This window comes from Microbacterium paraoxydans, from assembly GCF_900105335.1.
GTDB lineage: Bacteria > Actinomycetota > Actinomycetes > Actinomycetales > Microbacteriaceae > Microbacterium > Microbacterium paraoxydans.
Genome location: NZ_LT629770.1, coordinates 2,623,103 through 2,679,032, shown reverse-complemented (window position 1 = coordinate 2,679,032; position 55,930 = coordinate 2,623,103). Strand labels below are relative to the sequence as shown.

The window sequence follows — 55,930 nt, the reverse complement described above, 5'->3', positions numbered from 1 at the left end:
CGGCATGAGCGAGACCGCACCGGCGGAGAGCTCGATGCCCCAGTCGGAGAGGGTCTGGAAGGTCCGGTTGTCCAGAGCGACGACCGAGGCCGGCGGCGTGGTGATCTCGTGCGTGCCGCTGTTGTCCTCGATGGTCACGGTCCCCGATCCCGCCGTCGTCTCTTCGGGTTCGGCTTCGCCGCCGGACGCGCAGCCGGAGAGGGCGAGCAGGCCGACGAGGGCGACGCTCGTGGCGGTGAGGGTTCTGGGCACGGACATGGAGAGACTCCTGTTCTGCGGGGATGTGTGCGCTCTCGTGGGGCGCCGGTCCGACGGGCGGCCGAGCCGACCGCGTCGGTTTTTAGGTTAGCCTTACTTTATGAGCGATACGAAATCCGGTTTCTCGATCGAGCGTCGCGGCCTCGAGCTGCGCTTCCGCAACGTCACGCTGAGCGCCCGCGAGTGGCTCGCTCCGGATTTCGTGCGCGTCCGCCTGTCCGGGCCCGACCTCGCCGGCTTCGACTCCCCGGGCTCCGACGACCACATGCGGCTCTTCTTCCCGAGCGGCCCCGTGGACTCGGTGGAGGAGCTGCGGGCCGCCCCGAGCCGCGAGTACACGCCCCTCGCCTGGGGTGACGACTGGCTCGACGTGGAGTTCGCCGTGCACGGCGATCAGGGCGTGGCCGCCCCGTGGGCCGCGAACGCCCCGCTCGGGTCGACCATCGGCGTCGGCGGGCCACGCGGCGCCGCCGTCCTCACCGGAGAGCCGGGATCCTGGCTCCTCGTCGGCGACGAGACCGCCATCCCCGCGATCCGCCGCTTCGCCGCCCTCATCCCCGAGGGCGCCCCCGCACGCATCGTCATCGAGACGGTGTCGGCAGGTCGCGAGGTCGAGATCGACGCTCCGGTGCCGGTCGAGTGGCTGCACCGCGGCGAGGCGCCGGCCGGCTCCGCGCTGATCGCCTTCCTCGACGCGCTGACCGCGGACGACGTCGTGGGAGACGACCCGTTCGTCTTCATCGCCGCCGAGCAGTCCATCGTGAAGCCCGGCCGGGCCCTGCTCGCACGCTGGGGCGTGGACAGCGCGAACGCCGTCGTGAAGGGCTACTGGAAGCGCGGAGAGGCCGAATACCACGCTCCGCACTGACAGGCGACCGCTGCGCTGACAGACTGGGCGCATGGCTCTCCTCGATCACCTGGGCATCACCGTCGCCGACCTCGAACGCGGACGCGCGCAGTTCCATCCCGTGCTCACCGCGCTCGGCTACGAGCTCGGTGGGGAGGACGATCACTCGATCTCCTGGCACGCCGGCGACGAGACCGAGATCATCCTCTACACGTGGGACGACGACTCCACCCCTCACCGCCACGGCCGCGTCGGCTGGCAGCACATGGCCTTCGCGGTGCCGTCGCGCGCCGAGGTCGACCGACTCCACGACCTCGCTCTCGACGCCGGCTGGACCGCGGTGCGCGAGCCGAAGGAGTATCCGCGGTACAGCGAGCGGTACTACGCCTCCTTCGTCGAGGATGCCGACGGCATCCGGCTCGAGTTCATGTACAACCCGCCGAAGGACGCTTGACGCCCGGGCGTGTCGCCGCCTAGGGTGGCAAGGCTGTGCCGACCGGCGCCGCACACCAGCCGAGGAGACGACGGATGACCGCCCCGCGGAATCTTCCCCAGAACGTGGCATTGCCGCTTCAGCCGAAGTGCAATGACCGCGACGAGTCGTACCCTCCGGCGCGCGCCGTGTGACAGCATCCGCTCTCGCAACGCCCCGCACCGTCAGGTCCGGGGCGTTTTCCGTCGGAAGACTCCCTGACCTGTGGCCGGACACCACCACAAGGAAAGGAATCATGGAGAGGCTCTCCGCGCGGCTGCTGTCGTGGGCGTCCCTGATCGATGAGAAGACCCTCGATCAGGCCCGCACCACCTCACGCATGCCGTTCATCCACCCGCACCTGGCGCTGATGCCGGATGCGCACCTCGGCAAGGGCGCGACCGTCGGGTCTGTCATCCCGACGCTCGGCGCGATCATCCCCGCGGCCGTCGGCGTCGACATCGGCTGCGGCATGATCGCCGTCCGCACGCCGTTCACGAAGGACGACCTCGACGGGCGCGACCTCGCCGGGCTCCGGGAGCAGATCGAGCGCGCGATCCCGCTGTCCGCCGGGCGCTACAACAACAAGGTCGTGGCGACGGCCGCACCGCGCATCGCCGAGCTGGAGGAGCGAGCACGTGCGGCCGAGTTCGACCCCGAGGGCTACGCGAAGAACTGGCGGCTCCAGCTCGGCACGCTCGGCTCGGGGAACCATTTCATCGAGGTGTCGGTGGACGAGCTCGACCGGGTCTGGCTGTTCCTGCATTCCGGGTCCCGTGGCGTGGGCAACAGGATCGCCGGGCACCACATCGCGGTCGCGCAGCGGCTGGCGAAGCAATGGTGGATCGACCTGCCCGACCCCGATCTGGCCTACCTCGTCGAGGGCACGCCGGAGTTCACGCGCTACATCCGCGAGCTCCGGTGGGCACAGCACTTCGCACTGCTGAACCGCGAGGAGATGATGGACCGCGTCATCCGGCAGCTCTCCGAGTTCCTCGGCGCCCCGGTCGAGGAGGAGGAGCGGATCAACTGCCATCACAACTTCACGGAGTCGGAGATGCACTTCGGAAAGCGCGTCTGGGTGTCCCGCAAGGGCGCGATCCAGGCGGACGCGGGTCGGCCCGGACTCATCCCCGGGTCGATGGGCACGGCATCGTACGTGGTGGAGGGACTCGGCGATCCCCTGTCGCTGAACTCCTCGCCGCACGGAGCCGGGCGGGAGTACTCGCGGTCCGCGGCGCGGAAGACGTTCACCCACGCGCAGCTGCGGGAGGCGATGGCGGGAATCGAGTTCCGGGACACCGACGCCTTCATCGATGAGATCCCCCAGGCCTACAAGCCCATCGATCGTGTGATGGAGGATGCGTCGAGCCTGGTGCGGATCCGGCACACACTGCGACAGCTCGTCAACGTGAAGGGTGACTGACCGAGGGCCGGGTGAGGAGGGATCCTCTCCCGGCCCTTCCTCCCCGATCCCCGCGATTCCCGGTGTCTCCACAGAGCGCGAGTCGCCGGGCGTGGCGTCCGCCAGGATGCTGGCAGGCTGAAGGATCCGGTGCCACGATGAGGGGATGGAAACCATGGACGGTGCACAGGTCTGGACCATGATCGGCGCGTTCACGGCGCTGATGATGGGCATGCTGACGGTCGTCTCGACGCTGTTCATCCGCGTCCTGCGCAGCGAGATCGGCGGCCTGCGCAACGAGATGACCGCGCGCTTCGACGCGGTCAACACCCGGTTCGACGCGGTCGGCACGCGCATCGACGGCGTCAACGCCCGCATCGACGGGCTCGACCGTGATGTGCAGGCGCTCGTGAAGCGCACGTTCGGGCTGGATCGGGAGTGAGGATCGACGCATGAGGATCGTCGTCGCAGGAGGGACCGGCGTCGTCGGCACGCCCACGGTGGAGGCCGTCCGGAGCGCCGGTCATGAGGCCGTCGTGCTCAGTCGTTCGCACGGCGTCGACCTGGTCAGCGGGCGCGGGTTGAAGGCGGCGCTGGCTGGAGCCGATGCCGTGATCGATGTCGTGAGCGTCGAGACCCTGAAGGCGAGCACGGCGATCGAGTTCTTCACGGCCGCCACCGGGAACCTCCTCACCGCCGCCGCGGACGCCGGGGTGGGACACGTCGTCCTGCTCTCCATCGTCGGCATCGACCGGATCCCCTACGACTACTACGCGGGCAAAGTGGCCCAGGAGAAGCTGGTCTCCGCGTCCGCCGTCCCCTCGACGATCCTCCGCGCCACCCAGTTCCACGAGTTCGCCGCGCAGATGTTCGCGCGCGCGAAGGCGGGGCCGCTGCATCTCGCCCCGCGTGCGCGCACGCAGCCGGTGGCGGCCCGCGAGGTCGCGGAACAGCTCGTCACGCTCGCGACCGGGGACGCGCGGGGTCGCGTGCCTGATCTCGCCGGCCCGCGCGAAGAGCAGCTCGCCGACATGGTGCGGGCGTACGCGCGACGCATCGGGTACCGCGGCTGGATCCCGGCGCTGAACGTACCCGGTCCGCAGATGGCGGGCATGCGGGCGGGGAAGGCGCTGCCGGGACCGGATGCCGTGCGCGGGACGCAGACGTTCGCAGAATGGCTTGCCGAGGCGGTGCCCGCGCGCGCAGACTGAGGACGGGCGGGGGTCTCCCAGCAGTCGAGCGACCAGGAGCACGCATGGCGAACCTCAATCCCTACCTGTCCTTCCGCACCGAGGCCCGCGAGGCCATGGAGTTCTACCGGGGAGTCCTCGGCGGGGCTCTCGACATCACGGTCTTCGGCGACTTCCCCGACATGGTGCAGGATCCGAGCCAGAAGGACCTTGTGATGCATGCGCAGCTCACGACCCCCGACGGCCTCGTGCTCATGGCCTCGGACACCCCGGCGGGCATGACGTACGAGAAGCCGCAGGGCGTCTCCGTGTCGCTGAGCGGCAACACCCAGGAAGTCACCCGGCAGGTGTGGGACCGGCTCTCCGAGGGTGCCATGATCACGATGCCGCTCGATGTGCCACCGTGGGGCGGAACGTTCGGGATGCTCATCGACCGCTTCGGGATCGCCTGGATGCTGCACGGCGACCCGGAGTGACCCCGGACGGAGTGCTCCGGGCTCAGCCCGGCAGCACCGCCCGGCACGCGAGATGCAGTGCCAGCCGCGCCTCGGGGTCGTTCATGTCGATCCCGAGGAGCTCCTGGACCCGGCGGATCCGTACGGCCACCGTGTTGCGGTGCAGCCCGAGAGCGGCCGCCGTGGCCGCGATGCCGGACTCGTGGTCGAGGTAGGCCGACAGGGTCCTGAGCAGCTCGCCGCTCCCCTCGGCCAGAGGGGCGAGCAGCGACTGCGCGGCCGGGACGAAGGTGTCGTTGCCGGTCCAGGCGAGCAGGAGTTGCTCGAGCCCGAGGCTGTCGACGCGGACGAACCATCCGGTCGCCGACCGGGCCGCAGCGATCCGTGCGGCGTCGCCTGCTTCGTCCAGCGTCGCCGCCAGTCCTTCCGGCCCGGTCTGCGCCGAGCCCACCCCGGTCGCCACCGCGAAGTCGCGCAGTGCCGCGAGGTGAAGGTCGCGCAGTGCCGTCACGGCCCGCTCGATGCGGTCGGGCCCCGGGGCCTCGGCGAACGAGAGCCAGCCGCTGAGGCCCCGACCCGCCGTCGTCGCGTGCGCCTCAGCGTCGATCGCGCTGAGCCCGGGCCTGATCGCACGGAGGAGTGCGAGCGGCTCCACCCGGCTGCGCGCCACCATGCGGAAGCCGAGGTGATGCCCGCCGGTGCGCCACCCCCGCTCCGCCATGCGCCGTTCCACGTCGGCGTCGGCGGCTCCACGGAGCTCGACGAAGTCCCGCAGCAGCCCCGACGACGCGGCGACGTCGTTGACGGCCGCGATCTCGTCGATGAGGATGCGGGCGGCCACCGCGGGCATGGCGACCTCCGCGGCGACCAGGAGCGACCGCAGCTGCGCCTCTCCGAAGCCGTGGCCGAACAGGACGAGACGCAGACCGGACCGGCCGGGGCTGTCCACCCGCACCGAGGCGGCCGCGCCCTCCCCCGCCCTGGCACTGTCGCTCCACGCATCGAAGCGGATCGCCGCATGCAGCGCGGCATCCAGGTGTCCGCCGGCCTCACGGAGCACTCCCGCGGCGTCGACGAGGGCGACGCCGAGACCGAGGTTCGCCGCGAGGTGTCCGAGCAGGTCGCCGAGGTCGTCGGCGGCGTACTCGAAGGACTGCGCGACCTTGCGCACCCGCGTGAGCGTGAGGGCGTCCCTGGCCTCGATGAGCATCCAGCAGGCGCGGGCGAGCTGGACCGGCCTCTCGACGTCGAGGAGAGCGAGACCGATCCGGTCCGCGAGGCGGAGCGCCCCGGGGTCGACGCCGGCGGCGCCGGGGAGCGCGAGTCCGGTGAACCCGCGGTCGCGGACCCGGCGCAGCATCGCGTCCTGCTGCCAGGTGGCGATCGGCGCCCCGGCGGTGAGGATCGCGAGCCGGCCGGTGCCCTCGTCGGGCAGGTCGGACTCGCCGGCTTCCACCACCACCGCATCCCACGCCACATCCCGAGGGCCTGCGACGTGGCGGAGAGCACCGTTCTCCTCCTGGGCCAGCAGTGCCGGCAGCGCCAGCGCCCCGCTCACGCCGCGTCCAGATCGACGAGGCCGTAGGCGGAAGGCACCACCCGCGCCCGACGCTCGGGGCGGGCGTTCCACCACTCGGGGGCGGGAAGGACCAGGGCCGCCACGGTGCGCCCCGGTGCGAGTTCGGTGACCTCGAGGATCTCGCGCGACACGGCGTCCAGGAGGACGATGATCTCGGGCGCCGCGGCCACCAGCAGGCCGTCGGTGAGCACCGCGAGGGTCTCGGAACGGGTGACGATCCGGTGCACCGCTCCGCCGAGTCCGGCGATCTCGACCGCGTTCACGTGCGGATCGGTGCCGGAGGACGCACCGGCCACGATGCGACCCTCGGCGAGCAGCGTCCCGCCGAGCACGTCGGCGAGGACCGGCAGCGGTGCCGCCCGGTGCGCCAGGAAGCTGCGGCCGAGGGCGAGCGCGCGGGCGAGGTGGTCGGCGATGGCGTGCTCGCGCAGGTCGCCGACGGTGAACCCGGCGAGCACGGCGCAGCCGACGCCTCCGGCCTGGACGATGGCCGAACGCACCACGCGCTCCGCATCGATCGCCCTCGTCGCCTCCACGAGCGCCACCCCGTCAGCCCCGGTCTCGCACGCGAAGACCAGTCCCGGCACGCGGTCGACGAACAGCGACATCTGATCGAGTCCCGGCACCGCACGCCCCGTGCAGTCGGCGTCCACCACGGTGTGCGATCCGGCCAGGGTGAGCGGCGCGAGGCCGTTCATCCCTCCGCCCTCGAGCGAGCACACCGCCGGGACGGGATGCCCGAGCCATCTCTCCACCGCCCGCAGCAGCGGGGCGAAGGGCGCGGCACCGGGCATCCGCTCGCCGAGCAGCATCGTCGACCCGACGAAGGCCACGCCGAGACAGGGCGTGGCGGGGTCCAGCGCGTCCACCGGCGCGATGTCGAGGGGCCAGGGCGCGGTGGTGCCGAGGATGAGTTCGAGCATCGTCGTGGACCCGCCGCCGCCGGAGCCGAGCAGGGCGTACCCGCGGGCGAGCGCCTCCAGGTCGTCCCGCTCCAGCCTCATGGGATCCAGCCTAGGACGCGGCCATCCCCTCGACGGGAGCGAACTCCTCGGTCAGGCCGAAGGCGGAGGGCCCGAAGGCGGCCAGCGCCTCGGGGGTGCGCATCATCGCCGGCGTCGAGATGCCGAGCACCCGGACGCGCTGACCGTAGCGGAGTCCCTCCGTGGTGATGGGTTCGGCGGTCTCGTGATCGACGACGCAGATGAGATCGGGAACGATCGCGACGAGCCGTCCACCCCGCCGCGCGGTGAGGTTCTCGTTCTGGAACGCGATCTCGAACGTGTCGCCCTCCGCGGCGCCGAGTGGAGCGATGACCGCCCGCCCCTTCGCGAAACCCTCGGTGGTCCGTCGTTCGACATCCACCACCTTCCCGACGCAGAGCTCGCGCACATGCGGGTAGAGCGTGGTCGCGAGCGTCGCGGCGATCGCCTCGAACGGCGAGCGGTGCTCCTCCCTGGCGAGGCGGATCGCCCGGCCCAGGGCGAGGGCCATCGAGATGGTGCGCGGCACCGCCGTGCGCCGCACGTCGGCCCCGCTCATGGCGTACTCGGCGATGTGACCGACGCCACCCAGCCGGATCGTTATACCGCGGGCGAGCCACTCCATCTGACGATCGTCGTCCCCGGTGTCGATGACGACGCGCTCCCCGCGCTCTCCGGCGAGGGCGAGCGGCGAGCCGTGCACGCCGTAGACCGCGAAGGTCTCCATCGACAGCTCGGGGAAGGCCCGGCCCATGCCGTCCGCGTCGACGACCGGAAGACCGGTCTCCGCGGCGACGATGAGCGGGATCATCGAGTTGATCCCCCCGCACTCGATCGGCATGGTGGCATCGGCCCGGCGTCCCAGGTGATCCTCCAGGGTGCGCAGCGCGAGCGTGGGCTCGGTGCCGGCGGGGATCTTCTCGACCATCACGGTCGGCGCCCCCATCTGCGCGGTCGGGATGACGAAGAGGTCGTCGGCGAGGTCGTCCGGATCGAGGATCGTGATCGCTCCGGCGCCGAGCACCCGCTCGACCAGCATCTTGCCGATGTAGGGGTCGCCCCCGCCGCCGGTGCCGAGCAGCGTCGCGCCGCGAGCGAGGTCGGGCAGGTCCGCCGCGGTCAGCTCCCAGCTCATGCGGCGGCCCCTGCCGCGGCGTCTCCGGCGGAGACCGTGCCGTCGAACCGGTGCGCCGGGATGTCGTAGCCGAAGTACCCGGGGCCGACCATCGCGAGAGCCGCGTCCGAGTGCCAACGCTCGTCAGCGGGAGCGGCGATCACGCGGACGCGCTGGCCGTAGCGCAGCCCCTCGGTCGTGACGGGCTCCCCCGACTCGCCGTCGAGGACCATGATGAGGTCGGGGGTGGTCGCCAGCACCTGCCCGTCCGCCTCCGCGACGAGGTGCTCGTTCTGGAACTGCAACGTGAGCGAGGTGCCCCCGTCTCCGTCGATCCGTGCCCGGCCACGGGCGAAGCCGGTCGTCGTGGCCCGGTTCACGTCGGCGACCTTGCCACCGAACAGCTCGCGACCGCCGAGGAGCTCCACGACAGCGGCGACCGGGTCGGTCTTCGCCTCGCGGGCCTCCGCGATCCGCTGACCGATGTCGATGCACCGGGACAGCGACCCGGCCACCAGCGACTGGCGTGCGGCGGCACCCGACATCGAGAAGCCGGAGATCATGACGGAGCAGCCCATCTCGACGCACGCGACGCGGGCGATGCGCTCGGTCCAGGAGTTGTCGGCGGTCTGCAGCACGCCCGTGTTCCCCTTCTCGTCGCTGAAGGCGAGCGGCGAGGCCGTCACGCCGTACAGCGTCGGGAGCACCATCTGCAGTTCGGGGAATGCGCGTCCCATGCCGTCCGCGTCGACGAGGGGCAGCCCGAGCGCTGCGGCGGCGGCGATCGGGATCGTCGAGTTCACGCCGCCGACCTCGGCGCAGGCGATGTGCGTGACCGGGCGGCCGAGATGGATGCCGAGCGCCTTGACCGGCTCGATGACCTCCGCGAGGCTCGGCAGCTTCTCCACCATGACGGTGGGCGCGCCCATCATCGCCACGAACAGCACGAGGGCGTCGTCCGGCACCTCGTCGAGTGCCACGACCGTGACGTCTCCCGAGGCGAGGGCCTGTCGGGCGAGGAGGGCGCCGATGTACGGGTCGCCGCCCCCGCCGGTGCCGAGCACGGCCGCACCGCGGGCGAGACCGTCGATGTCGGCGGCGGTGATCGTCGTGCTCATGTCAGGCCCCCATGTCGAGGTCGCCGACGGCCTTCACGCGGATGCGCGTGGCGTTGCCGGGAAGATACGGGATGGGGACCTCGTCGAAGTCGATGATCGACACGGTCGCGGGCTTGGCACCGGCCGCGATGGCCTTGTCGACGGCCTCCGCGCGCACCTCGGCGATCGTCTCATCGCGACGGCCGGGCTCGATCGCGTAGACCTTGTCGATCTCGCCACCGACCTGCGCGATCGAGGCGCCGATGGCGTTGGCGACCGCGTAGTTCTCCGGCCGATGCACGGTGCCGAACAGGGGCAGCTCGTCGGGCAGCAGGATGGACCCGCCGCCCACGGCCACGACCGCGATGGGCTCGGGCGACGTGCGCATCCGGTCCACCGCCTCCGCGACGCGCTCCGCGATGCGGGCGAGCACGCGCTCCACGAACGCGGCGTCGAGGTGCGCGACCTTGGCGGGGTCCCCCACCTGCGCACGACCGGCGGCGACCGCGATGTCGGTGGCCGTGAGGGTCGAGCCCCCGAAGACCAGAGCCTCCGTCGTCAGCCGGTAGCCGACCGAGGCCGGGCCCACCTCGGCCGTCTCCTCGTCGACGATGCTGCCACCGCCGATGCCGAGGGAGAGAACGTCCGGCATGCGGAAGTTCGTGCGGATGCCGGCGACCTTCACCTCGTTCGCCGTCTCCCGGGGGAAGCCGTTGATGAGCAGGCCGATGTCGGCCGTGGTGCCGCCCACGTCGATGACGGCGCAGTCGACGAGGCCGCTGGTGGCCGCCGCCCCGCGCATCGAGTTGGTGGGGCCGGAGGCGAAGGTCGCGACCGGGTACCGGCGCACGTAGTCCTCGTCCATGAGCGTGCCGTCGTTCTGGCTGAGGAAGATCGGCGCCTCGATGCCCTGCGCGCGGACCGCCGAGGTGAGCCCGTCGACGATCTCCGACGCGAGCTCACGGAGGGCGGCGTTGATGATCGTCGCGTTCTCGCGCTCCAGCAGTCCGATGCGGCCGATCTCGTGCGACAGCGAGATGGCGGCGTCCTCCCCCAGCACCGAGGCGACGATCTCGGCCGCCCGCACTTCAAGGTCGTGGTTGACCGGGCTGAACACCGACGAGATGGCGACCGAGCGGATGCCGTGCGCCTTCATGTCCTCGGCGTGCGCGCGGATCTCGTCCGGGTCGAGCGGCGAGATCGGGCGGCCGTCGAACTCGTAGCCGCCGTGCGCGAGGTAGCTGCGCGCCTGGGTGGCCGCGACGAGAACCTCCGGCCAGTCGATCAGCGGCGGCAGCGCGCGCGTCGCGGGCAGACCCAGCCGGAGCGCCGCGACCGGAGCCAGCCGGCTCGCCTGCACGAGCGCGTTGATGAAGTGCGTCGTGCCGATCATCACCGCGTCGATGTCGCCACCCTCGAAGGAGTGCCCCGCACGGAGGTCTTCGATGGCCTGGACGATCCCGCTCGTCACGTCCGGGGTCGTGGAATGCTTGACCCCGGCCAGGGTGCGGGTGCCGTCCATGAGGACGGCGTCGGTGTTGGTGCCGCCGACGTCGATGCCGATGTGCATGATGCTCGCTTTCGTGGAGGTGGTTCGTGTCCGGCGGGTCTGCTCAGACCGCGGCGGGGGCGCTGTCGACGGGGTTCGCCTGTCGGGTGGTCGCGACGCCGACGCCGCGCACCCAGCCGAGCTTGCCGGCGACGATGTAGAGCACCATCGACAGGAAGAGGCTGAGCAGCGAGGGGATGCCCCAGGTCACGAAGTAGCCGACCAGCGAGGAGACCAGCCAGACGACGATCGTGGCCGGGACGATGCGGGGCGCGGTGCCGGGCAGGGTTCCGGTCTCGCGGGTCGCGTCGAGCTCAGGACGCCAGCGGCGCACCACGTAGTACTCGGCGACCATGATCCCGGCGATCGGCGGGAACGCGACGCTGAGCACGACGAGGAACTCGGTGAACTGTCCGAGGATGCCGACGGCCGCCAGCACCGATCCGACGACGCCGAGGACGATCGTGGTGGTGACGCGGTGCAGGTTCTTGCCGAAGGCCGTGGAGATGAAGTTCACCAGGCCGAGCGTGGAGGAGTACAGGTTCCAGTCGTTGATCTTCAGCGTGCCGGTCAGCACGATGAACAGGCCGACGAACCCGACGGACGAGGTGACGATCGCGACGATGTCGCCGGTCGCCGCCGCGTGGGCGAGAAGCACGCCGGCGAGGCCGATCACGAACTCGCCGAGGGAGACGCCGAGCACGGTCTGCTTGACGACGTCGGCCCGCGAGCGGTTGAAGCGGGTCATGTCGCCCGTGATGATCGCGCCGACGATGAGACCGCCGGCGACGATGCCGGTGCCCGCCCAGACGCTCATGGTCGGGCCGGGCGCCGGGCCGGTGAGCAGCTCGCCGATGTCGTGGCGGGTGAGCTCGGAGATGACGGACCAGCCGACGAGGATCAGGAACAGCGGCACGGTGATGTTCGCGAGCCACTGCATCCCGACGAAGCCGAAGGCGACGATCGCGGTGACGGCGAGGCCGAAGATGAGGCTCCACGCCCAGACCGGCAGGGCACCGGGCATGAGGGCGTCGAGCGACTGCGCCGAGATGGCGGACTGGATGCCGAACCAGCCGATGAGGCTGATGCCGATCGCGAGGCCGACGAGCGACGCGCCGATCTCGCCGAAGCCCGTCCAGCGGGCGAGGAGCGCGGTGTTCAGGCCCTCGCGCTGGCCGATGAAGCCGACCACGCACATGATCACCTCGAGGATGAGCGAGCCGAACAGGAAGGCGAGGACGGCCTCGCCGAAGGTCATGCTGTAACCGAGGGTCGCGCCGAGGAGGAACTGCGAGAGGGCGGAGACCTGTCCGAATCGCTGGACGGCGATTCCGAACCAGGGCTTGCGGGCCTCTGGAGTCACTCGGGAGAGCGCGAAGTCGTCTGCGTGCGCCGTGCGTGCCATGGGGAGTCCTTCGGGAGGAGGATACGGGTTGCCCGCCACGGTACTCACCCCCTCTCCTCCCCGACATGTGCACTCCGCCTCAATCCGCCCTCCCTCTGTGCACACTGCCCACCCCCGCATTTCCCTCTCTTGTCGCCGAGACCTCGGGTTCACGTCGAAACCCCCTGTCTCCGGCGTCCGGGACAGGGGGTTTCGGCGCGAAAGCGGGGTCTCGCGGGTCAGTGAAGGGCGTTCTCCTCGATGAAGGCACGGAGAGCGTGCTCGTCGTCGGGCATCTCGGTCACGCGCTGGGGGGCGTCGAGCATGGCGCGGAGCTCGGGGGCGTACGCCAGCTCGACCCCGATGGCCTCGTGGATCGTCTCGGCGAACTTCTCCGGCTTGGCCGTCTCCAGCACCAGCATCGGCACTCCGGGCTCGACATACTCCCGCGCGACCTTCACGCCGTCGGCGGTGTGCGGGTCGATCACCTCGCCGGAGGCCTCGTACACGTCGCGGATGGTCGCGAGCCGGTCCTCGTGCGTCGAGGTGCCGCTCACGATGCCGAACTCCTCGGTGAAGCGCGGCTGCTCGGCCGAGAAGTCGAAGAATCCCTGCGCCTCCAGGTCGTCCCACGCGCCGACCACTCGCGCCGGGTCGCGGTCGACGAGCTCGAAGATGAAGCGCTCGAGGTTCGACGCCTTCGAGATGTCCATCGACGGGCTCGAGGTCGCCAGCGTCTGCGCGGCGCTACGCGGGCGGTACACCCCCGTGCGGAAGAACTCGTCGAGCACGTTGTTCTCGTTCGCGGCCAGGACGAGGCGCCGGATCGGCAGTCCCATCTGCTTCGCGAAGAACCCGGAGAGGATGTTGCCGAAGTTCCCCGAGGGGACGGTGAACGACACCTCGGTCCACCCGCCGGCGTCGGTCGCGCGCAGCCATGCCCAGAAGTAGTAGACGGTCTGCGCGGTGATGCGGGCGAGGTTGATCGAGTTCACGGCCCCCAGGTGCTGAGCGCGCTTGAAGTCGAGGTCGCCGGCGAGCTTCTTCACGAGGTTCTGGCAGTCGTCGAAGACGCCCTCCACCGCGATGTTGTGCACGTTCGCGTCGTCGAGCGAGAACATCTGCGCCCGCTGGAACGCGCTCATCCGGCCCTGCGGCGAGAGCATGAACACCGCGACACGCTCCTTGCCGCGCAGGGCGTGCTCCGCGGCCGAGCCGGTGTCACCCGAGGTCGCGCCGAGGATGTTGAGGACCGAGCCCTGGCGCTCGAGCGTGTACTCCAGCACCTGCCCGAGGAACTGCATGGCCATGTCCTTGAACGCCAGCGTCGGGCCCTCGGAGAGGCCGACCAGCGTGAGGTCGTCGTCCACGCGACGCAGCGGGACGACGCCGTCCGGGAAGTCCGCGTACGCCGCCGCCGTCATCCGGGCGAGGTCCTCCCGCGGGATGTCGGTCGCGAAGAGGCCGAGCACCTCGGTCGCGAGCTGCGGATAGGTCAGGGCACGCCAGCGCTCGAGCGTCTCGCCGTCGACCTCGGGCATGACGTCGGGGACGGCCAGGCCGCCGTCGGGCGCCAGGCCCTCCAGCAGCGTCTCGCTGAACGACTGCGGCTGCATACCGCCGCGGGTGGAGATGAACGGCACGTGTGCTCCTCGGCTCGGGACTCGGCGCCTCCATTCTCGCAGGCCGCGACCCTCGGAACGGACGCGTGACGACGGTCAGATCCAGCCGCGCTCCTCAGCGACGAGCACGGCCTGCTGACGGGTGCTCACCGAGAGCTTCCCGAGGATGACGGAGATGTGGTTGCGCACCGTCCCCGGCGCCAGCGCGAGCGCCCGCGCGATCTGTCCTGTGGTCTCCCCTCGACGCCCGGCGCGGAGCACGTCCAGCTCCCGATCGGTGAGCGGCGACCGCTCGTCGCTCAGCGCATCCGCCGCGATCTCCGGATCGACGTACCGGGCGCCGGCCGCGACGCGGCGGATGATCGCGGCGAGCTCGTCCGCACCTCGCGACTTGGGCACGAACCCGGAGACGCCGGAGGCGAGCGCCCGCCGGAGCACCCCTGGACGCGCGTGCCGGGTGACGACGATGCAGCGGGTCGCGATCGTGCGGTTGAGCCTCTCCGCGACCTGCACGCCGTCGAGTCCGGGCATCTCCAGATCGAGCAGGCACACGTCGGGTTCGAGCCGGACGGCGGCGGCGACGGCCTCCTCGCCGTCCGCGCACTCCGCGACGACGTCGATGTCTGCCTCGAGACGCAGCAGGGCGGCGAGCGCGGAGCGGATCATGCCCTCGTCGTCGGCGAGCAGCACCCGGATCATCGGACGATCTCCGCCCCCGCGGGCACGGTGACCGTCACGACGAACTCGTCGGCATCGCGCCGCTGCTCGAACGTGCCGCCCGCCTCGCCGATCCGCCGGCGGATACCCTCGAGCCCGGAGCCGACCGCCCCGTCCTCGGCCGTGGGTGCCGCGTCGTTGGCGACCTCGTACCGCCAGGCGTCCGCCGTCCGGTCGAGGATCAGGCGCGCGTGACCACCGCGTCCGTGTCGCAGGACGTTCGTGGTCGTCTCCCGGATCACCGGACCGAGGTCGGCCGCGGGTGCCGCGTCCGCATCCGGGTGGATCCGCGCCTCCACGATGAGCCCTGCGGCCGTGAGCAGATCCCGGGCGTTCGCCAGTTCGTCGCCGAGGGGCACCGAGCGGAATCGCGTGGCGAGGTCTCTGGTGCCCTGCCGCGCGTCGTCGACGCTCGCCCTGGCGGCGCGGAGCTGCTCCATCCCCGCCTGCGGATCGGTGGGCAGCAAGCGCTCCGCCAGTTCGAGCTGCAAAGCGATCACCTGGAGATGATGCCCCTGGAGGTCGTGCACGTCGGTCGCCACGCGCAGGCGCTCCTGCGTCGCCGCCAATCGCGCCTCCGAGGCGCGCGCCCGGTCCAGGGCCACGAGCACGTCCCACCACCACAGCGAGCTCACGGTCATCCCGGGGAGCATGACTCCGTAGAGCACCGGCACCCACACCGGGACCCCGGAACCGAGGGGGGTGGTTGAGTCGAGCAGCGCGAGAGCGACGAGCGCGACCGTCGCCGCCACGGCCACACGCACCCGGATCCCGCGGGGCCAGCTCACCAGCACGAAGACCTGTACCACGGGCATCGCGGCGAGCTGCCAGCTGCCGACCAGAGCCCCCGCCGCGCCGCCGTAGATCAGGGCGACGACGGTCGGCACGGCCAACCGCACCCAGCCCACCGCCGGGCCCGCGTCGACGCGATGACGGTAGTCGACCAGCAGCAGGACGGTCGACGCCGCCCAGAGCACCCCGCCGACCCCCACGACGAGCAGCGCGACGCCCGAGCGATCCAGTGCCACGGCGATGCCCAGCCAGGCGGCCACCAGCATGAGCTCGATGAAGATCACCCCGCCGACCGTGTACCACCAGGTGGCGGTGATGCCCCGCGCGAGCTGGCGGGCACCGGGACCGGGATCGGGGAAAGCGGGGGAAGGACTGCTCACGCTCCCCACGATAGAGGCGTGACACATGTCACGGGATCCGGGGGCGAACCGCACGGAGAGCGGTGACGCGGCGGCACTGCCACCGCGGGGCGCCATCGACTGGACTGGGGTCATCGCGACGGAGAGACCGTCTGCACCGACACCCGGAGCTTCCCCCATGAACCTCATCGAGACCTTCCAGAACCTCGTCGCCCAGGTCCCCGACCTCGTCCAGCCCCTCATCGTCGCCCTCGCCGGAGCGGTGCCGTTCGTCGAAGGCGAGGGCGCCGCGAGCATCGGCATCCTCGGCGGCATCCCGCCCGTGGTCGCGGCCGTCGCCGCGATGGTCGGCAACTTCCTCTGCGTCGCGATCCTGGTGCTCGCCAGCGCGGGCGCCCGTCGGGCCATCGTGGACCGCTCGCGGGCGAAGCGGCCGGTGACGGTGGGCGGCGGCACGAGCCTGGAGGCCGACGGCGTCCCGGTGGAGACCGGACGCGGCTCCGCGCGCCGCGAGAAGTTCCAGCGCGCGTTCGAGCGCTACGGCGTCCCCGGGGTGAGCCTGCTGGGACCGCTGCTGCTGCCGACGCACTTCACCGCTACCATGCTCGCCGCGTCCGGCATCGGCAAGGGGCGCATCCTCGTGTGGCAGGCCGTCGCGATCATCGGCTGGACGACCGTCATCGCGGTGATCGTGGGGAGCGCCGTCTACGCCATCCGCTGAGCCGAGGCGATGTCGGACGCCGGGGGCAGGATGAGCGCATGATCACTCTGCTGTCGGCCCCCAGCAACCTCGGTCTGCGCCCACCGGAGCCCGGCAGCGTGCCCGGCTCCGCGAAGGCACCGGACGCGTTCCGGGAGGCGGGGCTGTTCCGGCGTTTCACCGGTCAGGGCGCGAGCGACGGCGGCATCGTGCTCGCCGGCCGCTACGTGGACGACGACGCCACGCGGCCCGCGGGGCGAGTACGCAACGAGGCCGCTTTCGTCGACCACTCCCTCCGCCTGGCGGCGCGCATCGGGGAGGTCCTCGACGAGGGCCGCGCCCCGCTCGTGATCGGCGGCGACTGCGGCATCCTCATCGGCGCCGGGATCGCCGTGAAGCGCCGTGGAGGCGCGGGGCTCGTGCACATCGACGGGCACACCGATTTCCGCCACCCGGGCAACAGCGACGAGTGCGCGAGCGTGGCCGGCGAAGCGCTGGCGGGCGCCGTCGGCGTGCATTGGCCGGCGATCGCCGACATCGACGGACTCGCGCCGTACTTCTCCCCCGCCCGCACGGCCCACATCGGGCATCGCGCCGACGACGAGGAGCAGGCGGAGGTCCGCGGCCTCCTCGCGCGCGTCACGCCGGCGGCCGACGTCCTGGCACGAGGAGCCGACGCGGTCGCCGCCGAGACCGCCGCGGCCGCCGACGGTCGCTACTGGCTGCAGCTCGACGTCGACGTGCTCGACCCCTCGGTGATGCCCGCCGTCGACAGCCCGGACCCGGGCGGCCTCGGTGCCGCGGAGCTCACCGCACTCCTGCGCGCCCTCGCCCCGCAGGCGATCGGGGCGAGCATCACCGTGTTCGACCCGGACCTCGATCCGGACGGCCGCTACGCCCAGCTCCTGACCGAGGTCCTCAGCGATGGGCTTCGCGAGCTGGGCAGCGGAGCGCGCGACTGACGCGCCCCGCCACCCGGCGGTCCGTCAGTCTTCGACGCCCCGCTCGGCACCCGGATCGGTGAGCATCGAGACGCGCACGCGTGCGATGCGGCGGCGATCGATCTCCACCACCTGGATGGTCGCGCCCGGCACCTCGACGGTGTCGCCGACCACGGCGAGACGGCCGAGCTGCTCGGTGACGAATCCGGCGATCGTGTCCGAAGACCCCCGGGGCATCGCGAGCCCCGTCGCCTCCTCGAAGTCCTGCAGGTTGAGGCGCCCGTCCAGTCCGTCGTCGGCGGAGAGGAAGACCTCGGCGTCGTACTCGTCGAAGATCTCGCCGACGACCTCCTCCACGAGGTCCTCCAGAGTCACGAGACCGTCGGTGCCCCCGTACTCGTCCACGACGACGGCGATGTGGTGTCCCTCGGCCCGCATCCGGGTGAGGGTGGGCAACACCCCCGCCGTGGACGGGATGTACGGGATGTCGCGGACGAGCCCCTGCAGCGGGCGCTCCGGGTCATCCGCGGCAGCCTCGAAGAGGTCACGCACGTGCACGAAGCCGGTGATGTCGTCGATCGACGTCTGGGACACGGGGTACCGGGAGAAGGGCAGCTCGCGGACCTGCTCCATCGCCGACCCGACCGTGGCAGCCTCGTCGAGCGCCACGACCTCCGGTCGCGGGCGCATGACCTCGCTCACCTGGCGTCCCCGCAGCGAGAGCACGTCGTCGAGGATGCGGCGCTCGTCGTCGGGCAGGCCCTGGTGGGTCGCCACGATGTCGCGCACCTCCTCGTCGGTGAGCTCGTCGCTCGTCTTGTGCGGGTCGCCGCCGAGCACGCGGACGAGCGCGTTCGTCGAGACCGACAGCAGCCAGATCACCGGGCGCATGACGGTCGCGAAGCCGTTCAGGGCCGGCGCGACCGCGTACGCGAACTGCGCGTTGCGCTGGATCGCCAGCCTCTTCGGCACGAGCTCGCCGAGCACGAGCGACAGGTACGCGATGATCAGCGTCAGCACGATCGTGGCCAGCGTCATCGCGAGCGGAGGCGCGACGCCCCAGTCCTCCAGCAACGGCGCGACGGACGGCGCGATCGAGGTCGCTCCGTAGGCGGCGGACGCGAAGCCCGCCACGGTCACGCCGATCTGCACCGCCGAGAGGAAAGTGTTGGGATTGCGGGCCAGGGCGGCGACCTTCGCTCCCCGACGGCCGCGAGCGGCGATCGCGTTGAGCTGGCTCTCACGCAGCGTGACCAGGGCCATCTCCGTCGCAGCGAAGACACCGCCGATCAGCACGAAGAGCAGGACGAGGGCGATGTTCCAGAGCAGATCGCCCATCAGCGGGCGACCTCCTCGGTGGCGGGGTGAGCACCCGGGATGAACCGGGTGCTCGTACTGTCAGAGTCCGAAGAGTCAGAACAGCGCTGCGCGCTCAAGAGTGCTCCTTGTCGATGGTGGGGGTGGAATCGGTCGAGGACGAGACGGCGTTGCGGTGCCGGCGCGTCTTCATCAGGCTCGCGACGGTGGCGACCGCGATGGTCGCGGCGATGAAGAGCAGCGAGAACCAGATCGGGATCTCGGGCGCCCACAGCATCGGCTCACCGCCGTTGATGAACGGCACCTCGTTGACGTGCAGGGCGTGCAGCACGAGCTTCACGCCGATGAACGCGAGGATGACGGCGAGGCCCTGAGCCAGGTACACCAGGCGCTCCAGCAGCCCGCCGATGAGGAAGTACAGCTGGCGCAGACCCATCAGGGCGAACGCGTTCGCGGTGAAGACGATGTACGCCTGGTCGGTGAGGCCGTAGATGGCGGGGATGGAGTCGACGGCGAAGACGAGGTCGATGAAGCCGATCGCGATGATCGTCAGCAGCATCGGCGTGACGTAGCGCTTGCCCTTCTGGACGACCGTGAGCTTGTCGCCGTTGTACTCCTCGCTGACGGGGAGGTGGCGACGGACGAACGTCATGAAGCGGCCGTTCGCGGGGTTGCTCTCGTGGCTGCTGAAGGCCTGGCGGTACGCGAGGAAGAGCAGCAGCGCGCCGAAGACGTAGAAGATCCAGGAGAAGTTCTCGATGAGGGTCGCACCGACGGCGATGAAGACGCCGCGGAGGATCAGCGCGATCACGATGCCGATCATCAGCACCTTCTGCTGATAGATCTTCGGCACCGCGAAGCCCGTCATCACGATGAGGAACACGAAGAGGTTGTCGATCGACAGCGCCTTCTCGGTGAGGTAGCCGGCGAAGTACTCGCCGCCGTAGGTCCAGCCGGACACCATGCCGATGCCCACGCCGAAGAGCAGCGCGAGGCTGATGTAGAAGATCGACCAGCGCGCGGATTCGCCGATGCTCGGCTCGTGCGGCTTGCGGACGTGCGCGAAGAACTCGTACACGAAGAACGCGATGGTGACCGCGATCGTGATGACCCAGATCAAAGGGGTGATTTCCAACGGGTACTCCAGACTCGGGCGTGACGGAACAGCGCCAAAGTCTTCCCCATCCCGCCGAGCGGGACCGGTGGGCCGGGATGCAGACGCATCCGTAATGACGACCCGACCGTGTCGGAGTACTCCCCTTGGATAATCCAGGGTACGAGACGGTGCCCGAGCGATTCTGTGGATCTGCCGAGAACGCCCCTAGACTGGACGCGGCGACCGCCGGGGCGTGACGACCCCCGGCCTCCGTGCAGGCGGTCCCCGCGCGTCCGGCGTACCGACGAGAGGCCGGCTTCTCACCGGCGAAGGTGTGGTGGCACCGCGATCTGGCCCCCGCCCACACCTCCAGGGCTCCCACAACCTGGAGGAGAAATGAGATCACCCGACCCCGCCCGCACTCTCGCCGCGGAGCTCGCCGAGGCCACCCCCGGCCGCCGTGTCATGCTGCTCGGTCACGTCCATCGACGGAGGGAACTCGCCACCGTCGCGTTCCTGATCATCCGCGACCGTTCGGGCCTCGCCCAGGTCGTCGTCCGTGCCGCCGAGCTTCCGACGGACGGCCTCCCTCCGGAGGAGACGGTGGTCCGCGTGACGGGGACCGTCGCCGCGAACCCGCAGGCCCCCGGCGGCGTCGAGATCGTCGACCCGCAGATCGAGAGCCTGTCGGAGCCGGCTGCACCGCCGGTCGTTGAGCTGTGGCGCCCGACGCTCGAGACGAGCCTTCCGACTCTGCTCGACCACGCGGCGGTGACCTGGCGCCACCCCGCACGCCGCGCGACCTGGCAGATCGCCGCGGCGAGCGTGCGGGCGTTCCGCCGGGTGCTCGACGCTGCGGACTTCACCGAGGTGCAGACCCCGAAGATCGTCGACACCGTGACCGAGTCGGGGGCGAACGTGTTCCCCGTGGACTACTTCGGCAGGACCGGGTACCTCGCGCAGAGCCCGCAGTTCTACAAGCAGCAGCTCGTCGGCGTGTTCGAACGCGTCCACGAGGTGGGGCCGGTCTTCCGGGCCGAGCCCCACGACACCGTGCGGCATCTGTCGGAGTACGTGTCGCTGGACGTCGAGCTCGGGTTCATCCGCGACCACCGCGACGTCCTGCGACTCCTCGGCCACGTGCTGCGAGGCATGCTCGACGGCATCCGCGCCGACGCAGCGGAAGAGCTCGCGCTGCTCGACGCGACGCTCCCCGTCATCCCCGAGGACATCCCCGTCGTGCACTTCCGCGACGCGCTGCGCCGGGTCGGGGCTCCGGCCGACGAGCCCGACCTCTCCCCGGCGCACGAGCGGGCGCTCGGGGCGTGGGCGAAGGAGGAGTTCGGCAGCGACATGCTGGCCGTCGAGGGGTATCCGATGCGCAAGCGTCCGTTCTACACGCACCCGCAGCCCGACGACACGGAGTGGAGCAACAGCTTCGACCTCCTGTTCCGGGGTCTGGAGCTCGTGACCGGCGGACAGCGGCTGCATCGACACAGCGAGGTCGTCGCCGCGATCGAGGCGCGGGGCGAATCGCCCTCGAGGTACGCCGGCTACCTGGAGGCGTTCGCGCACGGGATGCCTCCGCACGGCGGCTTCGCGATCGGACTGGAGCGCTGGGTGGGCCGACTGGTCGAGGCGGCCAACGTCCGCGAGGTGACGCTGTTCCCGCGCGACGTCCATCGCCTTACGCCGTAGCCCCGGGACGCGACGAGGGCGACCGCGGTGTGCGGTCGCCCTCGTTCGTCAGCGCAGGATCACTCCGAGATCTCGGCCAGTCCCGACTGCTCGGCCCGATCGATGATCGCCGGGAGCGTCTCGTCGAAGAAGGTCACCAGCACCGCACGGGTCTTGACCGCGTCGCGCTCCGACGTCGCCTCGCGGATCGCGCCGACGAACTCCTCGACGGCGGACCAGTCCACGGCGTCCTTCGCGTGCTGGGTGAACCGGCGGATCTGCGGGCCGAGGCGCTCGATGGAGTTGGCGCGCGTGGCGTTGCCCTCGATCCGGGCGAAACCCGTCGCCGCGCTGCGGAGCGCCGCGCCGAACGCGATGATGTCCCGCGCCTGCACCGACGCCGCCATGTCGTCGGCGAGCTCCACGAGATAGGCCACATCGTCGTCCTGGATCACCGGCATGACGTGACGAACCGAGCCGATCCAGATGTCGCCGAACAGGTCGACGGCGTTGCGCACCCGTTCCAGATCGATCGGGGCCACGCGGGTGTATCGGTTGCGCTGCATCTCGACGAGGCCGTTGTCGGCCAGGCGGTCGAGGGCATGGCGGATCGGCGTCTTCGAGGTGCCGAGGCGTTCGGCGAGCTCGTAGTCGCGCAGGCGCTCGCCGGGCTGGAGTTCGCCGCTGATGATCGCATCCTGCAGGCGCACGAAAGCCTCGTCGCTCATCGACCGGCGTTCGAGGGGGCCGCCAGAGAGTGTCACACTGCCTCCAGTGGGGGTCATGGAGAGTGAAGTTCTACGTCTCAAGCAATATATCTCAAATGCGCGGGCGGCCCGCTCCGGACGTCAGGCGGAGGGCGTGACGCGCACGAGCATCTTCCCCGTGTTGGCTCCGCGCATCATGTCGAGGAACGCGTCGACCGTGTTCTCGATGCCGTCGACGATGGTCTCGTCGTAGGCGATCCGCCCTTCTGCGAACCAGCGGGTCATCTTCTCGCTGAACTCCGGCGACAGGTGCAGGTAGTTCGCCAGGGTGAAGCCCTGGAGACGGAGACCGCGCGTGATGATGTTCGCCATGTTGTCGGGCCCGGGCACGCGCTCGGTCGTGTTGTAGCTCGTGATGGCGCCGCACAGGGCGATCCGGCCGCCGTCGTTCATCACGTCGAGCGCGGCTTCGAGGTGGTCGCCGCCGACGTTGTCGAAGAACACGTCCACGCCCTCGGGCGCGAGGGCGGCGAGCTGCTCGCGCACCGGGCCGTCCTTGTAGTTGAACGCCGCGTCGTAGCCGTACTTCTCGGTCAGCAGGGCGACCTTCTCGCGCGAGCCCGCCGAGCCGATCACGCGGCCCGCGCCGAGGAGCTTGGCGATCTGACCGACAGCCGTGCCGACGGCACCGGCGGCGCCGGAGACGAAGACGGTGTCGCCCGGGGCGAGTCCGGCGATCGCGGTGAGCCCGACGTACGCGGTGAGGCCGGTCATGCCGAGGATGTGCAGGCGCAGCGACAGCGGCATGCCGGGCACCTCGGGCACGGCCCGGAAGGTCGACGCGTCCGCCTGCACGACATCGCTCCAGCCGTGCTGATGCAGCACGACGGTGCCGACGGGGAGGTCGTCCGCCGCAGAGGCGACGACCCGGCCGATGGCGCCACCCGCGATGACCTCGTCGAGGGCGTAGGGAGCGACGTAGCTGCGGACGTCGTTCATCCGCCCGCGCATATAGGGGTCGACGGAGACGAACTCGTTCGCCACGCGCACCTCCCCCGGCGCCGGATCGCTCAGCTCGACCTCGACGGTGCGGAAGTCGTCGTGGGTCGGCCACCCCTCGGGGCGGCGGGCGAGCTGGATCTGGGTGCTGATGGCGTGGGGCATTTCTCTCCTTCGTGAGGATCTAGGGGGTGCTGCGGCCGGACTCAGACGAGGAGGCCGATGGCGAGCGCGATGACGCCGAGCGCCGGGATCACGCCCTGCTTCAGGGCGGCGGACGCCTTGTCGGGGCTCGACAGCAGCAGCACGAGGCTCGCGGCGACCATCGATCCGGTGCCGGTGAAGACCAGGGTCGCGCCGACGGCCGTCGCTCCCGTGGCGAAGAGGACGATGCCGAGGAGGACGGCGATCGCGAGGAACAGGTTGTAGAAGCCCTGGTTGAAGGCGAGTTCCTTCTGTCGCGCGGCCTCCTCTGCCGTGCCGGTGCCGAACGTGCGGCGAGCGCGCGCACTGGTCCAGGCGAACGACTCCAGCCAGAAGATGTAGACGTGCACGAGCGCGGCGATGCCTGCGAGCACGAGTCCGGCGATGACCATGGCAGTCCCCCTTCGACGCGGCGGGGCCGCGCATTCTGTATCGGTCGTTCCAATATATACTGGATCAAGCGATTCACAAAAGAGCAGGAGCAGGGTGGATGGGGCGCACACAGACCTTCGACACCGCGGAAGCGGTCCGCGCGGCACGCGGCGTGTTCTGGGAGCGCGGCTTCGAGAGCGCGCCGCTGCCGGAGCTCGAGCGCGCGACCGGCCTCAGCCGCTCAAGCATCTATCACGCCTTCGGTTCCAAACGAGGACTCTTCGACGCCGCCGTCGAGAGCTACCTGGACGAGGTCATCCGTCCGCGCCTCGCCCCGTTGACGGGCGAGACCGTGGCGCCGGAGGCGCTGGAGACCTATCTCGGCGGACTGCGTGCGGCCCTGCTGACCGCGGGGAGCCTCCCGGCGACGAGCGGCTGCCTGCTGGTCAACACCGCCGCCGCCCCCATCGGCACTGACGACGCGGTCGCCCGGGTCGTGGCGTCCTATCGCGGGGAGCTCCGAGAGGCGTTCGCCCGCGGCGTCGGGGCCGCTCTCCCCGAGCTCGCGGGAACGGAGGTCGACACCCTGGCGGACGCCTGCACGGGCCTGGTGGTCTCCGCCTTCGCCCTCGTGCGCGTGGCCCCCGACGCGGCGGCGAGCGCGATCGATGCGGCGCTCGCCCTCCTCGCCGACCGGCGACGCTGCAGCTGAAGCCGCACCGAAACGACGAACGCCCGGGAGGGCGATCCCTCCCGGGCGTTCGAGGCCGATGTTAGGGGACGATGACGGCGCGTCCGCGGATGCTGTTCGACGCGAGGTCCTCGTACGCCTTCGGACCGTCGTCGAGCGTGTAGCTCTCGGTCTGGACGTGGATCTTGCCGGCGCGGGCGAGGTCCAGCACCTCGATGAGCTCGGCGCGGGAGCCCCAGTAGGGGATGCGCACGGCCGCGTCATAGGCGATCGAGCCGAAGCCGAGCGTCATGCTGCCCCCGCCGATGCCCACGATCGTGATGTCGGCCTCGAGTGCGGCAACGCTCTGCGCCAGGGCGATCGTCGGGTTCGCGCCGACGAAGTCGAACACGGCGTTCGCGCCGAGACCGCCGGTGAGCTCGCGGATCTTCTCGGCCGCCGACGCGTCGCTGATCAGCACGTGATCCGCGCCGACCTCGGTGGCGAGCTTCAGCTTCTCGTCGTTCACGTCGAGGGCGATGACCGTGGCACCCGAGATGGCCTTGAGGATCTGGATGCCGACGTGGCCGAGACCACCAGTACCGATCACGACGGCGACCGTGCCGGCGCCGAGCTTCGGAAGCGAGTTCTTGATCGCGTGGTAGGGGGTGAGGCCCGCGTCGGTCAGCGAGACGTTCTGCACGGGGTCGAGGTCACCGAGCGGCACGAGGTGACGTGCGTCGTCGACGATCATGTACTCGGCCATCGAGCCCTGGCTGCCCAGCCCCGGAGGACGGATGCCCTCGGCGGCGGCATTCGTGCAGTAGTTCTCCTTGCCCATCGAGCAGTTGTGGCAGCGACCACAACCCCACGGACCATAGACGGCCACGGCATCCCCGACCTTGAGCGTCGAGTCGACGCCCTCGCCGACCTCGTGCACGATGCCGGCGCCTTCGTGGCCGAGCGTCAGCGGCAGCGGGTAACCCTGCTCGTGGTAGTCCTTCTCGGGAAGCCCCATGACGTAGTCGTCGGAATGGCAGACACCGCCCGCGGTGACCTTGAGGAGGACCTGTCCGGGACCGGGCTTCGGAATCGGGATGTCGACGACCACCGGGGGCTTGCCGATCTCGACGTAGCGGAGAGCTTTCATGAGCATCTTCTTCCTGGCGTCGAGAGGTCTGCCGCGCGGTGCGGAGGCGGGGGCTCTCGATACCGTCCCCTCCAGTATCCGCCCGATCGGGACCTTCCTCGTCTTCCGCAAGGCGGGCAGACACCGGCGGACCCGGCAACTTCTCAGCTCCTGGATTTTTCTCAGCCTGGTGAGCCGGCGTCGACGTCGCCATACTGTGCGGATGGATGCTGTTAACGAGTGGCTGCTGACCTGGGGCGACAACCTGTGGACATGGATCGTCCTCCCGATCGTCGTCCTTCTCGGGCTCTACTTCACGATCCGCTCGGGGGTCGTGCAGTTCCGTTTGATTCCGGAGATGTTCCGCACTCTGAAGGATCGAACGCCCCGCACGGAGAGTGGTGAACCTCAGTCCGTCTCCTCCTTTCAGGCGTTCACCATCTCCGCCGCTTCACGAGTGGGCGTCGGCAATATCGCGGGAGTGGGAACCGCGATCGCGATCGGCGGCCCCGGTGCGGTCTTCTGGATGTGGCTGATGGCATTCATCGGTGGAGCATCCGCGTTCATCGAGTCCTCTCTGGCGCAGCTGTACAAGAGGCGCGACAGAGACGGGTTCATCGGCGGCCCCGCCTACTACATGCAACGCGGACTCGGAGCGCGATGGATGGGCGTGCTTTTCGCCGTCATCCTCATCATCTGCTTCCCCATCGCCTTCAGCTCGTTGCAGGCGAACACCATCCAGGCGACGATCGCCGGCAGCCTCGGCGGAGAGTCCACTGCCTGGCTGCCGTGGGTCACCGGCGGTGCCCTCGCACTGCTCATGGGACTCGTCATCTTCGGGGGCGTGCGCCGCATCGCCTCCGTCACCCAGACGCTGGTCCCGATCATGGCACTGCTGTACCTGCTTCTCGGATTGGTAATCGTCGCGATGCACATCGAGCGCCTGCCCGGAGTGTTCGCCACGATCTTCCTCGAAGCCTTCGGCCCGAACGAGGTCGTCGGCGCAGCGCTCGGCTACATCATCCTCACCGGCGTCAAGAGGGGGATGTTCTCCAACGAAGCCGGACTGGGCTCGGCCCCCAACGCAGGAGCGAGCGCGGCGGTGACGCACCCGGTCAAACAAGGTCTAGTGCAGACGCTCGGCGTGTACTTCGACACCTTCCTCGTCTGCTCGATCACCGCGTTCATCATCCTGGTCTCGGTTCCAGACCTCGCCAACGCGGAACGCGGCATCGGGCTGACGCAGGGCGCGGTCGTCAGTGCGCTGGGCGCCTGGTCGAACATCCTCCTGATCGTCATCATCTTCCTGCTCGCGTTCAGCTCGATCCTCGGCAACTACTACTACGGGCAGACCAACGTGGAGTTCATCACCTCCAGCACCGGGGTCCTGCTCGGCTATCGCCTCTTCGCGATCGCGGCGGTGTTCGCCGGGGCCCTCGTCTCCGCCGATGTCGTGTGGAACTTCGCCGACGGCGCGATGGGCTTCATGGCTCTCGTCAACCTCGTCGCGATCGCTCTGCTGTCCGGCGTCGCCTTCAAGCTCTTGAAGGATTACACCCAGCAACGACGAGAAGGGCTGGACCCGGTCTTCACGAGGGCACGCCTTCCCGAGGTCCGCGGGATCGAGGTCTGGGAGGACGAGTTGTCGGTCACGGGACCCATCGACCTTCCCGCGCCGCGTGGGCGATGACGGCATCCATCGCCACCTCAGACGCCCGGTCTGCGAGACCGACGGAACGGAGATGACCCCGACTCTTGCCCGTGACTGAACGCCCGTTTAGCATGCTGACTATGCGTTCAGGAATCGACGACCTCACCACCAGGGCGCGCATTCGCGACGCCGCGATCGTCCGGTTCAGCGAGCGCGGATTCGACGGCGCGAGTCTGCGGCAGATCGCGCAGGATGCGGGCGTGAGCCCGGCGCTGATCCTGCACCACTTCGGAAGCAAGGAAGGACTCCGCGACGTGTGCGACGCGCACGTCGTGAGCACGTTCCTCGCCGAACGAGACGGCATGACGGGTGCCGACGCCGCGCGCCTGATGCGGGAGGCATTGGACTCGTTAGAGGGTCGCAATGTCGCACTGGACTACCTCGCCCGGATGCTCCTCGATGACTCCGCCGCGTCCGATCATCTCTTCGACATGTTCCTCGCCAGCACCAGAGAGATGCTGCGCGAACAGATCGCCGCGGGCACGATGCGCGAGCAGTCCGACCTGGAAGCCACTGCCGTGTACATGACCCTCTACGGTCTCGGTCCCGTCATTCTGCGGCGGCACCTCGCGCGCGCCTTCGGAGAGAGCACGCTGACGACATCGCTGCTGGAACGCTCGACCATTCCCGTGCTGGAGCTCTACACGCACGGGCTCTACGCCGACGACCATCTGCTCGTCGCCGCGAAGGAAGCGCTCGCCAGGAGCAGCGGGCCCTCCTCGGACAAGGGCGAGAACGACCCGAATCAGGACCCGGATCCTCCCCGCTGACGAGATCTCCGAACCTGGTCCCCTTCACCCTCCGAAAGGAGCAGGGCCATGACCCCTGCCATCGAACTCACTCACCTTCGCAAACAGTACGGTCGGCACACAGCGGTCGACTCCCTCGATCTCCGCGTCGATCCCGGCACCGTGTTCGGGCTCATCGGCCCTAACGGCGCAGGAAAGACCACCACGCTGCGCATGATCCTCGACATCATCCGCCCCACGTCGGGCGCTATCCGGGTCCTCGGCGAAGACCCGCGCCGCGGCGGCCCGGCCCTCCGACGACGCATCGGCTTCATCCCCGGCGAGCTCCGACTCGACGACCGCACGACGGGACGCCGCATGCTCGACTTCTACACCGAGGTGTCCGGCCCGGTGAAGCCCGGCACGATCGACCGGCTCGCGGACCGACTCGACCTCGATCTGAGTCGCCCAGTGCGCGCGCTCTCGAAGGGCAACAAGCAGAAGCTCGGGATCGTCCAAGCCTTCATGCACGAACCACCCTTGCTCGTGCTGGACGAGCCGACCAGCGGGCTCGACCCGCTCGTCCAGAGAGAGTTCCTCCACCTCGTCACCGAAGCCAGAGATCGCGGCCAGACCGTGCTGCTGAGCTCCCATGTGCTCAGCGAGATCCAGCAGACGGCCGACATCGTCGCCGTCCTCAGTCGAGGGACGGTTGTTGCGGAGGGTGATGTGGCCTCACTCAGACTCGGCGCCATCCGGCGCGTGCGCGTCGGTCTCGATACGACGGCGGCGACCCTGATCCGGGAGCAACTCGGTGCACTCCCGCAGATCTCCGAGCTCGACGTCCGCGGCGAGACGGACACCGTGCAGGTGAATGCCACCGTCGAAGGTGCCATCGACCCGCTGGTGAAGGTGCTGGCGCAGCACCACGTCCTCGACCTCGCGATCGAGGAACCAGATCTGGAGGAATCGGTCCTGCGGCTCTACGGCGACTCCTCGCGTCTCGAGGCAGGTGAGGGCGATGCGTGACGCGCTTCCCCTCTTCCGGCGCGCTCTCCGCGAAAGCTGGCGCGGAACGCTGAGCTGGACCATCGGCGTCGCGGCGGTGCTGTTCCTGTACCTGCCGCTGTTCCCGAGCATCGGCGGCAACGGGCAGATGCAGCAGATCATCGACAGCCTGCCCCCGGAGCTCGTGGGAGCACTCGGCTACGACCAGATCGGCACCGGGGCGGGCTACGCACAGGGGACCTTCTACGGCCTCATCGGCTTCCTCCTCCTGACCATCGCAGGAGCATCATGGGGAGCGGGCGCCATCGCCGGCGCCGAGGCGTCAGGGCGCCTCGAACTCGACCTGGCTCACGGGGTGGGGCGGGTCAGGTACGCGATCGAGTCCGCCGCGGCCATCCTCGCCCGGCTCGCGTGGCTCGGTGTGTTCGCGGGGGCCGTGGTCGCCCTGCTCAACGACCCGGCACAGCTCGACATCGATCCGATCCGCATCATCGACACCACCGTCGTCTTCGTCGGTGTCACGATGCTCTCGGGCAGCGCCCCGCTCCTCTTGGGCGCTCTGTTCGGCCGCCCTTCCTGGGCTGTCGTTGCGGGCGCGGGAATCGCCGTCGTCGGATACGCCTTCAACGCGATCGCGAACCAGGTCGAGGACGCCGAGTGGCTCCGGGCGATCTCTCCGTACTCCTGGGCGTTCCACCAGGCTCCCCTCGTGGAGGGGTTCGATCCCGGCGGCGCCGTGGCGCTCTGGGCAGTGAACGTCGCATTCGTCGCCGGAAGCGCCTGGGCGCTGCGACGCCGCGATGTGATCGGCTGAGGCGATGCGCGCGCCATCGCTGTCCGTTTCCACGAAAGTTGGCAATCAGTGAGTTGGACGCCCGCGTAACGACGCGCCGGTGACGCGGGAGTGAGCCGACATGTCTTGTCACCAAACCTGTCGACACTTTCGCGGGGAGTCCGGCGCCGCAGGCAAAAGGCCCGCACGAGCAATCTGGTCGCTCCAACGACGTTGCGGGACCGGTCGTTCGCCGGTCCGCGGCTAGCTACACTCACCGCGGCCCTCACGACGACGTATCTGCTGACAAGAGCGCCAACGTCCCGCCGGCTCGCACCCACCGGTCGCCTTGCGCGTCTGTGAAGGTGACTTGCGAGACTCTCCACAGATCTTGCTTCGTGATCGGCCTGGCAGGACTTCCGAGCTTGCTGAGAGCAACGACATCCCACCGCGACCGTGATCATGATCGGACGCGTCTGACACCTCAATCCCGACGCTAACGATGCCCCACTTACTCGCCGAGAAGATCATGGGTATGGCTCCTCACGCGTCCTTCCTCAAGACGCCGCCGCGGGGCGCCCCGGGCCGGGGGGGGTACCAATACCCGGGGCGCCTCGCCTGGACCCGCTTCAGCCCCCGCCGGTCCAGCAGCGAGGACGCAGGCTTGGCCCGCCCGCCCGGGATCGCCCGCGTTCCACCTCCAGGGTGCGCCCCACGACTGGGATCGGACAAGAGCGCAGCGCACGACTACTCCGGGTGAGTTTTATGGCGCCACGGAGCTCATCCACTAGGTGAGCCGGCCCGCGCCGTGCCATCCGCTCTCCCTGTCGCTGACAGCGGTCACCTCACTTCGGCGCGGGTCCTTTGCCCGGGCGTTTCTTCGCTTCCGGTGGAAGACGCGATTGCAGGGCGCTGGCGGGCTGGAGCGCTCGTAGCGTCGCCATCAAAGCGGGATCGAGCGAGCCCGTGTCTCCCTCGTAAAGCACATCAAACAGCTCGCGTGTCCCTTCGTCGAAGGCGAACGCGACAACCCGAGGGATCTTCAGCTGGTGTCCCTTGGCTTTCAGATAGCCGCGGATATTCGTGACCCACCGCTTCGTGTCGACCGTTGCAGGCTTAGTCGCCCACACCAGAATCCACCCCTCTTCGGGGTTCACCGTCCCGGTCATCGGGACAGTCAACGACCGTCCCCGCCCGTCGGGACGAGGGTTATCGAGAAGGTCTTTCGGGTGACGGGCGAGCCGTTCCTGGTCAGCGGCGTTTCCCGCGCGAAGGGTCGCGCCGATACTCAACCACCCGTAGCACTGTCGCCGCTCGAGCTCGTCGACCAGGTCGACGATCGCCGTGACGGCCATCGTCGGCTTCGGCGCCCGCGGCGTATGGTCCCGGCTGTAGTACCAGCGGTCCAACGCATCCGTTCTGCTCGTGATTATTCCAGGGCCCTGGTCGCGGTAACGACGAAAGTCGCCCGGAGATGGGGCGGGCAGGAACGGAAACGCCTCCCGCACAAGATCCGGATCCGGTTCGACCCACAGACCCGTCTCGTAGAAGTACAGGAACAGGTCCAACTCGTCCGGCGCCATGTACATCATCGTCGTGACCGGGTCGCGCCGCCGCCGCAGGTAGAGGAGGAACTCGGCCGGCCGATCGACGAGATCAGCGATCAACTCCAAGTCGTGCAAGGACACCGTCCAGGGCACGTTATCCAAGTCGATGAGTCCCGCCTGCAGCAGGTCCGCTGTCGCGGTGAACACCGTGGGAATGTCGTCGAGGCTGACAGCGATGGTGTGGATCTCTCGGATATGCCCGAGATCCACCCACCCCTCACCCTCCACCCGCATGCCACCGTCGCGGACGATCGCGGTGCGGACACGACCCGCCTGCTCAGCAGCCTTGGTGATGATCCCCCTCAGGTCTGCCCGTTGACGGGTGCTCTTCCCGCCGCGCGCGAGCGCGCTGAAAGCGACCGCCTTGTCCTCGATGATGAACGCGACATCGTCGACCAGGACCAGGTGGTCGCACTCCACCCGCTTCGTGTAGTCAGCGGGCACCCGATCGGCGGCCTCTTCCTCCGTGCCGGGAATGAAGAACTCAAACCCGTTCCGATACGTCCCGGTCGGAACGATCGTGCGCATCGCCCGCAAGACCCGCTCCTCCAACATGTCGCCGCGATGCTTCGCGTACACGCTCCACGCCTTCAAGGGTTTGAGGTGCTCCTCCAGCCGTTCCTTGATCGCAGTCGCACAGTGGGCGTTGTGCAGCAGCAGCACCCGTCCGGAGTCGTCTCGGAGCAGGGGCGCCGTGCGCCAGGGGTTGTCTCCCTGAACAAACCTCGTCGCGGCTTCCAACGGAGTCATCTCGCCGGGATCGAAGGAGAAGAAATCGAGGATACGTTCGATGCGCTCCTGCCCGAGCCCGCTCTCCACGGCCAGCTCGTCGGCCCCGACCGTGCAGTCCTCGACGGGCGGTTCGAACAGCGCCATCAGCGCATCCCCGACAGCACCGAACAGCTGATCCTCATCAACATCCGCGCCGGCATCGATCACGTTGTGGGTGGCAGCGACGCGCTGTCCCCGGTCGTTCAACTTGCGTTTCTGGATCGCATCGCACGCCGCAAGGACACTCAACGCGTCGGTTGCGGTGAAACCGACGCTGGACTCCAAGCCCGCACGGACGGTGTCGTTGCCGTCGAGGAGCTCGAGGACGGTCGCCTGTGCGGCCTCCGGGTACGACGAGTTGCGCATCGCGACTTCCGACCCCTGCACACTGAACGACAACCATGCCAGCGGGTCGTCCCGGTCGACGCTCGCGAGCGGGCGAAGCATGCCCAGATTCGTGACCAGATCGATCAGCTCCCGCACGTCTTGCACCGAACGGCTCATCTCCCCCGCACGGACCGTCTGCCCGCTCGAGCGTGCAGACGCCCGGCCCGTGACTGCCAGCAACAGAAGCAGCTCAAGTTGGAACGCCCCACCCTCAGGGTGAACCACGACCTCACCCTCAGGTGCCAGCGGGAAAAACGCCAGACGGGCCGTCTCCGCCAGACGCACCGGAGCGAAACGCGACCCCACCTCCGCGAGCTCCCCCACCCGCTCTGCGAACGCCTGCTCGACGTTCTCCGAGAAATCACCGTCGGCCGACATCTCCGCAAACAACGAGAACATCGCCTCGCTGGACTTCATCAGGAACTTCGCGTGCGGGTCCACGACTGCCGTCGCGGACGAACGCCCGGTGGAGTGCCGTCGACGCTTGTTCCGCGCCTTCATCCGCTTCGACTTCGATGCCATGGGCTCATGCAACCACACACCACCCCCAACCCGGCGCAGGCCGGTAGCAACACGTCCCCGCCGCGAACAATCATGCCCGGTCGGCACCAATGGGAGTGATCAGCCGGCGCCGCCCACACGCGCGACGCGGCATCAAAGTGCGGCGTCGATGGCGGGAAAGAAAGACGTACCCGCACAAGGCGGGGACGTCGGGCCTGGCTGTGTTGCTCCGCGTCTTCGCCGCCACGGACACCAGCCCACGGCGAGATCGAGAGTCGCCGCGTTCGCACCGCCCGCGGCCTTCTCTCCATCTACGACGGTCAACCGCGCCGCAGAATACGAAGACGTCGCCCGCCGCAGCGGCTTCACGACCGCGCGACAGATGCGCGACGCCCTCCGCCGGTGGGCATGATCACGCTGACCCCGGTCGCCCGGGGTCACCGCGACCTGTAGGGGTGACGCGATCGGGCAACGATGACGGTGTGTTCCCAATCATCCGGCCACCCGCTTCGCACCGGGATCCCGTCGAGGTAGTAGCCATTGGCGCGCAGCATCCACTGCGCCGAAACCTCAGCGATCTCGGGCGCGTCAGGACCGAGTTTGATCGCGCGGATTGGTAGCCTCGGCGCGCTATGCGCGCCGGGCACGACTGATCCCCACGTCGGCGCGGTTGCGAGCCTGACGTGCGGGCGGGGTCCCATGCTGCTCGGCGTGAAGGTCAGAGGCATCGGGGACACGCGCCCGATGCCCTCCATTGTCACGCGGCGCTCTCTCTCATCCGCGAACGACGGGTCCTTCGCCACCGCCCGAACACGAGAGCGCGCCATCTCGAGATGCGTGATCAGAAGATTGAAAGCAGACGCTGCGGCTTGCTCGTCTTCGCCCGACATCTCGAGGTTCCACGAGTTCCCCAACGTGATGAGCTCAGCCTCAGCGATCTGAGCGACTGTCTCGGGTGAATAGATCACCTCCGTCCACCCGCGCACGGGGTACCCGCCTGCCGCATGGGTTGGGTCGACGACGACACCGAGCGGAACCGCGGGGTCAAGGCCAATCGCGCATCCGATCGCACCACTGGTGCCGTATGTCCGCCACGCATACAGGGAATCAGGGTCGCCGGAGGAGCAGAGGATGAAACGGGCGTTGTCGACCAATGCCCCATCCAACGACCCTCCCAGGTGCATCCCGTTTTCCAGGTCTCCCAGAAGCTGGCGGGTGGAACCGACGAACCTCGAAAACGATGGGTCCGCCGAGAGCACGTCAAGAGCTTCTTTGAACGCGTCGTCCGCGGTCACGGTCTCGCGGATGTCGTTCTGGAACGACACTTCGGTGGCAAGCAGATAATTGTTTTCGAGGATGCGGTTGACGGTATCCAGACTCGTGTAATGCCAGACCAACGCACCTTCCGTGACAACCCGCGCCTGCGCCTCGTCCCTGTTCATCACTGCTCCCTCGCCCCGCTCTCTTCCGCCTGCCTCAACCCGGTCTCACACTCGAGCGTCGATCGAGCACGATGAGCTGTCACCACGGGCGGTGCCCCCGCACATCATCGACATCGGAAAGCTATCAGCCACAGGGATGCCCCCGGCTGCCACGCTCGAGTCAGGAGGGTTCGGCTTCCCGAGGCGCATGCTCGGGGCAAAGCGCCCACCCTCACAGGTCAACGAAGTACTGCGCTGCCGGCTCCCGCACCATTCATACGTGGAGATGCTCTCCCGCTCCGCTGCTGGAATCACCTCGTTGAACGCCTCGTGGTAGGCGGCCGGATCCTCGGCCGGCTGGGCATAGAAACGCGGCGCCCCGAACTTCGACTTCACCTGATGGAGCACATACCCCGGCGCCATCGACGCGCGCTGCTTATCGAGGCGCGCAAGAAGCGGAACCACCCCGACGGCACGTCCACCAGCGCGGGCCGCTCCGGCGCGAACCACCCCTCCAACCAGCGGACCCCCGGGACACCATTCACCCAACCATCCCTCATCGCCGCCACCTTCGACCACTTTCGTGCGCGCGTTCTGCCGGCGACGCGAATGCTAACGGAACGCTCGCCCCACACGAAGACTGCGCATCGCGCCACTGTCGAAACTAACCATGCCGCGCCAACGGCGCTCGATCGCCGCGTGATGTCGGCCCCGCACCGAAAATTCGCCAGGTTTCGTGAAAACGCACATCATCGCTGCGAATCCCGCCTATTCGTGATCAAACCGTTGCATTCGTTACCTCGCCGTTATACAGTGATCGCACGGTGAATGTTTGCTGTGGCATCCACCGCATGTGATTGCAGGACACTCTTGGTGCAAGGGACAAGGGCCGGTCGGGAGCCTCTCCGACCGGCCCTTTACTGCGCCCGGTACTCTGTGAGGATGACCGATCGGAAGCTCGCGCTGGAGGCCTGGGAAAGCCTGTTCCGCGCGCAGCACGAACTGTTCACCGAGATGGCAGCCGACTTCGACACCGGCGACATCACGCAGGCCGAGTACGACGTGCTGCTCACCGTCACGCGCTCGCCGGAGATGACCGCCCGCCTGCGCGACATCACCGCCAACATGCTCATCAGCCAGCCGAGCGTCTCCCGCCTCGTCGACCGCATGGTGACGCGGGGACTGGTCGCGAAGTGCGCCGACCCGGACGACGGCCGCGGCGCCCTGATCCGCGCGACGGACGAGGGCGCCCGGGCCTTCCGTGCGCTCGCGACCGTGCACGGCCGGTCGATCGCCGACCGGATGTCACGCCTCGACGACGAGGAGCTGCGCCTGCTGCGCGACCTCGCGGAGAAGCTCCGCACCCGCTGACCGCTCCCCTCCTCCACAGGCAGGGCGACGGGAGGAACGCCCACCGATACCGGCATGATGGCGCCCGACGCGGTGGCGGGCGTCTCTTTTCTGGCAGGGTGGGTTGCGCACGCCCACATCGACCGTGGGCATATCGGACCGCCCCCTCGGGGGGAACCAGGGAGGTCATCCATGGAGATCGCCGGAATCGTCGGCATCCTCATCGTCATCGGGATCGCGGTCGTCGCCGCGATCGTCGTCCTGCTGATCCTGCTGCTGTTCGCCCGCAGCTGGATCAAGGTGGCTCGCGCCGACGAAGCGCTCGTCATCTCCGGACGCAAGCAGAAGGTGCAGCGTGCCGTGATCGGCGCCGACGGCACGAGCAGCTCGGAGATGTCGGAATCGCCCGTCACGGTCATCGTGAACGGGAAGTCGCTCGTCAACCCGATCACCCAGCGCCACGAGATCATCTCCCTCCGCTCACGGCAGGTGTCGCTCAACGCCGAGGCCCAGTCGCTCGACAACGTGACGCTCAACGTCGACGGCGTCGCCATCGTCAAGATCGGCTCCGACCCGCTGCTGGTGCGCCGGGCCGCCGAGCGCTTCGCCTCCCAGGACAAGGCAATCGAGCAGTTCACCACCGAGCAGCTCGAGGGCGCCCTGCGCGGCATCGTCGCGACGCTCTCCGTCGTGGAGCTCATGCGGGAGCGCAAGAAGTTCTCCGACCAGATCGCCGCCGACGTCTCCCAGGAGCTCGCCGAACAGGGCCTCATCCTCGACTCCTTCCAGATCAAGGGCATCACCGACAAGGTCGGCTACATCCAGTCCCTCGGTGCCCCGGAGATCCAGGCGAAGCGCCAGGCCGCGGAGATCTCGCAGACCAACGCCGACCGCGCGATCAACCAGAAGAACATCGCCAACCAGGAGGCGAACCTCGTCGAGCAGACCGCCCTCGACACCAACACCGCCAACGCCAACGCGGGCATCGGCCGCGCACGCGCCGAAGCGGAGCAGGCCGAGCAGCTCGCCCGCGCCCAGGCCGAGCAGGCCGTGCTCCAGCAGCAGGCCGAGAACAAGCAGGCGCAGCTCGACGCCGACGTCAAGCGCGTCGCGGACGCGCAGCGGTACGAGGCGGAGACCCGCGCGCAGGCCGAGCTGTACACGCGTGAGCGGGCGGCCGAGGCGGCGGCGATCGAGCAGGTCAAGCAGGCCGAGGCGCGCACCCGCATCGCCGAGCAGCAGGCACAGGCCGACAAGGCGCGCGCCGACGGTGAGGCGGCGGCCGCGATCGCGAAGGCCACCGGTGACGCCGACGCGCTGCGCGCCCAGGCGGAGGCGGAGGCGGAGGCTCGTCGGCTGCGCGCCAATGCCGAGGCCGAGGCGATCCGCGCCGAGGGTGAAGCCCGTGCCGCCGCTGTCGAGGCCGAGGCCAAGGCCATCGCCTCCAACCAGGATGCCTTCCTCTCGCAGCGCGTGCTGGAGGTGCTGCCGTCGATCATGTCGGAGTTCGCGAAGGGCTACGCCGCCATCGGCAGCGTCTCGATCGTCGGCGGATCCGGCGAGGACGGCGCGTCCAACGTCGTCGGTGCCGACAGCGCGAAAGCCCTGCGTTCGGTCTTCGACAGCGTGCACTCCGCGACCGGCCTCGATCTCGCCGGCATCATCCAGGGACAGGCCGTCGGCCGCGGCTTCGGGGCGGGAGTCGCCGAAGCGTCCGCACCGGCCCCCGCGCCGCGCACGCCCGCACCGACCACCCCGCCGCCGCCCGCTCCCCCGGCTCCCGACGCGGAGTAGCAGCACATAACAGCGGATGCCGCGACCGACTCGGTCGCGGCATCCGCTGTCTGTCGTCGGGCACCGCCTCCGCCGGTTCACAACTCAGGAGATCGGCGGGCACGGACGCGGCGATGCCTCTCTGTGCTCCGAATCCCCCCGCATCTCCTGAGTTGTGAACGGCTCCGGGCGTCGATCGACCGGGCAGACTGGACGGGTGACCCGCGCTGCCTTCGACCTCACCGCCATCGGCGGCGGTCTGTCTTTCGCGGGCGCCCTCGACGAGCTCTCCGCCGCCCTCGACACGAGCGGATCCGTGGTCGTGACCGCGCCGCCGGGCACGGGCAAGACCACCCTCGTCCCGCCGCTGCTCGCCTCACGCCGCACCGGCCGCGTGATCGTCACCCAACCCCGCCGGGTCGCCGCGCGTGCCGCCGCCCGCCGACTCGCACACCTCGATGGCTCCCCGCTCGGATCCCGGGTGGGCTTCACCGTCCGCGGCGAGCGCACTGTCGGGCCGGACACGAGAGTCGAGTTCGTCACCGCCGGCGTGCTCCTGCGACGGATGCTGGGCGACCCCGGACTCGACGGCGTGAGTGCGGTCATCATCGACGAGGTGCACGAACGGGCCCTCGAGACCGATCTCCTCATCGGCCTGCTCTCCGAGGTTCGCGAGCTGCGAGATGACCTCGTCGTCATCGCCATGTCCGCCACCCTCGACGCCGACCGGATCGCTGCGGTCATCGGCACCGAGGAGGCTCCCGCGCCGATCATCGACCACGACGTCCCGGCGTTTCCTTTCACCGAGCGCTGGGCACCGGGTTCCGCGCCCCGCCTCGATGAACGCGGAGTCACCCGGGGCTTCCTCGACCACGTCGCGAGTGTCACCGCCACCGCCACCGCCGAGCTCGTCCGGGATGATCCCGAAGCGGATGTGCTCGTATTCGCCCCCGGCGCGCGCGAGGTGTCGGAGATCGCTCGACGCGTCCGGGACCGGAACAGCACCTTCGATGTGCGAGAGCTGCACGGCCGGATCCCGTCAGCGGAGCAGGACGCCGTGATCCGTGGTCGTGCGCCGGAGGCCCCGCCCCGCATCATCGTCGCCACCTCGGTCGCCGAGTCTTCTCTCACAGTGCCGGGTGTGCGGCTGGTCGTGGACAGCTGTCTGGCACGGCAGCCGCAGCGTGACGCCGCGCGCGGAATGACGGGCCTGGTCACCACCGCCGCCTCCCGTTCCTCCTGTGTGCAGCGTGCCGGACGCGCCACCCGGCAGGGCCCCGGCACCGTGATCCGCTGTGTGGACGAGCGCACCTATGCTGCCGCTCCCGCGCGGCCATCCCCGGAGATCGCCACGGCCGACCTCACCGACGCCGCCCTCCTGCTCGCCTGCTGGGGCGCCCCGGGCGGTGCCGACCTGCGCATGATCGAACCGCTGCGAGCCGACAGCCTGGCCGATGCTGTCACGGTGCTCCGCGGTCTCGGAGCGATCGACGACGACGGGCGCGCCACGGCAGAGGGCCGTGCCCTGGCACGAATCCCCACCGATCCGCGGTTGGCCAGAGCGCTGCGTGACGGCAGCCCCGCGGTGGGGAGCCGGCTCGCCGCCGAGGTCGTGGCGCTCCTGGGTGGCGATCAGCGCACCCCGGACGCCGACGTCGCCCGCGCTCTCGTCACGTTGCGCGGAGGGGGCACTGCCGAGGCCCGGCGCTGGCGAGAGGACGCGCGTCGTCTGGAACGCCTCGTCGACATGACGCCCGACACGCGCGCGGGTCTCGACGGCGTCGGGCTCGTGATCGCGCTGGCCTTCCCCGAGCGTGTCGCCCGCCGCGTCGAGCACTCGGGATCGGGAGCGACCTTCCTGCTGGCGTCCGGCAGCCGGGCCGGTGTCAGCGGCGCTCCGGCCGCGTCGGAATGGCTCGCCGTGGCCGACGTCGCCCGAACCTCGTCCCGGACGGCAGCCGGCTCCGGTGCGGTCATCCGCGCCGCAGCGGCCCTCACCGAGGAGCAGGTGGAGCGCGCGGCAGGCCCCCTGATGAGCGACCGCGTCGAGGCCGAGTACGTCGGAGGCCGTGTACAGGCCCGCCGCGAACGCCGGATCGGGGCGATCGTGCGCTCATCGGTGCCGGTGCGCCCGTCGGCCTCGGAAGGCCGGGATGCCGTAGGCCGAGCCCTCCGACGCGATGGCCTCGGCATGTTCACGTGGTCCGACGGCGCGGAGGCCCTGCGGCGCCGACTCGCACTGCTGCGACGTGAACTCGGAGACCCCTGGCCCGATGTGTCGGACGCGGGTCTGCTCGAATCGCTCGATGTGTGGCTGGCACCGGAGCTCGACGCTCTCGCCTCCGGCACGCCCGCGAGTCGGCTGGATCTGTCATCGGCGCTGCGTCGTCTGCTGCCCTGGCCCGAGGCCGTGCACCTCGATGCGCTCGTCCCGGAGCGGCTCGACGTGCCCAGCGGCTCCCGGGTACGCATCACCTACCCGGAGCCCGACGGCGACGCGACCGCACGGCCCGTCGTGGCGGTGAAGCTGCAGGAGTGCTTCGGGTGGGCGGAGACTCCCCGGCTGGTGGACGGCCGCGTCCCCGTCCTCTTCCATCTGCTGTCTCCGGCGGGGCGGCCGCTCGCGGTCACGGACGACCTCGCCTCGTTCTGGTCGGGCCCCTATGCGCAGGTGCGCGCCGAGATGCGCGGCCGCTACCCCCGGCACCCCTGGCCCGAGGACCCCTGGGCCGCCGTGCCGACGAAGCACACCAAGAACCGCGCCGCGCGCTGACCCGGGCCAGGACTCCGGCTCAGCGTGTACGCCGCCGCAGCGTGAGGGCGGCGAGCACCAGAGCGCCGACAGCGAAGGCCATGACGACGAGCAGCGGACCGAACACGTCCCAGCCCTCGTCCCCCGCCGTGACGGCGTTGATCGTGTCGATCGCGTAGCTGAGCGGCAGCCAGTCGGAGATGGCGTACAGCACGTCGGGCATCTGGTCGCGCGGCATGAACAACCCGCCGAGGATGATCTGCGGGAACACCAGCAACGGCATGAACTGCACGGCCTGGAATTCGGTCTGGGCGAACGCGCTCGCCAGGAGGCCGAGGGCTGTGCCGAGCAGTGCGTCGACCACCGCGACGAGACCCAGCTGCCACAGCGGCCCGTCCACGTCGAGCCCGCACACCCCGACCGCGAACGACACCGTGATCACCGCCTGCAGCACGGCCATCAGCCCGAACGCGAGCGCATACCCGAGGATGAAGTCGGCCTTCTCGAGCGGCGTGGTCATCAGCCGTTCGAGCGTGCCGGAACGGCGTTCGCGCAAGGTGGTGATCGACGTGATGAGGAACATCACGATGAACGGGAACAGCGCCAGGATGGCACCCCCGAATTGATCGAACACACCGTCCTGCTCGCTGAACAGCCAGGCGAAGAGACCGACGAGCAGGCTCGGGGCGATGAGCATCAGGGCGATCGACCGCGGGTCGTGTCGGAGCTGCGTGAGCACACGGCCGGCGGTCGCGAACAGCCGTCGGCCGTTCATGTCCCGTCCTCCTCCTGGCGCTCGTGCGCTTCTCGGCGTGCGCGCCTGGTGGTCGCGGTGCCGGCGGCCCTGTCGCGTTCGATCAGCGCCAGGAACGCGGCCTCGGCGTCGGTCGTTCCGGTGTCGGCGAGCAGTGCGGACGGCGTCGTGTCGGCGATGATCCTCCCCTCCCGCATCAGCAGCAGCCGGTCGCAGCGCACCGCCTCGTCCATCACGTGACTGGACACGATGAGCGTGACGCCCTGATCGGCCAGGCGGCGGAACAGGGTCCAGAGTTCCGCCCGCAACACGGGGTCGAGACCGACCGTCGGCTCGTCCAGCACGATCAGTTCCGGGGAGCCGATCAGTACCACCGCGAGCGACACCCGCGTCGCCTGGCCGCCGCTCAGCGCATCGACGAGCTGCCCCGCCTGCGCGCCGAGGCCCACCTCCTGGATGACCCGGTCGACATCGCCCTTCGGCGCTTTCAGGAGTGACGCGAAGTAGGCGAGATTCTGCCGCACGCTGAGATCGCCGTAGACCGAGGCGCCCTGCGTGCCGTATGCGACGCGGTGCCGGAGCGGGCGGGACCCGCCCGGCTCGCCGAGGACAGTCACATCACCGGAGGCGATCCGCTGCACACCGACGATCGACCGCATGAGCGTGGTCTTGCCGCACCCCGAGGGGCCGAGGAGACCCGTGATCTGGCCACGCGGCACGGCGAGATCGATGCCGTCGAACACGGACACGGCCCCACGCCGCACGCGCAGCTGCGTGATCTCGACGGCCGCATTATTCATCATGCGATGAATTATGCGCCTCGCCTCGTCGGGCGTCAACGGCTCTCGGGTGGGCACAGCTCCGGAGCTCCGGATCGACACGCCGTCGCCGGCCCGCGCCGTCCGGCGCGGCGGCCGAGATCTCCGAATGTGTGCCCGCCGCGGTGAGGGTCAGTCGAAGAGGTAGCGCTGGACGGTGGGGCCGACGCGGCCCACGAGCTCGTCGACGGAGGCGCCGGCGAGCGCGGGGAGCTGCAGGACGTAGCGGCCGATGAGCATGCCGGCGATCTGCGACGCCACGAGGGCGGCGCGGAGGTCGGCATCGGGCACATCGAGGCGGCGCGCCACACGGGAGAGCAGTTCGCGGGAGAGGAAGCCGGCGAGCAGGGGCGTCGTCAGTCTGCTCCCGATCGCCGTCCGCAGGAGCAGCACACCGCGGCGGCGCACGTCGGGCTTCTCGAACGCGTCGAGCACATAGCGGACGAGCCGCGTCCCCGCTTCGTCCTTCGGCCCCGCAAGGATCTCGGGGACGTCGAGGTCGGGGCGCAGCGGTATTCCGGCGGCCTCGGCGAAGAGGTCGGCCTTGGTGCCGAAGTAGTGGTGGACGAGCGCGGAGTCGACCCCGGCGCGGGCGGCGATCGACCGCACCGTGGCGCCGTCGTACCCCTGCGCGCCGAACTCGTCGACGGCCGCGGACACGATGCGCTCGCGGGAGTCGGTGCCGCCGCGCGGGCGCCCGCGTCGTCTCGGCGCCTTCTGCTCGGTCATGCCCGTCAGCCTACGGCTCCGCGGATCCCACTCGCCGAGCAGATGCCGGAGATACCGCTGCGGCTGCCCGAGGAACGAGCGCCAGTGGTTCACGATCTCGAGGTCCTCCCAGGCGGCCGGGCGGAGCCCCCACTCCCCGACCTCCCCTCCACCGTCGAGCCACCCCTCTGTGTGCCTGCCACCCCCCTCCGTGCGCACGCAACGGGCCGGGGCGCGCGAAAGGGGGTGGGTCGGCGAGGTCAGCACTCGATGACGTTCACCGCCAGACCGCCCTCGCTGGTCTCCTTGTACTTCGTCGACATGTCGAGGCCCGTCTGCCGCATCGTCTCGACGACGGCATCCAGCGAGACGTAGTGGCTCCCGTCACCGCGGAGCGCCAGGCGGGCGGCGGTGACGGCCGTCGAGGCGGCAATGGCGTTGCGCTCGATGCACGGGATCTGCACGAGCCCGCCGATCGGGTCGCACGTGAGGCCGAGGTGGTGCTCCATCGCGATCTCCGCGGCGTTCTCGATCTGCCGGTTCGTGCCGCCCATCACCGCGGTGAGCCCGCCTGCGGCCATCGCGCAGGCGGAACCGACCTCAGCCTGACACCCGCCTTCGGCGCCGGAGATCGAGGCGTTGGCCTTGAACAGCGACCCGAGGGCAGTGGCCGTCAGCAGGAACCTGCGGATACCCCGGCGGCGGTTGGCCTCCGCGATCTCCGCGTCCTCGCCGTCGAGTGCGGGAGGCGACGGCGGCGCTCCGTCGAACCCGAGCAGCGCGCTGCCGACGAGCTCGCCGTACGGCGTCACCGCGTTCCCGGCACCGAGGCCCGAGTCGGCGAGGAAGCGCCACCAGTACATCGCCACCGCGGGGAGGATTCCGGCCGCGCCATTGGTGGGTGCCGTCACGACGCGGCCACCAGCCGCGTTCTCCTCGTTCACCGCGAGCGCGAAAGCCCCGAGCCACTCGCCGGGGAGCTCCCGGTGCCCGTCGGCTTCGACCGCCTCGAGCTGCGCGCGGATCGTGCCCGCACGGCGCTTCACCTGCAGCATGCCCGGAAGGACGCCCTCGGCGTGGAGGCCGGCGTCCACGCAGCCCGCCATCGCGTCCCAGATCGCATCGAGGCCGGCGGCGACCTCCTCCTCGCTCCGCAGCGCCGTCTCATTGCGGCGAGCGACCTCCGCGATGGACAGGCCGAGGTCATCGCACACCGCGAGCAGCGAGGCGGCATCGGCATAGGGATGCGGGAAGGCACCGGTCGAGAGGTGCGCCTCCTCCCCCTCGCGCCGGATAAAGCCTCCGCCGATCGAGTAGTACGTCTGCTCGAACAGTGTGGTCCCGTCGGTCTCACGGGCGATGAGCGTCATGGCGTTCGGATGCCCGGGGAGACGGGTCCGCGGCGCGAACACGATGTCGTCCTTCTGGAACGGCACCGCATGGGCGCCGTCGATCCGCAGCGGCTCCCCCTCCGGATACGCCGACCACGCCGCACGGACGGCCGCCGGATCGCACGTCTCGGGAGCGAGACCGCGGAGCCCCGCGACGACCGCATCCGGGGTGCCGTGGCCGATCCCGGTGGCGCCGAGCGAGCCGTACAGCGTGCACTCGACGCGACCGACACGGTCGAGCTCGCCGGAGGCGGAGAGCTGTCGCGCGAAGTCGAGCGCGGCGCGCATGGGTCCGACGGTGTGCGAGCTGGACGGGCCGACGCCGATGGAGAAGAGGTCGAAGGCCGAGACGTACGCAGTCACCCCTCCAGGCTACGCCGAGTTCGGGATTCCGGTTCACCGCGATTAGCCGCGCGGCCGGCGGGTCCGCGTCAAGGCCCTTCATCTCCCGGAGAGGCGGAGGCAGGCTGAGAGGACGACATCGCAGAAAGGGACGATCATGACCGACAGCACTCCCGAACCGACCGCGAACGACGACCTCTCGCCCGAGGCGCAGACCCCGACCCCGACCCCGGCCTCCGACACCACGGAGGGTGAGGCGACGACGCCGGAGCAGGCGGACTCCCCCGAAGACGCGGACCCGGCCGAGGTCCCGAGCACCGAGGAGCTGGAGGAGCCCAGCACCGAGAAATCCCCCGGCGAGGAGCCGAAGGCCCCGAAGCGCGACGACCCGGAGCCGGATCACGAGGCCGTCGGCCTCGGCGTCGACTGACCCCCTCCCCGAGACCCCGCACTACCGCCGAGACCCCGCCCTGCAGACATCTGCAGGGCGGGGTCTCCACGCGAAAGCGGGGTCTCGGAGGACTACTCGACGAGCTTGCCCGTCGTGTCGACGTCGCGCAGGAGCTCGGCGATCTCGTCGGGGACGGCGGGGATCTCCTCGCGGGTCACGCCGGCGGTCGGCGACCACACGAGGTTCACCTGCAGCGTGGGATCGGTGTCCGGGAAGTCGCTGCGGTTGTGGCATCCCCGCGTCTCCCGACGCTCCCGCGCCGCCTCCAGCGTGGCCCGGGCCGCGAGCGCGGAGGCCTTGAGATCGAAGGCGTGCGCGAGGTCCTGGAATCCGGCGATGTCCGGGTGGATGCCGATGTCCTCCATCCGCCCCTCGATCATGTCGAGGTCGGCGAGGCCCGCCTTCAACCCTTCCTCCGACCGCACGACGCCCGCATACTCCGTCATGAGGTTGCGGATGGCGCGCTGCAGCGCCCGCACGTTCTCGCGCCCCTCCGCGGCCAGGAGGTCGTCGATCTCGGCACGAGCGGCGGCGACCGCATCGGCCGACCGGCGCTGGGCGTCGAGCCCCGCGGCGTGGGCCATGGCGGCCTGACCGACGATCCGGCCGTAGACGAGCAGCTCGATGAGGGAGTTCCCGCCGAGACGGTTCGCGCCGTGGAGTCCGCTCGACGCCTCCCCGATCGCGTACAGCCCCTCGACGTCGGTCTGGTGGTCGTCCGGCCGCACCCACACACCGCCCATCGAGTAGTGCGCGGTCGGCGCGATCTCGATCGGGTCCGCCGTGATGTCGAGCATCTGCAGCTCCATCATCGTCTGATAGACGCGCGGAAGCCGGGTCATGATGGTCTCGCGGGGCAGGTGCGACACGTCGAGCCAGACGCCGCCGTTCGCGGTGCCGCGTCCTTCCTGGATCTCGGTGTAGGCGGCGAGCGCGACCCGGTCCCGCGTCGACAGCTCCATCCGCTCGGGGTCGTACTTCGCCATGAACCGCTCGCCGAGTGCGTTGCGGAGGATGCCGCCCTCCCCGCGCGCGGCCTCGGAGATGAGCGTGCCGGCGGCGTTCTCGGGCTCGATGATGCCGGACGGATGGAACTGCACCAGCTCGGGGTCGCGAAGTCGCGCCCCCGCCTCGACGGCGAGCCGGAAGGAGTCTCCGGTGTTCTCGTCGCGGCGCGACGACGTGCGGCGCCAGATGCGGTTGTGTCCGCCGGCGGCGAGGATCACGGCGTCCGCATGGATGAGGTAGCGCGTGCCGTCGGCCTGATCGAAGCCGTAGGCGCCGAAGACGACGTTGTCGCGCACGAGGAGGCGGGTGATGTAGACGTTGTCGAGGATGGGCACGTCGAGCTGCTCGGCGCGGGCGACCAGCGTCCGTTGGATCTCGAGGCCCGTGTAGTCGCCGGCGAAGGCGGTGCGGCGGTAGGTGTGCGCGCCGAAGAAGCGCTGCGAGATGCGGCCGTCGCCTTCACGGGCGAAGTCCATGCCCCAGCGCTCGAGGTCGCGGATGCCGCGCTCGGCGCCCTGGGTGACGATCTGGACCGTGTGGGGGTTGGCGAGGAGGTAGCTCTCCTTGATGGTGTCCGCGGCGTGCTGCTGCCAGCTGTCCTCGGCGTCCATCGTGCCGAGCGCCGCGTTGATGCCGCCGGCCGCGAGCGACGTGTGGGCGTCCTGCCGCGGGCGCTTGCCGACGGCGAGCACGTCGACGCCGTGCTCGGCGACCTCGATCGCGGCGCGGAGCCCGGAGCCTCCGGTGCCGATCACGAGGACCGTGGTGGAGATCTGTCGTTCGGGTGCATTCATGCTCTCGACGCTAGTTAGGCGATCCTAATAACTCCAATGCATAGTTCGTCTGGAAACCATGCGGGTACGCTATGGATATGAACCTCGAGCAGCTCCGCGGGTTCGTCGAAGTCGCCCGCCTCGGCCATTTCACCCGCGCGTCCGAGCACCTCCACCTCGCGCAGCCCTCGCTGAGCCGTCAGATCTCGACCCTCGAGCGGGAGCTGGGCGCCGAGCTGTTCCATCGCGCCCGCGGCCACATCGCCCTGACCGCCGCCGGTGAGACGGTCCTCCCCCGCGCGCAGCGCATGCTCGCCGAAGCCGACGCCATCCGCGACGAGGTGGCCGAGCTCGCCGGACTCCGTCGCGGCCGCGTGCGCCTCGGCGCCCCACCCACCCTCTGCATCAGCCTCGTCGCGGAAGCCCTCAGCTCGTTCCATGCCGCCCACCCCGGCATCGACCTGCACCTCACCGAAGGAGGCTCCCGGCTGCTCGTCGAGCAGCTCGCCGTCGGTGCCGTCGACATCGCCCTCGTCGCCCAGTCCGAGGGGCCCGTGCCCGCAGGAGTCAGTCTCACGCACATCCCGCTGCTCGCGGAGGAGCTCGTGGTGATCTCGTCGGCGGCCGCACCTCCGGTCACCCACGGCCCATCCGTGAGCCTCGCGCACCTCGCGACCCTCCCGCTCATCCAGTTCGATGAGAGCTACGAGCTGCGCGCCGCGATGGACGCCGCCTTCCGCGCCGCCGACCTCACCCCGACCCTCGCGCTGGAGGGTGCGGAGATGGACGCCGTGCTCCGCTTCGTGGAACGAGGCGTCGGGGTCGCGGTGGTCCCGGCGATGGTGCTGTACGAACGCCCCGCCCTGCGGTCGGCGCGCCTCGCCCACCCGGCGATGTCCCGGACGATCAGCCTCGCCCACCGCTCCGACGTCACCCCCGCGGTCGCGGTGGCCGCGATGCGCACCGCCATCATGGCCACGGCGGCCGACCTCGCCGAGCGCGACCCGGCGATCACCAGCCTGCTCTGACCGGAGCGCTCACCCCGGAACAGCGAAAACCCCCGCCGCTTCCGCGACGGGGGTTCCGTACTGTCTCAACACAGTGTGCGCCTCGAGGGACTCGAACCCCCAACCTTCTGATCCGTAGTCAGATGCTCTATCCATTGAGCTAGAGGCGCAGGACCCGCGGTGCTTTACCGCTCAGCGGGCCGACGACCAGCCTACAACAGACGAGACCGGAAAGCGAAACGAGGCCTCAGTCCGCCTTCGCGGCCGCCTTCTCCTGCTTCTTCCGCCGCTTCTCCTTGGCGCGCTGCTCCGAGGAGAGGGCCTGGAGATCGACCAGTCGCAGTGCCTGCATCCGCGCCTCGCGCATGCGCGCGTAGTCAGGATCCTGGTCCGGTCGCATGCCCTCGACGCGCAGCCGGCGGTCGAGGTTGTGCCGCACGTCGGCCCAGGCCGCCGCGCGCGCCTCCTCGACGATGCTCTCGAGTTGCGGCCGGTCGTCCATCATCTCGCGCAGACGCTGCGCGACGCCGAGCGACTGCTTCGCCCGCCGCCGGAGATTGCGCACATCGCGGTCGCGGTAGTCGTGCGTGCCGACCGGGTCGGAATGTCGACCGCGGGCGCGCTTGCGCAAGGCCGTGACCGTGGCGGCGGCCTCCTCCGACTCCTCGGCCATCGCCTCGAGAGCAGCCCTCGCATCCTCGACGTACTTGTCGAGGTCGAAGATGCCGTCCTCGGCGATGGTGCCGATGAGGATGTGATTCTTCACGGCGAGGCGCGCAGCGGCCGTCGCGATCGCGACGCCTTCGGCGATGGCATCCGCAGTCCGTCCCACCGGCACCTCCTTCTCTCGAGCGTACCGGTATGGATGCCGCGCAGTCTCGGCCGGAATCGCTCCGGATCAGCTTGCCGCAGACGTCCGACATCGGCAGGCGGCATCGGGCCGAGGCTCAGCCGACGACGCCGACCCAGATTCCGGAGGCCCAGGCCTGCTGCTCCCCGGAGCAACCCACCGCCCCGGGGAAGCCGCGGACGACAGCCATGCAGTTGGCGAGGAACTCCGGATCGCCGCCGAACATCGCCCCGTACGCGCCCGAGGAGGTGAGGGTGCCCCAGACCCGGAACTGGTAGATGTGAGCCAGCTCATGCGCCATCGCCCAGTTCAGGCGTCCGTCACTCCAGCCGGTGATGTCGGCGCGGTACTTGATGTACCCGTTGCTGTTGGCGCAGGCCGGGGCTGTGCCGCCCGCACAGGACGACGACTCGTACAAGCCGACGCCCCCGCCGCCGACCCTGTCGAGGGCGGCCCGCACCCGCGCGTAGCCGTCCGGCCCGCTCGACGTCCATGCGGGCCCGCCGGGACCGGCACTCTGCGACGCCTGCCACCCGGCGACCTCGGTGCCGACCTTCTGCGTGAGCGCCTCCACCGTCGCGGTCGCCGCGACCACGGTGTCCGGGTCATGGCGCTCGGCGCGCACGGTCTCCTGCGCGGACCGGGCGGACGCGAGATGCGCCGCCGTGTCGACCTTGCCGTCCGCGCCCTGGAGGACGGCGGCCAGCGTCGAGAGCTCCTCCAGGAATGCCGGCCGCACCGCCAGGACGGAGGCCCGATCCTCAGCGTCCTGCTCGGCCCGGGCCACGGCGCCGGACAGGTGGTCGGTGCGCTGTGCGGCGTCGTATGACCGGTCGGCCAGTACGGAGAGCTCGGCCACCGCCTCGGCGCGCTCCTGGTCCAGCGCGTCGGAGCGCGCGACGGCGGCCGCCGCGACGAGCACGGCCGCCGACACCGTCACCGCGAGCACCCGGCGCCTCACGGGAGGAAGCCCGTCGTGTCGTTCAGCTCGGCGTCCTGCTCCGCGATGCGCGACCTCAGGGCGGTGAGACGCTCCGCCAGTTCGAGGTTCTCGGCCTGCGACTCCGCGAGCACCTGCTCGATCCGCGCGATCTCCGCCTTCACGGCGGCGACACCGGCGGCGCGCTCCTGATCGGCCACCACCAGGAGTGCAGCACCTCCGAGCAGGAGGATCCCCCCGACGACGACAGCAAGACTTCGCATCTCGCTCCCCAGGACAGCGCGAACAGACCGGACCGACTCCGACCGGACAAGGATACAACCGCTCGCGGCGCGTCCGGGGGTCGTTCTCCCGACGGATGCCTCAGGTGGTCGCCGTCTGCGCCAGCCGCCGTTCGGCCGCGGAGTGCCCGCTCGCCAGGTGCGCGGGGACGATCCGCCGCAGCGCCTCGACATCGCGCGCACGGACGGCCTCGAGGATGACGCGGTGCTCCTCCGCCATCGCCTCCAGATCGTCGTGCTGTCCGAACAGCCAGCGCAAGCGCGTCAGGAACACGGCGATGAGCTCGCCGAGCATCTCGTTCCCCGCCAGGTCGACGGCGACCTCATGGAACGCCGCGGCCGCCGTCCGGGCGGTCTCCGCGTCGCCGGCCCGGGCCGCGGCGACTTCGCGCTCGTACACCTCGCTCAGCCGGGCGAGCCCTTGCGCATCGTGACGCTCGGCCGCGAACACGAAGATGAGGGTCTCGATCGCCTCGCGCACCTCCGCGAAGTTGCGGATGTCGTCATGGGTGAACTCGCGCACCACGGCCCAGGTCCGGGGCCGTGCGACGACCACGCCCTCCGCGACCAGCGTGCGGATGGCTTCCCGCACCGGGAGTCGGGACACATTCAGCTCGGCGGCGATATCCCGCTCCACCAGCCGGGAACCGGGCGCGCGCCGCCCCAGCACGATGTCGTCTCGGAGGATCCTCGTGACCCTGACCGACTCGAGTTCCCCGCCTACCCCCACAGCCCCCGCCATCCGGGCATTGTCGCACCCCGGCCCGGGATTGGCCAAGTTTGGTATCCCAGACCGGGGCGCGCGCCAGGGTCAGGGCAGACGGTTCGCCCGCGCGACGTTGGCCGTCAGCTCTTCCGCGTTCTGCCGGATGACGTATGCCGGGCGGTCGCGCTCGACCCGCCACGACTCGCTGAGCGGGCCGACGTTGACCGTGTCGAAACCGGCCTCGTCGTAGAAGCGGGTGACGAAGGCCACGGCCTCCGCGTCGTCCCCGGCCGTGGCCAGCGCGCGACGGTTCGGCGTACCGGCCGGGGTCCCGTCGGTGGTGATCTCCGCGGCGTAGATGTGGTTGAACGCCTTGGCGATCTTCGAGTCCGGGAGCTGCGCCTGCACGAGCTCGGACGTGGTGGTCTCGCCCTTGTCGAGGGCCTCGATGTGCCCGTCGCGCTCGAAGTAGTAGTTGTTCGTGTCGAGCACGATCTTCCCGGCGAGCTGCGCGGCGGGTAGCTGATCGATCGCGTGCAGCGGCACCGTCACCACGGCCACGTCCGCCGCGGCGGCCGCCTCCTCCGCCGTCGCCGCCTTCGCGCGCGGCCCGAGCTCTGCGACGAGATCGGCCAGGGTCTCCGGCCCTCTCGAGTTCGCGATCACGACGTCATAGCCGTTGGCCACCGCCACACGGGCGACCTGGCTGCCGATGTTGCCTGCTCCGATGATTCCGAGAGTTGTCATGCTCGGGCCAACGCCTGCCGCCGGATGCTATTCCCGGCGAGGAGGGAGGCGAACGCGGTCAGAGGCGCGTGAGCGCGTCCTCCGCCGCCACCCAGGCGAGCATGGCGCACTTCACGCGCGCCACGTACCGCGAGACTCCCCCGAGCGCCGCGGCATCGCCGAGCAGTTCCTCGTCCGGCTCGATCGTGCCGCGGGAGCGCATCGCCTCCCGGAAGGCAGCGATGCGCACCTCGAGCTCGTCCACGGTGAGGCCCTCGGCGAGCTCGGCGAGCAGGGACGCGGAGGCCTGGGAGATGGCGCACCCGTGTCCCTCCCACGCGATCGCCTCCACGCCGCCGTCGGCGCCTCGATGCACCTGCAGCGTGATCTCGTCGCCGCAGGTCGGGTTGAGCTGATGCGATTGCGCGGGGATCTCCTCGCGGAGGCCGAAGCCGTGCGGCGTGCGCGAGTGGTCGAGGATCAGCTCCTGGTACAGGCTCTGCAGGTCGCTCATGCGCCCCTCCCGAAGAACGCGATCGCCCCGGCGACCGCCTCGATGACAGCGTCCACCTCGGACGCGGTGGTGTACAGATAGGTGCTCGCCCTCGTCGATGAGGTCACGCCGAGCCGACGGTGCAACGGCTGGGCGCAGTGGTGACCGACGCGCACCGCGATGCCCTGGTCGTCGAGGAACTGCCCGACGTCGTGCGAATGGATGCCGGCCACGTCGAAGCTCGCGAGACCGACCCGCGGCAGCTCGATGCCCGCGCCCAGGACGCGCACGCCGTCGATCGCGCCGAGCCCTTCGACGAGACGCTGCCCGAACGCGGCCTCGTGCGCGGCGATGCGATCCATCCCGACCGCGGAGAGGTAGTCGACCGCGGCGGCGAGCGCGATCGCCTGGGACACCCGCTGCGTGCCCGCTTCGAAGCGCTGCGGCGGCGGCAGGTACTCGGCCGCGGTCGTGGTCACCGTCGTGATCATGGAGCCGCCCGTGAGGAACGGTGGCATCGCGGTGAGGACCTCGCGACGACCGTAGAGCGCGCCGATGCCGGTGGGGCCGAGCATCTTGTGGCCGGAGAGGACCGCGAAGTCGACGCCGAGCGCGTGCAGGTCCAGCGGGAGGTGCGGAGCCGACTGGCAGGCGTCGAGCAGGGTGAGGGCGCCGACCTCCCTGGCCAGCGCGACGAGGGTCTCGACCGGATTGATCACGCCCAGCACGTTCGACACGTGGGTGAAGGCCACGAGCTTCGTGCGCTCCGAGATGATCTCCGCGGCCGCATCCAGACGGAGGGCCCCGTCGTCGTCGAGCGGGATGACCCGGAGCGTTGCCCCGGTGCGCGCGGCGAGCTCCTGCCAGGGGATGAGGTTGGCGTGGTGCTCCATCTCGGTAGTGACGATCTCGTCCCCTTCGCGGAGCCGGAGAGGCTCGGCCGCAGCACCACCCCGACCGAGGGAGGCGTTGGAGAGGGAGTAGGCGACGAGGTTGACCGCTTCGGTGGCGTTCGAGGTCCAGACGATCTCGTCGTCATCGGCGCCGACGAACCGGGCGAGGGTGCTGCGGGCGTCTTCGAAGAGCTCGGTCGCCTCGGCGGCCAGCGTGTGGGCGCCGCGGTGGACGGCCGCGTTCATGGTGGTGGCGAAGCGGCGTTCGGCGTCGAGCACGGACTCCGGACGCTGCGACGTCGCCCCCGAATCGAGGTACGCCAGCGGGTGGCCGTGGACGCGGGTGTGCAGGATCGGGAAGTCCTCGCGGATCCGCTCCACCTCGGTCTCGGTCAGCGGGGCGATCACGTCGACTCCGGGAGAAGCGCTCATCGTTCCAGTCTCCCATCTTCCGGCTGACCGGGGCCCGGCTCCGGACGGGCACAGCTTCGGAGATGGGGCGAGACACGTCGGGCTGCCGGACCGTCGAGCGGCGTGTCGGCAACGATCTCCGAAGTCGTGCCCGGCGGAGGCGCTACGACATGCGGGCGAGGCGGGCGCGAGCGATGCAGAAGGCCCCGTACAGCGCGAAGCCGACGCCGACAGCACCGAGGATGAGCCGGCCGAACGGCAGACTGAGGAGGCTGTGCAGAGCGGCGTCGAGACCAGCGGCGCGTTCCGGGTCCTGCGTCACGGCCGCCACCACGAACAGCACCCCGGTGACCCCCACCGCGATGCCCTTGCCGATGTAGCCCACGATGCCGAGCGCCATCACGCCGGCGCGGGCGGCTCCGGTCGGCACGTCGATGAGCTTGCGGAAGGAGCGCATGATCCCGCCGATGATGAAGCCGATGCCGACGCCGATGACGCTGAGACCGATCACCACGAGCAGCGCCACGCCGCCGGGCGCGGACAGGACCACCTGGCTCAGGGTCTTCGAGGCGTCGGAGGACTCCGCGCGGCCCCCCACGGCGTAGATGAGCGCGAGGCCGGCGATCACGAGGTACGTCCCGGAGATGCCGAAGAGCTTGAGGCGCTTGCCCCACTTCTTCGTCTCCGCGGGGTCGGCGGCGAGGAACCCGCTCGCCACCTGCCACACGGCGAGCGCAAGAAGGCCGACTGCGATCGCGAGGAGCAGCAGTCCGCCGATCGGGTTGTTGCGCACCTGCTCCATCGCGCCGTCCTGGTCGGCGTCCCCCGACCCGCCGGCCGCGATCGTGATGGCGATCGCGCCGATGATGATGTGGATGATGCCGAGGACCACGAATCCTGCGCGGGCGGTCCGCCGGAACGCGGTGGAGTCCTTCGCCACGCGTGCCGCATGCTTGACGGTGCTCATCCTCGAAGAGTATCCGCCGCGGACCGCCGGAATCAGGGGGTTGCTTTCCGGACGCCCGGTGCGAAAGCGCTCAGGTGATCCGTTCCACCGGCTGCCGCAGGATGGTGCGCAGCTTCTCCGGGGCTGCGCGACGACGGTCGCTGAGGTAGATCTCGTGGTGCCGCCCGCGCAGCCGCAATCCGTTCTCCGGGACGAAGCGCTCGTGCAGCTCCTCGAGCACCGGGCCCTCGTCGTCGAACGGCCCGACGTGCAGCGTCTGCACGCACAGACCCTCGTCGAGCACCTCCGGCCGGACGGCGGCCAGCGCCGGGAGCTCTTCCCCCTTCTTCGCGCTCTTCGCCGCGACCGTCTCGACCGCGCGGTCGAACAGGGCGGGAGTGACGTGATCGCCCACCATGATCATGAGCGTCCAGAGCCAGGTCGACTTGTCGCGCCGGGTGGTGAACGACGCCATGTCGGGCGCATGCCACAGGCCTTCCAGGGGCATCACGACCTGATCGATGCCGAGCTCGGCGCGACTGGCGAACTTGAGGGTGTACGCCAGCGGGTAGAGCGCCGCGACCGCATCGAAGAAGGCCGGAGCGGTGTTCGGATCTCCGGCGCCGTCGATCATCAGATAGGTCAGCGGCGGCACCTCGAGGACACGGAAGGCGCCCCGCTTCGCCTGATACGCGTCGAGAGTCTTCTTGGGATCGATCGCCGCCATGGCCCGCCTCTCAGTACGTCGTGCGGTCAGTGTGCCACCGGGCACCGACATCGGGTCGAGCCGCTCGGGCCCGACCCGATGCACAGTCAGCTCTGCTCGACGGGGAGCCAGAGCTCGCAGGAGGCCGTTTCGCCGGTGAACTCGCGATAGCGGACGATCGAGGGCCCGGGTCGCAGCCGCCACGGGTTCGACGGGAACCACTCGGTCGCCGTCGCCGCCCACAGGTTCTGCAGGGTCTCCGGGAACGGGCCGCTCGCGCCGAACACGGCCCAGGCACCCTCCGCCACGCGCAGAGCGTCGAGGTCGTCGGGGACTGCGGTGTCTTCGCGCACGGCCACCCCGTGCAGGTAGGTCAACGGCGTCCCCTCCGGGGCGTCCGGGTCGATGTCGGCGGTCACGGCGAGGATGCCCGCGGGCTCCTCGTTCCCGAGCGCCTTGAGGCGGGCGTGCTCCTCGGGCGGTATCGCGGCGATGTGCGCCTGGATGTGCGGATTGACGCCGACGTGGATCAGCGGGACCTCCGCGGCATGCCCGGCGAGGACGAATGCGGGACGGTGGGTGATGGTGACATCCATCGGGGTGCTCCCTTCGACGCTCAGGCGGAACCGGAGCGTGGGTTGTGTGCGGAGAGGACCCCCGTGCCGACGCGCGTCCGCCGGCCCGATGCCGTGCACGGCGCGGAACGCCCGGGCGAACGCCTCGGTCGAGCCGTAGCCGTGCCGAACGGCGACATCGAGCAGACTCGGCGCGCCGGCCGCGAGCTCCGCGCCGGCGAGCGTCATCCGACGACGCCGCACGTACTCGGTCAACGGCATCCCGGCGAGCGCCGAGAACATCCGGCGCAGGTGGTACTCGGTGGTGCCATGCGCACGGGCGAACGCAGCGACGTCGATCTCCTGGCCGTGGTCCGCCTCGACGAGGTCGACCAGGGCGTTGAGCGTGCCGATCACGGGGGCCCTCCTTTCCCCCTCATCGTCTGGCCGCTGTCCATCCGCGCACCCGACCGTTCCGACCCGATGCGATCGGGTCGGTGCTCAGAGCTCGGTCGGGACTGCGGGCTCCGTGTCCTCCATCTCGGGGTGACGGGCGAGGTTCACCACGGCGGCGATGAGACCGCCCCACACCGTGACCATGGCGATGATCATCATGACGATCGCGGTGGTGGTCATGCGCCCGCTCCCTTCTTCTGCGCCGCCGGGACGGCGATGCTCGTCGTCTCGGGGTCGGCGGCGTACTCCTCCTGGTCCAGGAAGTCGTCGTACCCGACGTCGTCCTTGGCACGGGAGCGC

General features: G+C 70.0%; 55 protein-coding genes and 1 tRNA gene (2 of these 56 cut by a window edge). 20 read left to right on the top strand and 36 right to left on the bottom strand.

All coding sequences use genetic code 11. The features are described from left to right. Positions 1–258 carry the 5' portion of a siderophore ABC transporter substrate-binding protein gene (locus BLU02_RS13140; protein ID WP_060921396.1) on the bottom strand. The gene continues 738 nt to the left of window position 1, outside the view, so the window shows 258 of its 996 coding nt (coding positions 1–258); its start codon is at positions 256–258; its stop codon lies off the left edge, out of view. A 100-nt stretch (positions 259–358) separates the two neighbouring features. On the opposite strand from BLU02_RS13140, the gene BLU02_RS13135 reads away from it, so the two are divergent. The 6 genes from BLU02_RS13135 to BLU02_RS13110 all read left to right on the top strand — a co-directional run bounded on the left by BLU02_RS13135 (position 359) and on the right by BLU02_RS13110 (position 4,648). Beyond that, positions 359–1,126 (top strand): siderophore-interacting protein, encoded by a 768-nt coding sequence (locus tag BLU02_RS13135; RefSeq protein ID WP_060921395.1) that lies wholly within the window; start codon positions 359–361, stop codon positions 1,124–1,126. Between the two features lie 31 nt (positions 1,127–1,157). Continuing rightward, on the top strand, positions 1,158–1,559 hold the full coding sequence (locus BLU02_RS13130; RefSeq protein ID WP_060921394.1) for a VOC family protein: 402 nt from the start codon (positions 1,158–1,160) through the stop codon (positions 1,557–1,559). A gap of 274 nt (positions 1,560–1,833) precedes the next feature. Continuing rightward, positions 1,834–3,003 (top strand): RtcB family protein, encoded by a 1,170-nt coding sequence (locus BLU02_RS13125; RefSeq protein ID WP_060921393.1) that lies wholly within the window; start codon positions 1,834–1,836, stop codon positions 3,001–3,003. A 145-nt stretch (positions 3,004–3,148) separates the two neighbouring features. Next, complete coding sequence (locus tag BLU02_RS13120) at positions 3,149–3,424, top strand: hypothetical protein (protein WP_025104495.1); 276 nt, start codon at positions 3,149–3,151, stop codon at positions 3,422–3,424. A gap of 10 nt (positions 3,425–3,434) precedes the next feature. After that, on the top strand, positions 3,435–4,193 hold the full coding sequence (locus tag BLU02_RS13115) for an SDR family oxidoreductase (RefSeq protein WP_060921392.1): 759 nt from the start codon (positions 3,435–3,437) through the stop codon (positions 4,191–4,193). A gap of 44 nt (positions 4,194–4,237) precedes the next feature. Continuing rightward, entirely contained in the window at positions 4,238–4,648 is a 411-nt protein-coding gene (locus tag BLU02_RS13110) for a VOC family protein (RefSeq protein WP_060921391.1), read from the top strand. A gap of 22 nt (positions 4,649–4,670) precedes the next feature. Here BLU02_RS13110 and BLU02_RS13105 read toward each other — a convergent pair whose 3' ends face one another. The 9 genes from BLU02_RS13105 to BLU02_RS13065 form a co-directional block, all read right to left on the bottom strand. Next, positions 4,671–6,185 (bottom strand): helix-turn-helix domain-containing protein, encoded by a 1,515-nt coding sequence (locus BLU02_RS13105; protein WP_060921390.1) that lies wholly within the window; start codon positions 6,183–6,185, stop codon positions 4,671–4,673. After that, positions 6,182–7,210, bottom strand: coding sequence for an S-methyl thiohydantoin desulfurase domain-containing protein (locus BLU02_RS13100; protein ID WP_060921389.1), 1,029 nt, complete (start codon positions 7,208–7,210; stop codon positions 6,182–6,184). Before BLU02_RS13100 ends, BLU02_RS13105 begins: the two co-directional genes overlap by 4 nt. A gap of 10 nt (positions 7,211–7,220) precedes the next feature. Continuing rightward, on the bottom strand, positions 7,221–8,324 hold the full coding sequence (locus tag BLU02_RS13095; protein WP_060921388.1) for an S-methyl thiohydantoin desulfurase family protein: 1,104 nt from the start codon (positions 8,322–8,324) through the stop codon (positions 7,221–7,223). Next, positions 8,321–9,421: an S-methyl thiohydantoin desulfurase family protein gene (locus tag BLU02_RS13090; protein WP_060921387.1), complete on the bottom strand. Its 1,101-nt coding sequence runs from the start codon at positions 9,419–9,421 to the stop codon at positions 8,321–8,323. The genes BLU02_RS13095 and BLU02_RS13090 overlap by 4 nt, the downstream gene beginning before the upstream one ends. Position 9,422: 1 nt before the next feature. Further along, the gene (locus tag BLU02_RS13085; RefSeq protein WP_060921386.1) at positions 9,423–10,970 is read right to left on the bottom strand and encodes a hydantoinase/oxoprolinase N-terminal domain-containing protein; all 1,548 of its coding nucleotides are present in this window, start codon (positions 10,968–10,970) and stop codon (positions 9,423–9,425) included. Positions 10,971–11,013: 43 nt separating this feature from the next. Next, positions 11,014–12,354 carry a purine-cytosine permease family protein gene (locus tag BLU02_RS13080; protein ID WP_060921385.1) on the bottom strand — a complete coding sequence of 447 codons (1,341 nt, stop codon included), beginning with the start codon at positions 12,352–12,354 and terminating at the stop codon, positions 11,014–11,016. Between the two features lie 218 nt (positions 12,355–12,572). After that, positions 12,573–13,976, bottom strand: coding sequence for a threonine synthase (gene thrC / locus BLU02_RS13075; RefSeq protein ID WP_060921384.1), 1,404 nt, complete (start codon positions 13,974–13,976; stop codon positions 12,573–12,575). A gap of 75 nt (positions 13,977–14,051) precedes the next feature. Further along, positions 14,052–14,654, bottom strand: coding sequence for a response regulator transcription factor (locus tag BLU02_RS13070; RefSeq protein ID WP_025104505.1), 603 nt, complete (start codon positions 14,652–14,654; stop codon positions 14,052–14,054). Next, positions 14,651–15,844: a sensor histidine kinase gene (locus BLU02_RS13065; RefSeq protein WP_231919576.1), complete on the bottom strand. Its 1,194-nt coding sequence runs from the start codon at positions 15,842–15,844 to the stop codon at positions 14,651–14,653. Before BLU02_RS13065 ends, BLU02_RS13070 begins: the two co-directional genes overlap by 4 nt. Before the next feature lie 157 nt (positions 15,845–16,001). On the opposite strand from BLU02_RS13065, the gene BLU02_RS13060 reads away from it, so the two are divergent. Both BLU02_RS13060 and BLU02_RS13055 read left to right on the top strand, forming a co-directional pair. Continuing rightward, positions 16,002–16,544, top strand: coding sequence for a hypothetical protein (locus BLU02_RS13060; RefSeq protein WP_060921383.1), 543 nt, complete (start codon positions 16,002–16,004; stop codon positions 16,542–16,544). A gap of 38 nt (positions 16,545–16,582) precedes the next feature. Continuing rightward, a complete protein-coding gene (locus BLU02_RS13055) occupies positions 16,583–17,485 on the top strand; it encodes an arginase family protein (RefSeq protein WP_082749957.1) in 903 nt (300 codons plus the stop codon). 24 nt (positions 17,486–17,509) lie between these two features. On the opposite strand, the gene BLU02_RS13050 is transcribed toward BLU02_RS13055, so the two are convergent. Beyond that, positions 17,510–18,802 carry a hemolysin family protein gene (locus BLU02_RS13050; RefSeq protein ID WP_060921382.1) on the bottom strand — a complete coding sequence of 431 codons (1,293 nt, stop codon included), beginning with the start codon at positions 18,800–18,802 and terminating at the stop codon, positions 17,510–17,512. Positions 18,803–18,896: 94 nt separating this feature from the next. Beyond that, complete coding sequence (locus tag BLU02_RS13045) at positions 18,897–19,916, bottom strand: TerC family protein (RefSeq protein WP_060921381.1); 1,020 nt, start codon at positions 19,914–19,916, stop codon at positions 18,897–18,899. Positions 19,917–20,273: 357 nt separating this feature from the next. Here BLU02_RS13045 and aspS point away from each other — a divergent pair, with 357 nt between their 5' ends. After that, on the top strand, positions 20,274–21,575 hold the full coding sequence (gene aspS / locus BLU02_RS13040) for an aspartate--tRNA(Asn) ligase (protein ID WP_060921380.1): 1,302 nt from the start codon (positions 20,274–20,276) through the stop codon (positions 21,573–21,575). Positions 21,576–21,634: 59 nt separating this feature from the next. Here the strand turns inward: aspS and BLU02_RS13035 are convergent, their stop codons facing one another. The 3 genes from BLU02_RS13035 to BLU02_RS13025 form a co-directional block, all read right to left on the bottom strand. Further along, the gene (locus tag BLU02_RS13035; protein ID WP_060921379.1) at positions 21,635–22,282 is read right to left on the bottom strand and encodes a GntR family transcriptional regulator; all 648 of its coding nucleotides are present in this window, start codon (positions 22,280–22,282) and stop codon (positions 21,635–21,637) included. 120 nt (positions 22,283–22,402) lie between these two features. After that, the gene (locus tag BLU02_RS13030; protein WP_060921378.1) at positions 22,403–23,425 is read right to left on the bottom strand and encodes an NADP-dependent oxidoreductase; all 1,023 of its coding nucleotides are present in this window, start codon (positions 23,423–23,425) and stop codon (positions 22,403–22,405) included. Positions 23,426–23,466: 41 nt separating this feature from the next. Beyond that, positions 23,467–23,856: a DUF1304 domain-containing protein gene (locus BLU02_RS13025; RefSeq protein ID WP_060921377.1), complete on the bottom strand. Its 390-nt coding sequence runs from the start codon at positions 23,854–23,856 to the stop codon at positions 23,467–23,469. Between the two features lie 98 nt (positions 23,857–23,954). Between BLU02_RS13025 and BLU02_RS13020 the strand changes: the two genes are divergently transcribed. Next, positions 23,955–24,548 carry a TetR/AcrR family transcriptional regulator gene (locus tag BLU02_RS13020; protein WP_060921376.1) on the top strand — a complete coding sequence of 198 codons (594 nt, stop codon included), beginning with the start codon at positions 23,955–23,957 and terminating at the stop codon, positions 24,546–24,548. Between the two features lie 61 nt (positions 24,549–24,609). Here the strand turns inward: BLU02_RS13020 and BLU02_RS13015 are convergent, their stop codons facing one another. Next, the gene (locus BLU02_RS13015) at positions 24,610–25,656 is read right to left on the bottom strand and encodes an NAD(P)-dependent alcohol dehydrogenase (RefSeq protein ID WP_060921405.1); all 1,047 of its coding nucleotides are present in this window, start codon (positions 25,654–25,656) and stop codon (positions 24,610–24,612) included. A gap of 202 nt (positions 25,657–25,858) precedes the next feature. Between BLU02_RS13015 and BLU02_RS13010 the strand changes: the two genes are divergently transcribed. From BLU02_RS13010 to BLU02_RS12995, 4 genes are all read left to right on the top strand, one after another. After that, the gene (locus tag BLU02_RS13010) at positions 25,859–27,325 is read left to right on the top strand and encodes an alanine/glycine:cation symporter family protein (protein ID WP_060921375.1); all 1,467 of its coding nucleotides are present in this window, start codon (positions 25,859–25,861) and stop codon (positions 27,323–27,325) included. 101 nt (positions 27,326–27,426) lie between these two features. After that, positions 27,427–28,116, top strand: a complete 690-nt coding sequence (locus tag BLU02_RS13005; RefSeq protein WP_060921374.1) for a TetR/AcrR family transcriptional regulator — start codon at positions 27,427–27,429, stop codon at positions 28,114–28,116. 48 nt (positions 28,117–28,164) lie between these two features. Next, on the top strand, positions 28,165–29,103 hold the full coding sequence (locus BLU02_RS13000) for an ABC transporter ATP-binding protein (protein WP_060921373.1): 939 nt from the start codon (positions 28,165–28,167) through the stop codon (positions 29,101–29,103). Beyond that, the gene (locus BLU02_RS12995) at positions 29,096–29,896 is read left to right on the top strand and encodes an efflux permease Rv1217c-related protein (protein WP_060921372.1); all 801 of its coding nucleotides are present in this window, start codon (positions 29,096–29,098) and stop codon (positions 29,894–29,896) included. The genes BLU02_RS13000 and BLU02_RS12995 overlap by 8 nt, the downstream gene beginning before the upstream one ends. Before the next feature lie 803 nt (positions 29,897–30,699). Here BLU02_RS12995 and BLU02_RS12990 read toward each other — a convergent pair. Continuing rightward, positions 30,700–33,141, bottom strand: a complete 2,442-nt coding sequence (locus tag BLU02_RS12990; protein ID WP_157547058.1) for a preprotein translocase subunit SecA — start codon at positions 33,139–33,141, stop codon at positions 30,700–30,702. A gap of 416 nt (positions 33,142–33,557) precedes the next feature. Then, positions 33,558–34,562, bottom strand: coding sequence for a hypothetical protein (locus BLU02_RS12985; RefSeq protein WP_060921370.1), 1,005 nt, complete (start codon positions 34,560–34,562; stop codon positions 33,558–33,560). Between the two features lie 378 nt (positions 34,563–34,940). Here BLU02_RS12985 and BLU02_RS17445 point away from each other — a divergent pair, with 378 nt between their 5' ends. The 4 genes from BLU02_RS17445 to hrpB all read left to right on the top strand — a co-directional run bounded on the left by BLU02_RS17445 (position 34,941) and on the right by hrpB (position 40,437). Continuing rightward, complete coding sequence (locus tag BLU02_RS17445) at positions 34,941–35,369, top strand: hypothetical protein (protein ID WP_157547057.1); 429 nt, start codon at positions 34,941–34,943, stop codon at positions 35,367–35,369. Between the two features lie 114 nt (positions 35,370–35,483). Then, positions 35,484–35,912, top strand: coding sequence for a MarR family winged helix-turn-helix transcriptional regulator (locus BLU02_RS12975; RefSeq protein WP_025104537.1), 429 nt, complete (start codon positions 35,484–35,486; stop codon positions 35,910–35,912). Between the two features lie 171 nt (positions 35,913–36,083). Beyond that, complete coding sequence (locus BLU02_RS12970; protein ID WP_083371007.1) at positions 36,084–37,685, top strand: SPFH domain-containing protein; 1,602 nt, start codon at positions 36,084–36,086, stop codon at positions 37,683–37,685. A 196-nt stretch (positions 37,686–37,881) separates the two neighbouring features. Beyond that, positions 37,882–40,437, top strand: coding sequence for an ATP-dependent helicase HrpB (gene hrpB / locus BLU02_RS12965; RefSeq protein WP_060921442.1), 2,556 nt, complete (start codon positions 37,882–37,884; stop codon positions 40,435–40,437). 19 nt (positions 40,438–40,456) lie between these two features. Here hrpB and BLU02_RS12960 read toward each other — a convergent pair whose 3' ends face one another. The 4 genes from BLU02_RS12960 to BLU02_RS12945 form a co-directional block, all read right to left on the bottom strand. After that, entirely contained in the window at positions 40,457–41,191 is a 735-nt protein-coding gene (locus tag BLU02_RS12960) for an ABC transporter permease (RefSeq protein WP_060921441.1), read from the bottom strand. Further along, complete coding sequence (locus BLU02_RS12955) at positions 41,188–41,973, bottom strand: ABC transporter ATP-binding protein (protein WP_197676695.1); 786 nt, start codon at positions 41,971–41,973, stop codon at positions 41,188–41,190. Before BLU02_RS12955 ends, BLU02_RS12960 begins: the two co-directional genes overlap by 4 nt. A gap of 147 nt (positions 41,974–42,120) precedes the next feature. After that, positions 42,121–42,717, bottom strand: a complete 597-nt coding sequence (locus tag BLU02_RS12950; protein WP_060921444.1) for a TetR/AcrR family transcriptional regulator — start codon at positions 42,715–42,717, stop codon at positions 42,121–42,123. Between the two features lie 239 nt (positions 42,718–42,956). Continuing rightward, positions 42,957–44,450: an L-serine ammonia-lyase, iron-sulfur-dependent, subunit alpha gene (locus tag BLU02_RS12945; protein WP_060921440.1), complete on the bottom strand. Its 1,494-nt coding sequence runs from the start codon at positions 44,448–44,450 to the stop codon at positions 42,957–42,959. A gap of 136 nt (positions 44,451–44,586) precedes the next feature. Between BLU02_RS12945 and BLU02_RS12940 the strand changes: the two genes are divergently transcribed. Further along, positions 44,587–44,859 (top strand): hypothetical protein, encoded by a 273-nt coding sequence (locus BLU02_RS12940; protein ID WP_060921439.1) that lies wholly within the window; start codon positions 44,587–44,589, stop codon positions 44,857–44,859. A 92-nt stretch (positions 44,860–44,951) separates the two neighbouring features. On the opposite strand, the gene BLU02_RS12935 is transcribed toward BLU02_RS12940, so the two are convergent. Further along, positions 44,952–46,682 (bottom strand): L-aspartate oxidase, encoded by a 1,731-nt coding sequence (locus BLU02_RS12935; RefSeq protein WP_060921438.1) that lies wholly within the window; start codon positions 46,680–46,682, stop codon positions 44,952–44,954. A gap of 71 nt (positions 46,683–46,753) precedes the next feature. Here BLU02_RS12935 and BLU02_RS12930 point away from each other — a divergent pair, with 71 nt between their 5' ends. Next, the gene (locus BLU02_RS12930; RefSeq protein ID WP_167627855.1) at positions 46,754–47,689 is read left to right on the top strand and encodes a LysR family transcriptional regulator; all 936 of its coding nucleotides are present in this window, start codon (positions 46,754–46,756) and stop codon (positions 47,687–47,689) included. Between the two features lie 76 nt (positions 47,690–47,765). Here the strand turns inward: BLU02_RS12930 and BLU02_RS12925 are convergent. The 13 genes from BLU02_RS12925 to BLU02_RS12865 form a co-directional block, all read right to left on the bottom strand. Next, positions 47,766–47,838 (bottom strand) — tRNA-Arg (locus tag BLU02_RS12925). 77 nt (positions 47,839–47,915) lie between these two features. Next, entirely contained in the window at positions 47,916–48,500 is a 585-nt protein-coding gene (locus BLU02_RS12920) for an asparagine synthase (RefSeq protein WP_082749961.1), read from the bottom strand. A gap of 115 nt (positions 48,501–48,615) precedes the next feature. Next, a complete protein-coding gene (locus BLU02_RS12915) occupies positions 48,616–49,467 on the bottom strand; it encodes a hypothetical protein (RefSeq protein WP_231919575.1) in 852 nt (283 codons plus the stop codon). Between the two features lie 8 nt (positions 49,468–49,475). Continuing rightward, positions 49,476–49,721, bottom strand: coding sequence for a hypothetical protein (locus BLU02_RS12910; RefSeq protein WP_025104550.1), 246 nt, complete (start codon positions 49,719–49,721; stop codon positions 49,476–49,478). Between the two features lie 100 nt (positions 49,722–49,821). Next, positions 49,822–50,481: a GntR family transcriptional regulator gene (locus tag BLU02_RS12905; RefSeq protein ID WP_060921434.1), complete on the bottom strand. Its 660-nt coding sequence runs from the start codon at positions 50,479–50,481 to the stop codon at positions 49,822–49,824. Positions 50,482–50,550: 69 nt separating this feature from the next. Further along, positions 50,551–51,192 (bottom strand): NADPH-dependent F420 reductase, encoded by a 642-nt coding sequence (locus BLU02_RS12900; protein WP_060921433.1) that lies wholly within the window; start codon positions 51,190–51,192, stop codon positions 50,551–50,553. Between the two features lie 58 nt (positions 51,193–51,250). Continuing rightward, positions 51,251–51,685: a Fe-S cluster assembly sulfur transfer protein SufU gene (sufU, locus tag BLU02_RS12895; RefSeq protein ID WP_060921432.1), complete on the bottom strand. Its 435-nt coding sequence runs from the start codon at positions 51,683–51,685 to the stop codon at positions 51,251–51,253. Further along, complete coding sequence (locus tag BLU02_RS12890) at positions 51,682–52,989, bottom strand: cysteine desulfurase (protein ID WP_060921431.1); 1,308 nt, start codon at positions 52,987–52,989, stop codon at positions 51,682–51,684. Before BLU02_RS12890 ends, sufU begins: the two co-directional genes overlap by 4 nt. Positions 52,990–53,131: 142 nt before the next feature. Further along, positions 53,132–53,935 carry a DUF1206 domain-containing protein gene (locus tag BLU02_RS12885; RefSeq protein WP_060921430.1) on the bottom strand — a complete coding sequence of 268 codons (804 nt, stop codon included), beginning with the start codon at positions 53,933–53,935 and terminating at the stop codon, positions 53,132–53,134. Between the two features lie 70 nt (positions 53,936–54,005). After that, on the bottom strand, positions 54,006–54,641 hold the full coding sequence (locus tag BLU02_RS12880) for a GyrI-like domain-containing protein (RefSeq protein WP_060921429.1): 636 nt from the start codon (positions 54,639–54,641) through the stop codon (positions 54,006–54,008). Between the two features lie 86 nt (positions 54,642–54,727). Beyond that, a complete protein-coding gene (locus BLU02_RS12875; RefSeq protein ID WP_060921428.1) occupies positions 54,728–55,591 on the bottom strand; it encodes an AraC family transcriptional regulator in 864 nt (287 codons plus the stop codon). A gap of 84 nt (positions 55,592–55,675) precedes the next feature. Then, positions 55,676–55,810 (bottom strand): methionine/alanine import family NSS transporter small subunit, encoded by a 135-nt coding sequence (locus tag BLU02_RS12870; RefSeq protein WP_082749960.1) that lies wholly within the window; start codon positions 55,808–55,810, stop codon positions 55,676–55,678. Continuing rightward, positions 55,807–55,930: the end of a sodium-dependent transporter gene (locus tag BLU02_RS12865; protein ID WP_082749962.1), read on the bottom strand. It continues 1,496 nt past the right edge of the window; 124 of the gene's 1,620 nt are visible here — the last part of the coding sequence; its start codon lies beyond the right edge, outside the window; it ends in the stop codon at positions 55,807–55,809. Before BLU02_RS12865 ends, BLU02_RS12870 begins: the two co-directional genes overlap by 4 nt.

Excerpts from the sequence above, each read along its gene's own strand:
- BLU02_RS17445 (WP_157547057.1), top strand. The coding sequence starts at position 34,941 with ATGGAGCACATACCCCGGCGCCATCGACGCGCGCTGCTTATCGAGGCG.
- BLU02_RS12985 (WP_060921370.1), bottom strand. The coding sequence starts at position 34,562 with ATGAACAGGGACGAGGCGCAGGCGCGGGTTGTCACGGAAGGTGCGTTG.
- BLU02_RS13125 (WP_060921393.1), top strand. The coding sequence starts at position 1,834 with ATGGAGAGGCTCTCCGCGCGGCTGCTGTCGTGGGCGTCCCTGATCGAT.
- BLU02_RS12990 (WP_157547058.1), bottom strand. The coding sequence starts at position 33,141 with ATGGCATCGAAGTCGAAGCGGATGAAGGCGCGGAACAAGCGTCGACGG.
- BLU02_RS12960 (WP_060921441.1), bottom strand. The coding sequence starts at position 41,191 with ATGAACGGCCGACGGCTGTTCGCGACCGCCGGCCGTGTGCTCACGCAG.
- BLU02_RS12880 (WP_060921429.1), bottom strand. The coding sequence starts at position 54,641 with ATGGCGGCGATCGATCCCAAGAAGACTCTCGACGCGTATCAGGCGAAG.
- BLU02_RS12870 (WP_082749960.1), bottom strand. The coding sequence starts at position 55,810 with ATGACCACCACCGCGATCGTCATGATGATCATCGCCATGGTCACGGTG.
- BLU02_RS13035 (WP_060921379.1), bottom strand. The coding sequence starts at position 22,282 with ATGAGCGACGAGGCTTTCGTGCGCCTGCAGGATGCGATCATCAGCGGC.
- BLU02_RS13135 (WP_060921395.1), top strand. The coding sequence starts at position 359 with ATGAGCGATACGAAATCCGGTTTCTCGATCGAGCGTCGCGGCCTCGAG.
- BLU02_RS12910 (WP_025104550.1), bottom strand. The coding sequence starts at position 49,721 with ATGCGAAGTCTTGCTGTCGTCGTCGGGGGGATCCTCCTGCTCGGAGGT.
- aspS (WP_060921380.1), top strand. The coding sequence starts at position 20,274 with ATGAGATCACCCGACCCCGCCCGCACTCTCGCCGCGGAGCTCGCCGAG.
- BLU02_RS13025 (WP_060921377.1), bottom strand. The coding sequence starts at position 23,856 with ATGGTCATCGCCGGACTCGTGCTCGCAGGCATCGCCGCGCTCGTGCAC.
- BLU02_RS13100 (WP_060921389.1), bottom strand. The coding sequence starts at position 7,210 with ATGAGGCTGGAGCGGGACGACCTGGAGGCGCTCGCCCGCGGGTACGCC.
- sufU (WP_060921432.1), bottom strand. The coding sequence starts at position 51,685 with ATGAGCGACCTGCAGAGCCTGTACCAGGAGCTGATCCTCGACCACTCG.
- BLU02_RS12890 (WP_060921431.1), bottom strand. The coding sequence starts at position 52,989 with ATGAGCGCTTCTCCCGGAGTCGACGTGATCGCCCCGCTGACCGAGACC.
- BLU02_RS12885 (WP_060921430.1), bottom strand. The coding sequence starts at position 53,935 with ATGAGCACCGTCAAGCATGCGGCACGCGTGGCGAAGGACTCCACCGCG.
- BLU02_RS12995 (WP_060921372.1), top strand. The coding sequence starts at position 29,096 with ATGCGTGACGCGCTTCCCCTCTTCCGGCGCGCTCTCCGCGAAAGCTGG.
- BLU02_RS12970 (WP_083371007.1), top strand. The coding sequence starts at position 36,084 with ATGGAGATCGCCGGAATCGTCGGCATCCTCATCGTCATCGGGATCGCG.
- BLU02_RS13060 (WP_060921383.1), top strand. The coding sequence starts at position 16,002 with ATGAACCTCATCGAGACCTTCCAGAACCTCGTCGCCCAGGTCCCCGAC.
- BLU02_RS13080 (WP_060921385.1), bottom strand. The coding sequence starts at position 12,354 with ATGGCACGCACGGCGCACGCAGACGACTTCGCGCTCTCCCGAGTGACT.
- BLU02_RS13030 (WP_060921378.1), bottom strand. The coding sequence starts at position 23,425 with ATGCCCCACGCCATCAGCACCCAGATCCAGCTCGCCCGCCGCCCCGAG.
- BLU02_RS13005 (WP_060921374.1), top strand. The coding sequence starts at position 27,427 with ATGCGTTCAGGAATCGACGACCTCACCACCAGGGCGCGCATTCGCGAC.
- BLU02_RS12955 (WP_197676695.1), bottom strand. The coding sequence starts at position 41,973 with ATGATGAATAATGCGGCCGTCGAGATCACGCAGCTGCGCGTGCGGCGT.
- BLU02_RS13115 (WP_060921392.1), top strand. The coding sequence starts at position 3,435 with ATGAGGATCGTCGTCGCAGGAGGGACCGGCGTCGTCGGCACGCCCACG.
- BLU02_RS12940 (WP_060921439.1), top strand. The coding sequence starts at position 44,587 with ATGACCGACAGCACTCCCGAACCGACCGCGAACGACGACCTCTCGCCC.
- BLU02_RS13110 (WP_060921391.1), top strand. The coding sequence starts at position 4,238 with ATGGCGAACCTCAATCCCTACCTGTCCTTCCGCACCGAGGCCCGCGAG.
- BLU02_RS12935 (WP_060921438.1), bottom strand. The coding sequence starts at position 46,682 with ATGAATGCACCCGAACGACAGATCTCCACCACGGTCCTCGTGATCGGC.
- BLU02_RS13090 (WP_060921387.1), bottom strand. The coding sequence starts at position 9,421 with ATGAGCACGACGATCACCGCCGCCGACATCGACGGTCTCGCCCGCGGT.
- BLU02_RS12930 (WP_167627855.1), top strand. The coding sequence starts at position 46,754 with ATGGATATGAACCTCGAGCAGCTCCGCGGGTTCGTCGAAGTCGCCCGC.
- BLU02_RS12900 (WP_060921433.1), bottom strand. The coding sequence starts at position 51,192 with ATGACAACTCTCGGAATCATCGGAGCAGGCAACATCGGCAGCCAGGTC.
- BLU02_RS13050 (WP_060921382.1), bottom strand. The coding sequence starts at position 18,802 with ATGGGCGATCTGCTCTGGAACATCGCCCTCGTCCTGCTCTTCGTGCTG.
- BLU02_RS12905 (WP_060921434.1), bottom strand. The coding sequence starts at position 50,481 with ATGGCGGGGGCTGTGGGGGTAGGCGGGGAACTCGAGTCGGTCAGGGTC.
- BLU02_RS13020 (WP_060921376.1), top strand. The coding sequence starts at position 23,955 with ATGGGGCGCACACAGACCTTCGACACCGCGGAAGCGGTCCGCGCGGCA.
- BLU02_RS13095 (WP_060921388.1), bottom strand. The coding sequence starts at position 8,324 with ATGAGCTGGGAGCTGACCGCGGCGGACCTGCCCGACCTCGCTCGCGGC.
- BLU02_RS13120 (WP_025104495.1), top strand. The coding sequence starts at position 3,149 with ATGGAAACCATGGACGGTGCACAGGTCTGGACCATGATCGGCGCGTTC.
- BLU02_RS13055 (WP_082749957.1), top strand. The coding sequence starts at position 16,583 with ATGATCACTCTGCTGTCGGCCCCCAGCAACCTCGGTCTGCGCCCACCG.
- BLU02_RS13000 (WP_060921373.1), top strand. The coding sequence starts at position 28,165 with ATGACCCCTGCCATCGAACTCACTCACCTTCGCAAACAGTACGGTCGG.
- BLU02_RS12950 (WP_060921444.1), bottom strand. The coding sequence starts at position 42,717 with ATGACCGAGCAGAAGGCGCCGAGACGACGCGGGCGCCCGCGCGGCGGC.
- BLU02_RS13130 (WP_060921394.1), top strand. The coding sequence starts at position 1,158 with ATGGCTCTCCTCGATCACCTGGGCATCACCGTCGCCGACCTCGAACGC.
- BLU02_RS13070 (WP_025104505.1), bottom strand. The coding sequence starts at position 14,654 with ATGATCCGGGTGCTGCTCGCCGACGACGAGGGCATGATCCGCTCCGCG.
- BLU02_RS12975 (WP_025104537.1), top strand. The coding sequence starts at position 35,484 with ATGACCGATCGGAAGCTCGCGCTGGAGGCCTGGGAAAGCCTGTTCCGC.
- BLU02_RS13085 (WP_060921386.1), bottom strand. The coding sequence starts at position 10,970 with ATGCACATCGGCATCGACGTCGGCGGCACCAACACCGACGCCGTCCTC.
- BLU02_RS13015 (WP_060921405.1), bottom strand. The coding sequence starts at position 25,656 with ATGAAAGCTCTCCGCTACGTCGAGATCGGCAAGCCCCCGGTGGTCGTC.
- BLU02_RS13010 (WP_060921375.1), top strand. The coding sequence starts at position 25,859 with ATGGATGCTGTTAACGAGTGGCTGCTGACCTGGGGCGACAACCTGTGG.